The sequence below is a fragment of the Oceanisphaera litoralis genome (assembly GCF_016907015.1).
Lineage (GTDB): Bacteria > Pseudomonadota > Gammaproteobacteria > Enterobacterales > Aeromonadaceae > Oceanimonas > Oceanimonas litoralis.
In genome coordinates, this window is sequence record NZ_JAFBBE010000001.1 from 173,014 (window position 1) to 229,797 (window position 56,784).

General features: G+C 57.1%; 56 protein-coding genes, 2 tRNA genes and 1 other RNA gene (1 of these 59 only partly in view). 18 read left to right on the forward strand and 41 right to left on the reverse strand.

All coding sequences use genetic code 11. The features are described from left to right. The 4 genes from dapB to HNR62_RS00805 form a co-directional block, all read right to left on the reverse strand. On the reverse strand, positions 1-749 hold the 5' portion of the coding sequence (gene dapB / locus HNR62_RS00790) for a 4-hydroxy-tetrahydrodipicolinate reductase (RefSeq protein WP_204794187.1). Its footprint begins 64 nt before the window's first position; the window shows 749 of its 813 coding nt (coding positions 1-749); the start codon lies at positions 747-749; its stop codon lies off the left edge, out of view. 184 nt (positions 750-933) lie between these two features. After that, positions 934-1,578 carry a BamJ family beta-barrel-assembly machinery protein gene (locus tag HNR62_RS00795; protein WP_476703915.1) on the reverse strand — a complete coding sequence of 215 codons (645 nt, stop codon included), beginning with the start codon at positions 1,576-1,578 and terminating at the stop codon, positions 934-936. Positions 1,579-1,596: 18 nt separating this feature from the next. Next, the gene (locus HNR62_RS00800) at positions 1,597-2,517 is read right to left on the reverse strand and encodes an ROK family protein (protein ID WP_204794189.1); all 921 of its coding nucleotides are present in this window, start codon (positions 2,515-2,517) and stop codon (positions 1,597-1,599) included. A 151-nt stretch (positions 2,518-2,668) separates the two neighbouring features. Further along, on the reverse strand, positions 2,669-2,932 hold the full coding sequence (locus HNR62_RS00805; protein WP_204794190.1) for a helix-turn-helix domain-containing protein: 264 nt from the start codon (positions 2,930-2,932) through the stop codon (positions 2,669-2,671). A 454-nt stretch (positions 2,933-3,386) separates the two neighbouring features. On the opposite strand from HNR62_RS00805, the gene HNR62_RS00810 reads away from it, so the two are divergent. The 3 genes from HNR62_RS00810 to purU all read left to right on the forward strand — a co-directional run bounded on the left by HNR62_RS00810 (position 3,387) and on the right by purU (position 5,797). Then, positions 3,387-4,340 (forward strand): OmpA family protein, encoded by a 954-nt coding sequence (locus HNR62_RS00810; RefSeq protein ID WP_204794191.1) that lies wholly within the window; start codon positions 3,387-3,389, stop codon positions 4,338-4,340. Positions 4,341-4,463: 123 nt separating this feature from the next. Beyond that, positions 4,464-4,925, forward strand: a complete 462-nt coding sequence (locus HNR62_RS00815) for a YchJ family protein (RefSeq protein WP_204794192.1) — start codon at positions 4,464-4,466, stop codon at positions 4,923-4,925. A 35-nt stretch (positions 4,926-4,960) separates the two neighbouring features. Further along, on the forward strand, positions 4,961-5,797 hold the full coding sequence (purU, locus tag HNR62_RS00820) for a formyltetrahydrofolate deformylase (protein ID WP_204794193.1): 837 nt from the start codon (positions 4,961-4,963) through the stop codon (positions 5,795-5,797). Between the two features lie 598 nt (positions 5,798-6,395). Here purU and HNR62_RS00825 read toward each other — a convergent pair. Further along, on the reverse strand, positions 6,396-6,686 hold the full coding sequence (locus HNR62_RS00825; protein ID WP_204794194.1) for a DUF1244 domain-containing protein: 291 nt from the start codon (positions 6,684-6,686) through the stop codon (positions 6,396-6,398). Between the two features lie 69 nt (positions 6,687-6,755). Here HNR62_RS00825 and yfbR point away from each other — a divergent pair, with 69 nt between their 5' ends. Further along, positions 6,756-7,349 carry a 5'-deoxynucleotidase gene (gene yfbR / locus HNR62_RS00830; protein WP_204794195.1) on the forward strand — a complete coding sequence of 198 codons (594 nt, stop codon included), beginning with the start codon at positions 6,756-6,758 and terminating at the stop codon, positions 7,347-7,349. Between the two features lie 106 nt (positions 7,350-7,455). Here the strand turns inward: yfbR and HNR62_RS00835 are convergent, their stop codons facing one another. The 13 genes from HNR62_RS00835 to HNR62_RS00895 form a co-directional block, all read right to left on the reverse strand. Continuing rightward, a complete protein-coding gene (locus HNR62_RS00835) occupies positions 7,456-7,986 on the reverse strand; it encodes a DUF3833 domain-containing protein (RefSeq protein ID WP_204794196.1) in 531 nt (176 codons plus the stop codon). Position 7,987: 1 nt separating this feature from the next. Then, positions 7,988-8,479: a chalcone isomerase family protein gene (locus HNR62_RS00840; protein ID WP_239552504.1), complete on the reverse strand. Its 492-nt coding sequence runs from the start codon at positions 8,477-8,479 to the stop codon at positions 7,988-7,990. Beyond that, a complete protein-coding gene (locus HNR62_RS00845) occupies positions 8,476-8,961 on the reverse strand; it encodes a DUF2878 domain-containing protein (protein WP_204794197.1) in 486 nt (161 codons plus the stop codon). The genes HNR62_RS00840 and HNR62_RS00845 overlap by 4 nt, the downstream gene beginning before the upstream one ends. After that, positions 8,931-10,184 carry an SAM-dependent methyltransferase gene (locus HNR62_RS00850; protein ID WP_204794198.1) on the reverse strand — a complete coding sequence of 418 codons (1,254 nt, stop codon included), beginning with the start codon at positions 10,182-10,184 and terminating at the stop codon, positions 8,931-8,933. The genes HNR62_RS00845 and HNR62_RS00850 overlap by 31 nt, the downstream gene beginning before the upstream one ends. 11 nt (positions 10,185-10,195) lie before the next feature. Continuing rightward, positions 10,196-10,915 carry a DUF1365 domain-containing protein gene (locus tag HNR62_RS00855; RefSeq protein ID WP_204794199.1) on the reverse strand — a complete coding sequence of 240 codons (720 nt, stop codon included), beginning with the start codon at positions 10,913-10,915 and terminating at the stop codon, positions 10,196-10,198. Then, positions 10,912-12,159, reverse strand: coding sequence for an NAD(P)/FAD-dependent oxidoreductase (locus HNR62_RS00860; protein ID WP_204794200.1), 1,248 nt, complete (start codon positions 12,157-12,159; stop codon positions 10,912-10,914). Before HNR62_RS00860 ends, HNR62_RS00855 begins: the two co-directional genes overlap by 4 nt. Further along, entirely contained in the window at positions 12,156-12,884 is a 729-nt protein-coding gene (locus tag HNR62_RS00865; protein WP_204794201.1) for an SDR family NAD(P)-dependent oxidoreductase, read from the reverse strand. The genes HNR62_RS00860 and HNR62_RS00865 overlap by 4 nt, the downstream gene beginning before the upstream one ends. Continuing rightward, positions 12,881-13,303 carry a nuclear transport factor 2 family protein gene (locus tag HNR62_RS00870; protein WP_204794202.1) on the reverse strand — a complete coding sequence of 141 codons (423 nt, stop codon included), beginning with the start codon at positions 13,301-13,303 and terminating at the stop codon, positions 12,881-12,883. Before HNR62_RS00870 ends, HNR62_RS00865 begins: the two co-directional genes overlap by 4 nt. Beyond that, a complete protein-coding gene (phrB, locus tag HNR62_RS00875) occupies positions 13,300-14,709 on the reverse strand; it encodes a deoxyribodipyrimidine photo-lyase (RefSeq protein ID WP_204794203.1) in 1,410 nt (469 codons plus the stop codon). The genes HNR62_RS00870 and phrB overlap by 4 nt, the downstream gene beginning before the upstream one ends. Next, on the reverse strand, positions 14,681-15,526 hold the full coding sequence (locus HNR62_RS00880; RefSeq protein ID WP_204794204.1) for a MerR family transcriptional regulator: 846 nt from the start codon (positions 15,524-15,526) through the stop codon (positions 14,681-14,683). The genes phrB and HNR62_RS00880 overlap by 29 nt, the downstream gene beginning before the upstream one ends. Further along, complete coding sequence (locus tag HNR62_RS00885; RefSeq protein ID WP_204794205.1) at positions 15,516-16,487, reverse strand: YbgA family protein; 972 nt, start codon at positions 16,485-16,487, stop codon at positions 15,516-15,518. The genes HNR62_RS00880 and HNR62_RS00885 overlap by 11 nt, the downstream gene beginning before the upstream one ends. Before the next feature lie 219 nt (positions 16,488-16,706). Then, on the reverse strand, positions 16,707-16,985 hold the full coding sequence (locus HNR62_RS00890; RefSeq protein WP_204794206.1) for a YeaC family protein: 279 nt from the start codon (positions 16,983-16,985) through the stop codon (positions 16,707-16,709). A 131-nt stretch (positions 16,986-17,116) separates the two neighbouring features. Next, entirely contained in the window at positions 17,117-18,547 is a 1,431-nt protein-coding gene (locus tag HNR62_RS00895; protein WP_204794207.1) for a glyceraldehyde-3-phosphate dehydrogenase, read from the reverse strand. Between the two features lie 142 nt (positions 18,548-18,689). Between HNR62_RS00895 and HNR62_RS00900 the strand changes: the two genes are divergently transcribed. The 3 genes from HNR62_RS00900 (at position 18,690) to trhP (ending at position 22,279) form a co-directional block, all read left to right on the forward strand. After that, complete coding sequence (locus tag HNR62_RS00900) at positions 18,690-19,484, forward strand: DUF2989 domain-containing protein (protein ID WP_204794208.1); 795 nt, start codon at positions 18,690-18,692, stop codon at positions 19,482-19,484. Positions 19,485-19,695: 211 nt separating this feature from the next. Then, positions 19,696-20,691 carry a type I glyceraldehyde-3-phosphate dehydrogenase gene (gene gap, locus HNR62_RS00905; protein ID WP_204794209.1) on the forward strand — a complete coding sequence of 332 codons (996 nt, stop codon included), beginning with the start codon at positions 19,696-19,698 and terminating at the stop codon, positions 20,689-20,691. Positions 20,692-20,857: 166 nt separating this feature from the next. Beyond that, the gene (trhP, locus tag HNR62_RS00910; protein ID WP_204794210.1) at positions 20,858-22,279 is read left to right on the forward strand and encodes a prephenate-dependent tRNA uridine(34) hydroxylase TrhP; all 1,422 of its coding nucleotides are present in this window, start codon (positions 20,858-20,860) and stop codon (positions 22,277-22,279) included. Positions 22,280-22,370: 91 nt separating this feature from the next. Here trhP and pnp read toward each other — a convergent pair whose 3' ends face one another. From pnp to rlmE, 14 genes are all read right to left on the reverse strand, one after another. Beyond that, positions 22,371-24,566 (reverse strand): polyribonucleotide nucleotidyltransferase, encoded by a 2,196-nt coding sequence (gene pnp, locus HNR62_RS00915; protein WP_420827132.1) that lies wholly within the window; start codon positions 24,564-24,566, stop codon positions 22,371-22,373. A 173-nt stretch (positions 24,567-24,739) separates the two neighbouring features. Beyond that, positions 24,740-25,009, reverse strand: a complete 270-nt coding sequence (rpsO, locus tag HNR62_RS00920; protein WP_204794211.1) for a 30S ribosomal protein S15 — start codon at positions 25,007-25,009, stop codon at positions 24,740-24,742. 161 nt (positions 25,010-25,170) lie between these two features. Then, positions 25,171-26,106, reverse strand: a complete 936-nt coding sequence (gene truB / locus HNR62_RS00925) for a tRNA pseudouridine(55) synthase TruB (protein ID WP_204794212.1) — start codon at positions 26,104-26,106, stop codon at positions 25,171-25,173. A gap of 2 nt (positions 26,107-26,108) precedes the next feature. Further along, positions 26,109-26,537: a 30S ribosome-binding factor RbfA gene (gene rbfA / locus HNR62_RS00930; protein WP_204794213.1), complete on the reverse strand. Its 429-nt coding sequence runs from the start codon at positions 26,535-26,537 to the stop codon at positions 26,109-26,111. Between the two features lie 83 nt (positions 26,538-26,620). Continuing rightward, the gene (infB, locus tag HNR62_RS00935; protein WP_204794214.1) at positions 26,621-29,317 is read right to left on the reverse strand and encodes a translation initiation factor IF-2; all 2,697 of its coding nucleotides are present in this window, start codon (positions 29,315-29,317) and stop codon (positions 26,621-26,623) included. Positions 29,318-29,336: 19 nt separating this feature from the next. Then, complete coding sequence (gene nusA / locus HNR62_RS00940; protein ID WP_204794215.1) at positions 29,337-30,839, reverse strand: transcription termination factor NusA; 1,503 nt, start codon at positions 30,837-30,839, stop codon at positions 29,337-29,339. A gap of 14 nt (positions 30,840-30,853) precedes the next feature. Continuing rightward, positions 30,854-31,312 carry a ribosome maturation factor RimP gene (rimP, locus tag HNR62_RS00945; protein WP_204794216.1) on the reverse strand — a complete coding sequence of 153 codons (459 nt, stop codon included), beginning with the start codon at positions 31,310-31,312 and terminating at the stop codon, positions 30,854-30,856. Between the two features lie 190 nt (positions 31,313-31,502). After that, positions 31,503-31,579: transfer RNA gene (locus tag HNR62_RS00950), tRNA-Met, on the reverse strand. Positions 31,580-31,636: 57 nt separating this feature from the next. After that, a tRNA-Leu gene (locus HNR62_RS00955) sits at positions 31,637-31,723 on the reverse strand. An 8-nt stretch (positions 31,724-31,731) separates the two neighbouring features. Further along, on the reverse strand, positions 31,732-32,067 hold the full coding sequence (gene secG, locus HNR62_RS00960; RefSeq protein WP_204794217.1) for a preprotein translocase subunit SecG: 336 nt from the start codon (positions 32,065-32,067) through the stop codon (positions 31,732-31,734). 683 nt (positions 32,068-32,750) lie between these two features. Further along, positions 32,751-34,091 (reverse strand): phosphoglucosamine mutase, encoded by a 1,341-nt coding sequence (gene glmM / locus HNR62_RS00965; protein ID WP_204794218.1) that lies wholly within the window; start codon positions 34,089-34,091, stop codon positions 32,751-32,753. A 30-nt stretch (positions 34,092-34,121) separates the two neighbouring features. Beyond that, positions 34,122-34,955, reverse strand: a complete 834-nt coding sequence (gene folP, locus HNR62_RS00970) for a dihydropteroate synthase (protein WP_204794219.1) — start codon at positions 34,953-34,955, stop codon at positions 34,122-34,124. A gap of 68 nt (positions 34,956-35,023) precedes the next feature. Further along, a complete protein-coding gene (gene ftsH, locus HNR62_RS00975) occupies positions 35,024-36,976 on the reverse strand; it encodes an ATP-dependent zinc metalloprotease FtsH (protein WP_204794220.1) in 1,953 nt (650 codons plus the stop codon). 44 nt (positions 36,977-37,020) lie between these two features. Next, a complete protein-coding gene (gene rlmE, locus HNR62_RS00980) occupies positions 37,021-37,650 on the reverse strand; it encodes a 23S rRNA (uridine(2552)-2'-O)-methyltransferase RlmE (protein ID WP_204794221.1) in 630 nt (209 codons plus the stop codon). A gap of 84 nt (positions 37,651-37,734) precedes the next feature. Here rlmE and yhbY point away from each other — a divergent pair, with 84 nt between their 5' ends. Continuing rightward, positions 37,735-38,031, forward strand: coding sequence for a ribosome assembly RNA-binding protein YhbY (gene yhbY / locus HNR62_RS00985; protein WP_204794222.1), 297 nt, complete (start codon positions 37,735-37,737; stop codon positions 38,029-38,031). Between the two features lie 313 nt (positions 38,032-38,344). Here yhbY and greA read toward each other — a convergent pair whose 3' ends face one another. From greA to grpE, 4 genes are all read right to left on the reverse strand, one after another. Then, complete coding sequence (greA, locus tag HNR62_RS00990; protein ID WP_204794223.1) at positions 38,345-38,821, reverse strand: transcription elongation factor GreA; 477 nt, start codon at positions 38,819-38,821, stop codon at positions 38,345-38,347. A 123-nt stretch (positions 38,822-38,944) separates the two neighbouring features. Then, positions 38,945-40,078 (reverse strand): molecular chaperone DnaJ, encoded by a 1,134-nt coding sequence (gene dnaJ / locus HNR62_RS00995; protein WP_204794224.1) that lies wholly within the window; start codon positions 40,076-40,078, stop codon positions 38,945-38,947. A gap of 92 nt (positions 40,079-40,170) precedes the next feature. Then, the gene (dnaK, locus tag HNR62_RS01000) at positions 40,171-42,096 is read right to left on the reverse strand and encodes a molecular chaperone DnaK (protein ID WP_204794225.1); all 1,926 of its coding nucleotides are present in this window, start codon (positions 42,094-42,096) and stop codon (positions 40,171-40,173) included. A gap of 136 nt (positions 42,097-42,232) precedes the next feature. Continuing rightward, positions 42,233-42,841, reverse strand: coding sequence for a nucleotide exchange factor GrpE (gene grpE, locus HNR62_RS01005; protein ID WP_204794226.1), 609 nt, complete (start codon positions 42,839-42,841; stop codon positions 42,233-42,235). 185 nt (positions 42,842-43,026) lie between these two features. On the opposite strand from grpE, the gene nadK reads away from it, so the two are divergent. After that, positions 43,027-43,911: an NAD(+) kinase gene (gene nadK, locus HNR62_RS01010; RefSeq protein WP_204794227.1), complete on the forward strand. Its 885-nt coding sequence runs from the start codon at positions 43,027-43,029 to the stop codon at positions 43,909-43,911. Between the two features lie 161 nt (positions 43,912-44,072). Continuing rightward, on the forward strand, positions 44,073-45,737 hold the full coding sequence (gene recN, locus HNR62_RS01015) for a DNA repair protein RecN (protein ID WP_204794228.1): 1,665 nt from the start codon (positions 44,073-44,075) through the stop codon (positions 45,735-45,737). Between the two features lie 183 nt (positions 45,738-45,920). On the opposite strand, the gene udp is transcribed toward recN, so the two are convergent. Then, positions 45,921-46,679 carry a uridine phosphorylase gene (gene udp, locus HNR62_RS01020; RefSeq protein ID WP_204794229.1) on the reverse strand — a complete coding sequence of 253 codons (759 nt, stop codon included), beginning with the start codon at positions 46,677-46,679 and terminating at the stop codon, positions 45,921-45,923. Between the two features lie 199 nt (positions 46,680-46,878). On the opposite strand from udp, the gene HNR62_RS01025 reads away from it, so the two are divergent. Further along, complete coding sequence (locus HNR62_RS01025) at positions 46,879-47,217, forward strand: outer membrane protein assembly factor BamE (RefSeq protein ID WP_204794230.1); 339 nt, start codon at positions 46,879-46,881, stop codon at positions 47,215-47,217. Between the two features lie 38 nt (positions 47,218-47,255). Here HNR62_RS01025 and HNR62_RS01030 read toward each other — a convergent pair whose 3' ends face one another. Continuing rightward, on the reverse strand, positions 47,256-47,537 hold the full coding sequence (locus HNR62_RS01030; protein ID WP_420827133.1) for an RnfH family protein: 282 nt from the start codon (positions 47,535-47,537) through the stop codon (positions 47,256-47,258). A gap of 40 nt (positions 47,538-47,577) precedes the next feature. Next, a complete protein-coding gene (locus HNR62_RS01035) occupies positions 47,578-48,027 on the reverse strand; it encodes an SRPBCC family protein (protein ID WP_204794232.1) in 450 nt (149 codons plus the stop codon). A 136-nt stretch (positions 48,028-48,163) separates the two neighbouring features. On the opposite strand from HNR62_RS01035, the gene smpB reads away from it, so the two are divergent. The 7 genes from smpB to HNR62_RS01070 all read left to right on the forward strand — a co-directional run bounded on the left by smpB (position 48,164) and on the right by HNR62_RS01070 (position 54,370). Next, positions 48,164-48,649, forward strand: a complete 486-nt coding sequence (smpB, locus tag HNR62_RS01040) for an SsrA-binding protein SmpB (RefSeq protein ID WP_204794233.1) — start codon at positions 48,164-48,166, stop codon at positions 48,647-48,649. Between the two features lie 42 nt (positions 48,650-48,691). After that, positions 48,692-49,051, forward strand: a transfer-messenger RNA (tmRNA) gene (gene ssrA / locus HNR62_RS01045). A gap of 392 nt (positions 49,052-49,443) precedes the next feature. Next, positions 49,444-50,343, forward strand: a complete 900-nt coding sequence (locus tag HNR62_RS01050; protein WP_204794234.1) for a restriction endonuclease — start codon at positions 49,444-49,446, stop codon at positions 50,341-50,343. 337 nt (positions 50,344-50,680) lie between these two features. Then, positions 50,681-51,157 carry a DUF2335 domain-containing protein gene (locus HNR62_RS01055; protein ID WP_204794235.1) on the forward strand — a complete coding sequence of 159 codons (477 nt, stop codon included), beginning with the start codon at positions 50,681-50,683 and terminating at the stop codon, positions 51,155-51,157. 560 nt (positions 51,158-51,717) lie between these two features. Continuing rightward, the gene (locus HNR62_RS01060; protein ID WP_204794236.1) at positions 51,718-52,740 is read left to right on the forward strand and encodes a DUF2817 domain-containing protein; all 1,023 of its coding nucleotides are present in this window, start codon (positions 51,718-51,720) and stop codon (positions 52,738-52,740) included. Beyond that, complete coding sequence (locus HNR62_RS01065) at positions 52,719-53,549, forward strand: alpha/beta fold hydrolase (protein ID WP_204794237.1); 831 nt, start codon at positions 52,719-52,721, stop codon at positions 53,547-53,549. The genes HNR62_RS01060 and HNR62_RS01065 overlap by 22 nt, the downstream gene beginning before the upstream one ends. Positions 53,550-53,764: 215 nt before the next feature. Next, a complete protein-coding gene (locus HNR62_RS01070; protein ID WP_204794238.1) occupies positions 53,765-54,370 on the forward strand; it encodes a Yip1 family protein in 606 nt (201 codons plus the stop codon). A gap of 82 nt (positions 54,371-54,452) precedes the next feature. Here the strand turns inward: HNR62_RS01070 and purF are convergent, their stop codons facing one another. Together purF and HNR62_RS01080 are read right to left on the reverse strand one after the other, a co-directional pair. Then, entirely contained in the window at positions 54,453-55,973 is a 1,521-nt protein-coding gene (gene purF, locus HNR62_RS01075) for an amidophosphoribosyltransferase (protein WP_204794239.1), read from the reverse strand. Between the two features lie 20 nt (positions 55,974-55,993). Then, complete coding sequence (locus tag HNR62_RS01080; RefSeq protein ID WP_204794258.1) at positions 55,994-56,482, reverse strand: CvpA family protein; 489 nt, start codon at positions 56,480-56,482, stop codon at positions 55,994-55,996. Between the last annotated feature and the right edge of the window lie 302 nt (positions 56,483-56,784).

The window sequence follows — 56,784 nt, forward strand, 5'->3', positions numbered from 1 at the left end:
GCGGCCCGCACGGCACCATTGGCGAAGGTCAGGCGATTGGACGCCTTGTGGGTGATTTCGACCCGCTCGCCGATGTCCACAAACATGGCGGTATGTTCTCCGACGATATCCCCGGCACGCACGGTGGCAAAGCCGATGGTGTTGCGGTCCCGCTCACCGGTGATGCCTTCACGACCATACACGGCGCATTCTTTCAGGTCCCGGCCCAGGGTATCGGCAATCACCTCCCCCATGCTCAGCGCGGTACCGGACGGCGCATCCACCTTGTGTCGGTGATGGGCTTCGACAATTTCGATATCGGTGTAATCGCCCATCACTTTGGCGGCCTGCTCCAGCAACTTGAACACCAGATTGACGCCGACGCTGTAGTTGGAGGCCATCACCATGGCGGTATCGGCGGCGGCGGCGTGAATGTCGGCCTTTTGTGCCTCGTCGAAGCCGGTGGTACCGATCACCAGGCGCTTACCGTGCTGCCGGGCCAGGGCGATATTGGCCAGGGTCGCTTCCGGCCGGGTGAAATCGATGATCACATCCACCTGCTCGATCACCGCCGCCAAACTGTCGGTCACCATCACCCCCAGGCGACCGACATTGGCCAGCTCACCCACATCGACACCCAATACCGTCGAGCCGGCATGTTCGATGGCGGCGGTCAGGGTGACACCCTCAGTATGGGTCACGGACTCCACCAATACCTTGCCCATGCGTCCGTTACAACCAGCCACGGCGATGCGAACCGGATTTGTCATGCTGTTATTCCTTTCTTCGTAATACTAGGGTAAGCCGAAAGTTTGCCAGATAAGCGCTGGCTTTAAAACGAAAAAGCAGTAAGGAGTAAGGCGAGAGAGGATCATGACTAATCACGCCTTACTCCTTACTCTTCACCTTCTTTCAAAGGCATAAAAAAACCGGCGGCTGCCGGTTTTTTCAAAATCAGGCGATTTCGAGCAGTTCAACCTCGAACACCAGAGTAGAGCACGGCGGAATGGAGCCGGCACCCTGTTCGCCATAGGCCAGCTCGTGGGGCACATACAGCTTCCACTTGGAGCCAGCCGGCATCAGCTGCAGGGCTTCAACCCAGCCTTTGATCACGCCGTTCACCGGGAACTGGGCCGGTTCGCCACGCACGACAGAGCTGTCGAAAACGGAACCGTCGATGAAGGTGCCATGGTAATGCACGCGCACTGTGTCGGTGGCGGCGGGCTTGGCGCCTTCGCCCTGAGTCAGCACTTCATACTGCAGGCCGGATTCGGTCTGCTGTACTTCGGCACGCTCACCATTGGCGGCGAAGAACGCAGCTTCTTCTTCCTTGGCCTTGGAAGACTGGGCTGCCTGCTGCTCCTGCATGCGCTGGGTGATCACCTGGAAGGCACCGTTGATGTCTTCGCGGGACACGGCGAAATCGACCCCGGCGAGGGCATCGGCCAGGCCTTGCTGTACGGCGGACACTTCCAGACCTTCAAAGGACTGCTGGCTCAGCTGGTCACCGATTTGACGACCAACACCGTAGCTGGCCTGTTGCTCTACTGTCTCATATGACGACATGATATTCCCTTCGTTTGGGTACAAAAAAGGCATGCTAACAAAATAAGCCGGTCAGCTAAATGGCAAGGCCGCACACCTGGCCAATAATGCAGCACCCCGTACCCCGCCACTGCCGCCAAACACCGGTGGCCGCATCGGCACCGGCGTCACTCCTGTCATCAGGTATTCGGGCACCCGATGCGCCAGCTCCCGGTATAACCAGGCATATTCCCCAAGCCCGCCCCCCAGTACCACCACATCCGGATCCAGCTGGGTCATCAAGGCTCCCAGTCCCGCCGCCAGAATATCCAGATAGCACGACAGAGCGTCTGTGGCCTCTTGTTCGCCCCGTTGCCAGGCGTCGATAATCGCCGGTCCCGACAGGGCCGCGCCACCGGCATGACGATAAAGCCGCGCCAGGCCGGTACCGGAGACATAGGTTTCCAGGCAACCGCGCAGACCGCAACCACAGGGAAACAGCGGCAGCCCCCGATGACGTTCGAGCAGGGTGGCATTGATCCCCCCATGGCCGAATTCGGCACTGCCGCCACGGCGACTGTTCACCAGCTGCCCCTTGTGCAACAAGGCGCCGCCAACCCCGGTTCCCAGGGTCAGCGCCAGGGCCAGCTCGGCGCCGTCCGCCGCCCCCTGCCGATATTCCGACAGCAGAAAACAGTTGGCGTCATTGTCGGCGTATACCGGTCTTTTCAGCTGCTGCTGTAAGTCGCCTTTCAGGTCTCGGCCGTGAATGGCGGGAACATTGGGCGCCAGCATCAGGCCATTGTCGTCCAGTACGCCGGGAAAGCCGATGCCGATGCTACCGGTTGTCTGCCAGCGAATATCGGCCGCGTTCACCCACTCCGTCAGCAAGGCCATAAAGGCCCCATACGAGGCTTGTGGAGTCGGGTGTACCCTGCGTTCACACTCGTGACCCTGCTCATCAAAAACAGCGAAGGCTATCTTGCTGCCACCGACATCAACACCGTAAAACATGGGAAAACCTCTGGGCACAACAAGGGGAAATGATATCACTGGGTCAGTCATTGCCGATACCGCGAAGAAGTTACCAGCATCGCGGTATGGAGGAAGATGCATTCAGGGGCGCTATATGAACATGAAGACGCGGATAGCCGCTGTCTTGATGTTAGTCGGAGGCCTGCTCCGGGCTCACCTGACCGACACTGTCGATGGTGGTGTCAGACAACAACCAGAGGGTATAGCGGTGCAGCTCGGGATGCTGTGCCAGGGCCACCAGAAAAGCGCCGCCCACTTCCCGGTATCCCAGCTCGTAGTTTTTCAGGGTGGTGGGAGGGACCTGAAGCAGCTCGGCAAACTTTGGACGGCTAAGCCCCATTGCCTCGCGGATTTGCCGGATTTTTTTTCCGACCAGGCTGGTATCTGGGTTCATAATATTGCTACTCCTATCGAAGAATTCCGATAACCACTAGTATCGCTGTCTTATTAGTTTAACACCGGTAAAGAGACTCGTTATGCTCTGGTTCTGTTTTACCGAAAATAATTCTGATTTAGACTCACATAGCACCATGCGGCGCTATATAACGCCAATTTTTCCGCAAACTGCAGCACTATTTTGCAAATACCAGTGCAAACCGCGTCGAGGCAGGGTGCCGGCTGCGACAAGTTTGGCCTTTTCGGTTACTCGCCTGCTTGTGGGGCTCAATGAAACCCGCTAGTCTGCTATTCGTGCGGATGTACAGGTACAGGAGGAATGAGTTCCATCAGGTTCTCTCTGGACAATAAAAATACAAAAGGGACTTTCCGCACTTCACCGCCTTTCAGCCTGCGGTGATACATCCATTTCGGCCTGTATGCCGAAAGCTCGTAACATGAGGAAGACAATTATGAAAAAGACAGTGGCTCCTTCTCTGATTGCAATGGCGCTCGCAGCTGCCGGTATCTCTGCCAACGCCCAGGCCAATGACTGGTACCTGGGTGCCGGTGCCGGTTACGCCCAATATGAAGATATCGACAAAAACAACAGCAACCTCGACAAGGATGCCGAAGCCGTCAGCCTGTTCACCGGGTATAACTTCAACCAGTACTTCGGTGCCGAGCTGGGCTTCAATTACTTTGGCGATGATGCAGACACCAAGGCGCTGAACCTGTCCGCCATCGGCCGTCTTCCTCTGAGTGAGCGCGTCTCCCTGTTCGGCGAACTGGGTGCTTTGGGCTGGGATACCGACACCGGCGCCGGTGACGATGGTGTTTCTCCGCTGGCCGGCCTGGGTGTGGCCTACCGTGCCTCCGATCTGGTCGACGTACAGGCCCGCTACCGTCGTGTCGAAGACATGGGTGATCTGGGCAACAACGGCTTCGAAACCGACGTAAACAACTTCATGCTGGAGCTGGTGCTGCACCCGAACCGCGGTGTTGCTACCCCGCCTCCGGTGGCCCCGGTTGCGCCTCAACCGGCTCCCGAAGTGACCTATGAGACCCGCACCGTCACCGCCGATGGCTCCATCTACTTCGCCTTCGACAAGTCCGACCTGTCTGGCGACTCTCGTGCCACCCTGGACGAAGTGGCACGCTTCGCCCAGCAGAACCCGGATCACCAGGTTGAACTGGCCGGTTATGCCGACCGTCTGGGTAGCGCCGAGTACAACCGCAAGTTGTCCGAGCGTCGTGCTCTGGCCGCCAAAGACTACCTGGTTCAGCGCGGCGTTGCCGCCCAGAACATCCAGACGGCCTGGTACGGCAGTGAACTGGCCGAAGGCGTGACCGAAGCCGAGCGTCAGCGCGATCGTCGTGTTGATGCCAAGGCTCAGGCCACCATTCAGGTTGAAATCATCGAATAACATCGCTTCGATTACCGTTTCAATTACCGATGTTAAAAACGGCTCTTCGGAGCCGTTTTTCTATTTTTACCTTACTGCGGTCATGGCATACTGTTTTTCTTTTTATCCCGGAATCCCCTCCCCATGCGTTGCTATTGCCACAGTCAGCAGCCCTTCGCGCTCTGCTGCCAACCCTATCTGCAGGATGTTTCACCGGCGCCGACGCCCCTGGCCCTGATGCGTTCCCGCTACAGTGCCTTCGTGCTGGGTCTGGGCGACTATCTGCTGCAAAGCTGGCACCCGGATACCCGGGGAGCGCTAACCGTTGATGAACTGGCACACACAGGACGCGACACCGACTGGCTTGATCTGACCATTGTTTTTGCCCGTGGTGCGTCCGCCGATGAAGAAGGCGCGGTGGAATTCAAGGTCCGCTACCGAGAAAACAACCGGGTGGTGACGCTGCATGAACGCTCCCATTTTGTGCAAGTGCAGGGCCGCTGGATGTATCATTCCGGCCAACTCAATCCGCCCAAAATCGGTGCCAATCAGCTCTGCCCGTGCGACAGCGGAAAAAAATACAAACAGTGCTGCGCCAGACGCTGATCCCTTTTACCTAACCAGCCGACAGACCCCTTATCATGGAAAGAAAAATACTGCTGACTCACTGTCCCGATGCCAAGGGACTGATTTCGAAGATCACCAACATCTGTTACCAACACCAGCTTAATATCATACGCAATGACGAATTCGTGGACTACGATAACGGTCATTTCTTCATGCGTACCGAACTGGAAGGCTATTTCAACGATCATACCCTGCTCGCCGATCTGGACGGTGCCCTGCCCGCCGGTAGCCAGCGCCGACTGGTGCCCGCCGGCAACAAGCGCGTGGTGATACTGGTCACTAGGGAAGCCCACTGCCTGGGCGATATTCTGATGAAGCGCTTCGCCGGCGCCATGAACATCGACATTGCCGCCGTGGTAGGCAACTACGACACCCTGGCCGGACTGACCGAGAAGTTCGACATCCCCTATCACACGGTATCGCACGAAGGGATGAATCGGGCCGAACACGAGCTACAGCTGGCGGAGATCATAGACCGCTATCAGCCCGATTATGTGGTGCTGGCCAAGTACATGCGTATTCTCAGCCCTGAATTCGTGGCCCGCTATCGCCAGCGGCTGATCAATATCCACCACTCCTTCCTGCCGGCCTTCGTCGGCGCCAGCCCCTATCGTCAGGCCTTTGAACGCGGCGTGAAGATGATTGGCGCCACCGCTCATTTCGTGACCGACGATCTGGACGAGGGCCCCATCATCGAGCAGGACGTCACCCACGTGAACCACATCTTCACCGCCCAGGACATGGCCAAGGCCGGCCGTGACGTGGAAAAATCGGTACTGAGCCGGGCGCTCAACCTGGTGCTGGAAGAAAGGGTCTTCGTCTATGGCAACAAGACGGTGGTGTTCAAGTAATCCCCCTTCGGGGAGCTTTAAGCCTGTCTCTTAGTCACAAGTCTGTCAGTCCGTAAAATAGGCTCAGAGGCAACTGGGTAGCCTCTTCCGACACGCTAAACCGCATCCCTGCGACGCTCAGCACATGACGTCCTGTCATGTGATGGTCGGCTGAGGCTATCCCAGCCACCTCTTTTTAGGCGCCGAGTCGTCGGTGAGCACCACTGACAGACCACTCTGCTGCCGACGGGAGGGCAAAGGGTGTCTGCTCAACCGACCATCCGCGCCAAGGATGGCGCGGTTTGAGCCCCCAGGGAGGGGTTTACGGCGTGTCGGCTGAGCAGTGCGCTTTGCCTGATGGCCTCATTAAGATCAACAAAAACTTGTGACTAAAGAGACAGGCCGTAAGCGATCAGCTGTAAGTGGTGGGGGTTGCAGGTTCTGAGCTGTGCTTGTAGGTAGAGAGTTGTCTGCAGAATCGATTCCGGGCCCGTCATGCTGAACTTGATTCAGTACCGGAATGACTAAAGCATAAAATCTGCAGGTACAACGCCATACCTGCAGGAACAACCGGGTTACTTACAGCTTAAAGCTGACCGCTTACAGCTATTACTTGCTGTTATTTGTGGCTTTTCTCGAAGGCGGCCTTTTGTTCGGTCGTCGCCTCCTGCTGGTATTTCGCCTTCCACTCGTCGTAAGGCATACCGTACACCCGCTCCCGGGCCTGATCGTAATTCATCTCTACCCCCTGCTTTTCGGCCGCAGCCAGATACCACTTGCTCAGGCAATTGCGACAGAAGCCTGCCAGGTTCATCAGATCGATATTCTGTACATCCTTGCGTTTGTCCAGATGTTCCAGCAGGGTACGAAAGGCGGCGGCTTCCAGTTCGGTCCGGGTTTGCTTGTCCATGTTGTCTTCTCCATTGGGGTCGGTTGATGTCATTATAACGATATCGCCCCCGACAACACAGGCACGCCCATGAAACGCAGTCACTTCTTCGCCCACATGGCCCGTATGAAGCTTATCCAGCGCTGGCCGCTGATGCGCAGCATAGAGCAGGAAAACGTCGCCGAGCACAGTCTGCAGGTGGCCATGGTGGCTCACGCGCTGGCGGTGATCAGAAACACCTTTTTCAACGGCACCCTGGATCCGGCGCAGGTGGCCATGCGGGCCTTGTTTCACGATGCCAGCGAAGTACTGACCGGTGACCTGCCCACCCCGGTCAAATACTTCAACGAAGACATAGCCCGGGCCTACAAGGATATCGAGCGCAACGCCGAGCAAAGCCTGCTCAAGATGCTGCCCCCCGAACTGCAGGCCGCCTATGCGCCCCTGCTCTGCGGACACCAGCAGGATGACTACAGCCAGCTGGTGAAGTCGGCGGATATTCTCTGTGCCTACCTGAAGTGTGAAGAAGAACTCAGCGCCGGCAACCGGGAGTTTGCCCAGGCCAAGCAACGGCTCACCGACATGCTGGAAGCGCGTATGAACGATGAAATCCGCTATTTTCTCGAGGTATTCGTGCCCAGTTTTTCCCTGTCGCTGGACGAAATCTCCAGCCCGGAGTTTTAATAATGAAAGCGCCGAGCGCCCGGCTCCTGGCTCCTGGCTCCTGGCTCCTGGCTCCTGGCTCCTGGCTAAAAGATACCCCCCCTTTTGTTAGGCTTGGCGCTTGGCGCTAGATTTTACGCTCTATCCACAGGGTGACTTCGCCGATCTTGAAACCCCACTTGGTCATTTCGGCACGGTTGAGCACCCGGTTTTCGTCAAGCAGATACATCCAGTCGTTGAAGTCGATATTCCAGACCTCGCCGTCGATCGGCACCGCCAGGGTATAACGCCAGTTCAGCGCAAATCCCCGGGTCTGGCCGATGGCCGGCACCACCACATCGGCGGCGCTACCGCTATACTGGCCGTCTGGCCCTTTTTCCAGGTGCCAGACGCGCCGCTGCCGCTCGCCATCGTCATAGACGAAGTCTTCTTCCAGCACGCCCTGGTTGCCGTCCCAGCGGCCGAGCATCTCGACCGTAAAGCGGCGCAGCACCCGGCCGGATCTGTCCTGCACCATGCCGTGGGCCACCAGCTCGCCGTTGAAGAAGCGATCCAGCTCGAACCTGGGCTGGGTATCCGCATAATCATGAATGTCGCTACTGCACGACATCAGCAGCAGGCTTGCACACAGTGACAGACTCAGTAACAGAATGCGCATATCAGTTTCCTTTCAATTGTCGGGTCAAACCGGGATCCCGGCTGTTAGGCGACAGCCAGATAGCCAGAAAAGCGGGGCCAAAGGCGGGATCGGACACCTCCCCCAGTGACTGCCAGTTGAAGTAAAAGCGGCTGACCCCCGTTGGCTCCACCCGCACGACCAGCTCATCGCCGTTGCGCACCGAGGGCCATAACGCATCCAGCTGGTTGCGCCATTGGGGCTTCCAGTCGATACCGAGGCGCTGCCACTCGGTCACGGTGGCGTCGAGCAAGTCCTCCTTGCCGATATTGCGCCGATAGCGCAGGGCCAGCGCCTGGGGAAAATCACCGGCTCGGTACGCGCCGTCTGCGCTGTAAAAGCGGGCCTGATACAGCTCCCAGAACAGCCAGCGCATGCTGCCCTGACCGACCTGATTCAAATCGGACGTCGGGGTCGCCCACAAGGGTAACGGCATGGCCAACAGCCACAGTATCCACAGAACTTTTTTCATCATGCTTCCCTCCGCAAACGCTGATCGAGCCGTACCAACAACGGCAACAAGGCCGACCACAACAACGCCAATATCACCGCACTGGTCCAGAATCCCAGCGGCAGGCTCACCGCACCCAGTTTCCAGCCGGCCAGATAGGAGCTGGCACCGGCCAGCGCGCCGGTTATCATCAACAGCCAGCATGAGAATTGCCTCATCCAGTGCAGGCTGTGTCCCAGGGTCAGCACAAAACCAACCCACAGCAGCCCCAGCCACAGCGGCCACTGCTCGAAAACAAACACCCCCATCAGGGTCAGCAGCAGGTCAACCAGCATCCCCAGCAGCGCCAGCCACAGCACCCGAATATCGGCCCGGCGACTGGGGGTAAACACAAAGTGCAGCCCAAGCAGGAGTACCGTCAGCAGACTCCAGCTATTTTGTCCCGCCACCGCCAGCAGCCAGAACCCTTCAAAGGCTAGCAGTTGAGTCCACTGCCATTTAGACATCGGCGTGCTCCCGGCTTGGCTGCTTCAAAATGCACCAGACCTATGGTGCCCTCGCGAAACCCTCCCTCGCAGTAGGCGAAGTAAAAGGCCCACAGCCGATGAAAATCCTGGCTGTAGCCCAGGCTCTTCAACGCCGGCTCCAGCTGATGAAAACGCTCGGCCCATATTTTCAGGGTCTCGGCGTAATGCTGGCCGTAATCCTGCAGCCGGGTCAGGGTCATGTCGGTCTGCTCTTTCAGGTGCCGGCACATTTCACTGACCGAGGGCAGACAGCCACCGGGAAAGATATAACGCTGAATAAAATCCACGCCCTTGCGATAGGGTTCATAACGCTGATCGGTCATGGTAATGGCCTGGATCAGCAACTTGCCTTCGGGCTTGAGCAAACGATTGAGGGACTCGAAGTAGGTTGGCAGATATTCATGTCCCACCGCCTCAATCATCTCCACCGAGACCAGCTTGTCATACTGACCGCGCAGATCGCGATAATCCTGCTGCAGCAGTGTCACCAGCCCGCTCACCCCCTGCTGCTCTACCCGTTCGCGGGCATGCTTGAGCTGTTCGGCCGACAGGGTGGTCGAGGTCACCCGGCAACCGTAATGACGGGCGGCAAAACAGGCCAGTCCGCCCCAGCCGGTGCCGATTTCCAGCAGATGATCAGCGGGCTTCAGCTCGAGTCGTTCGCAAATCAGCCGTAGCTTGTGTTCCTGCGCCGTTTCCAGGCTGGCATCCCTGGAGGGAAACACCGCCGAGGAATACTGCATCAGGGGATCCAGAAACAGCCGGTACATGTCGTTGCCCAGATCGTAGTGGGCGGCGATATTGGCCCGGCTGCCGCTGAGGGAGTTACGATTGAAGCGATGCTTGAGCCTGTGCAAGGGAAAGGTCAACCAGCCCAGGCGCTGCTCCAGCCGGTCCAGCACCGGGATATTGCGGGCAAACAATTGCACCACGGCCGTCAGATCCGGGCTGTGCCAGCTGCCGTCCACCCAGGCCTCGGCCGCTCCTATGCTGCCGCCGAGCATCAAGCGCCGATAGGCACCGGGATCGAGCACCCTGATCCTGGCCTGCAATAGGGCCTCCCGGTCACCAAATTGAACGGTTTCCTGGCCTTCTTCTATGGTCAGTCCCGCGTCTTTCAGCCCGGCCAGCAGGGAAAAGGCCAGACGGCGTGTCCAGCGTTCCAGCAGTCTGGGCTCCGAGCTGTTGAACGTCGTTTCCATCTTGGCTTCCTTCAAGAATGTGAATGATAGGGAATGCGTTTTAAAAACAGCCGTATCGCCTGCCAGTAGATACCGCGCACTATGGTCAGGGTCATCATCGGCCACTGCAGCAAGGCCGCTTTCAGCGCAGTGCGATTAAAAGGGTGCCGTTGCAGACTCAGGGTGGCGTCAAACAACAGCGCCGGATCCCGGTTTTCGATGTGCACCAGTGCACGCAGTGCCGGTGGTGTTATCCGCCAGTGATACTGCATATCCAGGCTCATGAAGGGCGAGACATGAAACGCTTTTTCGGTCGGTGTCGTCTGCGCCAGATCCACCAGGTAACAGTGCCGCTGGTTCCAGGGCGTGTTGTGCACCTCCGCCAGCAGGTAACGGGCCCGGTCGCCGCGATAACAGAAAAACAGATTCACCGGGCTGAAATAGAGCCCGAAGCAGCGCACCTGCCCCAGCATCAATACTCGATCCAGCTCGCCGGTGTCGCCACCCAATCCCTCGACTGCTTTCAGTACCGCCGTTTTCAACGGCAGGGCCGGATCGCCCAGATAATCGCTGCGGCGAAAGCTCAGGGGCGCAAAGCGTTCGCAGGCGAATAACCGGCTCTGGGCGGCCAACTGTTCTACCTCGTCCAGATCCAATGCCAGCATGTAGAGGCCGTAGCTGAAGCCATGCGCACGGGGGGCATAACGACGGTGGCGCACCTGGCCTCGATAGATGGCGCTATGGAACCTCATAGGCTGACTCCGAAGCGGGCACAGACATCGAGTGCACTGCTGACACCGTCTTCATGAAAACCGTTGTACCAGTAGGCGCCACAGAAGTGAGTCTGCTGCCGGCCGCAAATCTCGCCACGTCGGTGCTGAGCGTCGATGGCCTCGCGGTTATACACCGGATGGGCATAGGTGAAACGACGCAATATTCTGTCCGGATCGATGGCGTGACTGCGATTGAGGGTGACACAGAAGGTCTCTTGCGCGTCCAGACCCTGCAGTATGTTCATGTTGTAGGTGACCGCCGGCAGGGCATCCTCGCCGCCGTCCAGCCAGTAGTTCCAGCTGGCCCAGGCCCTTGGCTCACGCGGCAGCAGCCGGATGTCGGTATGCAACACTACCTCGTTATCGCGATACGCCAGCCCGCCCAGCACCTGCCGCTCGGCTTCGGAAGCATCCCCCAGCAATCTCAGCGCCTGATCCGAATGGCAGGCGAAAATCACCTCGTCGAAATGCTCGACCCCATCGGCGGTTTCGATACTTACCCCGGCCGAATGACGACGCACGGACAGCACCGGCGTCTTGAGCCGTATGTCCCCGAGCGGTGCGGTCAGCGCCGGTATATAGCTGCGCGAGCCGCCCTGCACCACATACCACTGGGGGCGGTTCACCAGATTGAGCAGGCCGTGATGATTGAAAAAGCGCAGAAAGAAGGCCAGCGGAAGCTCCCGGCTGTCGGCCAGCGACGAGGACCAGATGGCCGCCACCATCGGCAATATGTAATGTCCGCTGAAGCAGTCGGTAAAGCCGTAGCAGTCCAGAAAGTCGCCCAGGGTTTCGCTATCACTCAGGGTGCCGTCCTTGATCATTTTCTTGCACAGCAAATTGAAGCGCACTATTTCGGCCAGAAAGCCGTAGAAACGCGGTCGCCACAGGTTGGTCCGCTGGGCAAACATGGAGCCCAGGGTATGACCCTTGTATTCAAGCCCGGTCTTGGCCTGATGCACACTGAAGCTCATCTCGGTGGCCCGGGCTCCTACGCCGATGCGCGCCAGCAGCCGCTGAAAATTCGGATAGGTTCTGTCATTGAACACGATGAAGCCGGTGTCGATCGCCCGTGATATGCCACCCAGCTGCACATCGACGGTGGCGGTATGACCACCGAGATAGTCGTTGGCTTCAAACAGGCTGATTTCGTGCTGCCCGCTCAGCAGCCAGGCGCTGGTCAGGCCGGAGATGCCACTGCCAATCACGGCAATGCTGCTCATTGGTCATTCCTTACCGTGCGCCGCGCCAGCCGGGTCCAGAGCCAATGGGGCAACCAGGAGAGCAGGCGCAATACCGTGATGAAGCCAAAGGGAAAACTGATCTCGGATTTGCCTTTGGCGAGTCCCTTGCGAATGGCCGCACTGGCCTGCTCCGGTGACACCCGGCCGGGCATGGGAAAATCGTTTTTGCGGGTCAGCGGGGTGTCAACGAAGCCGGGCCGGATCAGGCTGACCGCGATATGATGCGGCGCCAGATCGATAGCCAGGGTGCGGGTCAGATAATCCAGCCCGGCCTTGGAGGCACCATAGGCCTCGGCCCGGGTCAACGGCAGAAAGGTCACCGAAGAACTGACCACCGCTATCCGCCCGCCCCGTTTTATCCTCGGTATCATTGCCGCCAGGCAGTTGGCGGTGCCGATCAGGTTGGTATTGATCACCCGGGCGAAGAGTTCGGCATCAAACCGGCCGGCATCGTCGATGTATTCGCAATTGCCCGCGTTGAGGATCACCAGATCCAGCGGCGACAGCTCGCTCGCCGCCTGCTGTATCGACTCGGGTTGCAGCATGTCGAACACACAGAGCTCACCGTCGATGCCCGCCAGCGCCTGCTCCAGCTTTTCCCGGTGGCGGCCGCAGGCCACCAGTTGCCAGCCATCGCGGTGATAATCCCGGGCCAGTTGCAGCCCTATGCCCGAGTTGGCTCCGGTAATCAGTACCCGTTTCATTGGTCAAGCCTCCGTTTCAATGCCCGGATAACGCCACCCAGCAGCGGTAACTGCTCGTACAGCATGGCGCCCATGTCGAAATAATCGGTGTGCTCATACACCTGCTCGGCGAAACGCAGATGGCTGACGCCGGGCACCCGTACTTCCTTGCCGCCATTCAGACGAGGATGGGAAAAGCACATCTGCCAGCGTACAAAGGCTTCGTCGCCCTGCTCCATCACCTGTTCGATGTTGAAGCGACAGCGGGTTAGCCGGCTGAAAAGGCCTTCGAAATAAGACAACAAGGCCGCTATGCCCTGAATATGATGAGCCGGATCGCTGAAGCAGATGTCGGGGGCATAGATATCGCGCAGCACTTCGAGATGATCAGCCGACAATCGCTGGTATTCCCGGCAGAACACCGCCAGCGCCGGGCTCATACCGCCTCCCGGTCTTTCAGGGCATCGAACATGGCAATGGCATGCAACCGGGCTCTGGCATGATCGACCATCGGTTTGGGGTAGCTGTGTCCCGGCTGATGCGTATCCATCCAGTCGTGCGGCGCATGAATCACCCTGGCCGGCACCTCGGCCAGCTCCGGCAGCCAGCGGCGGATGAAGTCGCCCTCTGCGTCGAAGCGCTCGCCCTGAGTGGTGGGATTGAATACCCGGAAGTAGGGTGCGGCATCGGCGCCGGTGCCGGCGGCCCATTGCCAGCCGCCGTTGTTGGCCGCCAGCTCGCCATCGATCAGGCGCGCCATGAACCAGGCTTCGCCCCGGCGCCAGTCGATGTGCAGATCCTTGGTCAGAAAGCTGGCCACTATCATCCGCAGCCGGTTATGCATCCAGCCGGTCTGCTTCAGGCAGCGCATGGCCGCATCGACGATGGGGTAACCGGTCTGCCCCGCACACCAGGCCCGAAATCCGTCGTCGTCCCGGCTCCATTGCAGTGCTTCGGTATCGGGCTTGAAGGCCCGCCCCATCGACAGCCGCGGAAAGGCCACCAGCAGATGGCGATAAAAATCCCGCCAGATCAGCTCATTGAGCCAGACAAAGCCCGGCTCGCCACGGCTGAACGGCAGTTGTTCCAGCTCGGCCTCGATGGCCGCCAGACACTGGTTGGGGGACAGAATGCCAAGCGCCAGATAAGGCGACAGGCTGCTGGTGCCGTCCTCGGCCGGAAAATCCCGTCGCTCGCCATAGTCGCGCAGCGACCGCTGGCAGAATTGCGTCAGTCGTTGGGCGGCGGCGGCCTCTCCCGCCGGCCAGGCCTCACTCGATACCCGCTCGCCACTCAGACTCAGGGGCTCGCAAGACAGCGGCTCCCCCAGCGCCGCCGGCGCCGGCAACAACCGATAACCGCTGGCGCCTACCCGGGCCAGCCAGCTTTTGGCGAAGGGGGTAAACACCTTGTACATGTCGCCACTGCGGGTTGTCAGGCTACCGTGATCGACCACGCAGTCGCCGTTATACACGCGACAGGGCATCGTCAGTGTCTGCTGCACCGCCTTGTCGCGCCGACGCTCATCGATGCCGATTTCCCGATTGGCGTAAAGGGCATCGAAACCGCGCGCTTCCACCCACTCGGCCAGCAGGGCCGGCACCTCGACAAAACGATCTGCGGTCAGCACCGTCAATGCAATCCCCAGCTGTGCCAGCTGCTCGTTCAGTGCCTGCAGGTTGCGGGAAAGAAAATCACGCTGCATGGCCGATTTTCCATGGTCCTGCCATTGCCCCGGGCAGTCGACATACACAGCGGTCACCTCGGCGCCGTCGGCGGCAGCGTCATACAGGGCGGGGTTATCCGCTACCCGAAAATCAGTTCTGAACCAGACCAAATGACGCATTATGATTCCTCGCAATCTCGCTGGCCGTGACGGCAAAAGGCCGGTTCAACCAGCCTTGCTGCCGATAAAGCGTACCCAGTTCACCGATAAAAAAGCAGTCCCGCGGAAAGACAGAGTCCATGTCGTTGAACCAGCTCTGACTCAGGCCCGCCCCCAGTATCACCACCAGGACGTCAAATTTGAGTCTTCCCTCCGCCAGCGGCAAGGTCAAGGGATCGAGCACGCCCAGATCCAGGCTGCGGCATTCCAGCCCCTGCAATTCATACTGGGACAGTATCGCCTGCTGTTCTCTCACCTGACCGACTCGTGCTACCGCTATCACGGGCCCGGTTTTGATGGTCAGCAGCTGGTACATCAGCCGCTTCAACAATGACAGGGCACTCTGTTCGATAAGCTGGGCATCCGGCCGCTGCAGACGGGCCAGGGCCAGCAGCCAGGGCTCTATTACCCGGCGTAACACCAGCTCGGCCGGATAGAGACTGGTCAGCTCCAGCAGCTCGGCTTCCAGCCGGCCAAGGTTAAGCTGTTGCGCGGCTGTCATCAGTTGCTCCCGGGCCTGCTCCCAATGGGAGCCACTGGCTACAGGCGCGGGCTCGGCCAAGAGGCCTTTTACCTGACCGATGCTGACGCCCTGATCCAGCCAATGCAGTATCTGGCGGATCAGGGCGATATCGTCCTCGGAATACAGCCGATGGCCTTTATCGGTACGGGCCGGCTTCAACAGGCCATAACGACGTTGCCAGGCGCGCAGGGTGACCGGATTGATACCGGTCAGGCGGGACACGTCCCGAATCGGATATTTGGGCTCAGATGCCATAACGCAGTCGCAATGCCTCCGGATGAGGATTGAGATAGACCTGCTGGTGCAGATAGTCGTTGGGGTACTCTGCCAGGTAATGGCGCAGCAGGGTAATGGGCGCCAGCAAGGGCAATATGCCTTCCCGGTATTGATGAATGGTGCGAGTCAACTCCTGGCGCTGGCGGGAACTGAGTTCCTGCTTGAAATAGCCCTGCAAATGTTGCAGCACATTGGTATGGCTGGTGCGACTGGCGTTATTGCTCAGCGCCTGCATCATGCCTTCGATATAGGCATTCGCCTTGGGCTCGAGATCGACAGACAAGTCGGACAGCAGCTTGCCCAATCGCAGGTAGCTGTCTCTATGATGCGCCATCAGCAGATACTTGTAACGGCTGTGAAAGGCGATGAGCCGGGCGGCGGTTATTCCTTCGTGACGCAGACACTGCCAGTCATGCAGGGCAAAGACCCGGGTCACGAAGTTTTCCCGCAGCACCGCATCGTTGAGCCGGCCGTCTTCTTCCAGCGGCAATAAAGGCTGCGCCCGCATCAGCTCGGCGGCATAGATACCGGTGCCTTCCTTGGCATTGCCCTTTCCCTTGCCCTTGCCATTGGCATTGCCATGGTAAACCCGTACCCGTTCCATACCGCAGCTGGGCGATTTGGCACAGAGGATATAGCCACTGAGCCCATCAAACTGCGCCGCCATCTTCTGGCCGTAAGCGCGCAGGGCAGCAGTGACGTCTTCGCCCTTCGCCGTTTGCGCCAGTATCTCGCCGCCTTGATTGATCAGCCGAATGCTGGGTCGGGGCGTGGCCAGGCCGATGGCTATCTCCGGACACAGGGGAACAAATTCCACGAAATTGGCCAGCTCTTCGGTACAGAAATCGGAACGCTTGTGGCCACCGTCGAAGCGCACCGCTTGTCCGGTCAGACAACCGCTGATGCCGACGCGGATCACCTCTGGAGCAAACTTGTACATACCTTTCCTTTTTGTACAACCATGCCTTAAAAGATAGACGTAGTTGTACAATTAGATCAAGTTTGTACAAGTAAAAATTCGGGGAGGGAGAAAAGTGAGGAGTGAGGAGTGAGGAGTGAGGAGTGAGGAGTGAGGAGTGAGGAGTGAGGAGTGAGGAGTGAGGAGTGAGGAGTGAGGAGTGAGGTGTGATTTTACTCCCCTCTCCCTTCACAACACCGGTTAATTCAGCTTCTGGCGGGTGATCTCGGCTTCATCGCGGAACTGGCGGCGCAGCTCGGACTTGCTTTTCATCACCAGCTCGCCCCCCTTGCCGATGGTCATATGCTCGGGATTGTCATTGTGCATCGCCTGCCAAAGCAGCACCGCCTGCATACTGCTTTCCTTTTGCTCGGGGGTCAGCACCGAGCCGTCCGGCCACTTGCCGAGCTCGACCGCAGTCCTCAGCTTCCGATACACCTCTTCGGGCATATGTTTGATCGCTTGTTGCAAAGATGACATGACACTTTCTCCTCTGGCGCAGTACGGATATTATCGCCGTGAAAACAATAAGGGGCAGCCCATGGCCGCCCCTTCCCACTGTTACGGCACTGTTTGCCTATATCGTTGCCGGTATCAGTCTGTACCCGCCCTCAGGCGGGCAGATCCATCAGCTCGATGCCGGCCATTTTCTGCATTACGCGTACCACCTGGCAGCTGTAACCGAACTCGTTGTCATACCAGACGTAGAGCACGGCCCGATCGCCTTCGGCGATGGTGGCCAGAGAGTCGACGATACCGGCGAAGCGAGAGCCAACCATGTCGGTGGACACCAGCTCGCTACTGGTGCTGAAGTCGATCTGGTTGTGCAGCGGTGAGTCCAGTGACACCTTGAGCAGGTACTCGTTCAGCTCATCGGCGGTGGTGGCTTTATCCAGATTCAGGTTGATCACCGCCATGGAGACGTTCGGCGTCGGCACCCGGATGGCGTTACCGGTCAGCTTGCCCTTGAGCTCCGGCAGTGCCTTGGCCACGGCAGAGGCGGCGCCGGTGCTGGTCAGTACCATGTTCAGTGCGGCACTGCGACCACGGCGATCGCCCTTGTGGAAGTTATCAATCAGGTTCTGATCATTGGTGTAGGAATGCACGGTTTCCACGTGACCATTTTTCACACCGTAAGCATCGTTCACCGCCTTCAGCACCGGAGTTATGGCGTTGGTAGTACAGGACGCCGCCGACATGATGCGGTCTTCCGGCAGTATCATGTTGTCGTTGACACCGAAGACGATGTTCTTGATGTCGCCTTTACCCGGCGCGGTCAGCAGCACCTTGGCGACGCCCTTGGCCTTGAGGTGCAGACCCAGGCCAGCTTCATCGCGCCAGATACCGGTGTTATCAACGATCAACGCATCGTCGATACCGTACCGGGTATAATCGATGTCTTCCGGGCTATTGGCGTAAATTACCTGAATATAGGTGCCATTGGCGATAATGGCGTGGTTTTCGGCGTCGACTTCGATAGAGCCGTTGAAAGGACCATGCACGGAATCACGACGCAGCAGGCTGGCGCGCTTTTCCAGATCGTCAACCGAGCCACGTACCACTATGCCACGCAGACGCAGGCCATGATTGCCACCGGAGCGCTCGATCAGCAGCCGCGCCAGCAAGCGGCCGATGCGGCCAAAGCCGTACAGCACCACGTCGGTCGGCTTGTTGTCATGAGTGGTGTTCAGGGCCGAAGCCAGCTCACTGCGCAGAAAATCGTCCAGACCGGATTCGTCCTGGTAGTCTTTCCAGTAACTGACGGCCAGTTTACCCAAATCGATACTGGCCGGTGTCAGATCCAGCTTGCCCAGTGCTTTCAGCACCGGATAGCTCTGGCTGACCAGCAGGGCCTTCCCTTCATGGCGACTCACCACACGATGAGCCTTGATAATCTCAATGGTAGAGGCATTCAACAGGGGGCGCGCATGGACGTAAATTTCCACCCCCTGGTTGCGATACAGCTTGCCGATCAGGGGCTGCATGGACTCTGCCAGCTCCTGGCTTTGCTGCCAGGCGGAAAGGTAACTTTCGTGGGTCATCGACCGAATCCTTTTATGTCAGGTAACTGTCACTAGTATTGAAGCGGGCAAAAACCACGCCGCATCAGCTCTATTTAAGTGCGCCCATTTTAGTGGATAGGGGGTATGATTACCAGACTAAGGCAGGTAATGAGATATTCAAATGGATACCAAAACCGCTTTCTTGGTACTCACTGCACCGCTCTTTTTGGCAGCTTGTGAGCAAGATCGCATCCAAACCATCTGTGAAACAAGCCCGCAATTCTGTACCGAGCTGCATAAGGACAGCTGGTGCAACCTCGAACGATCGAGTCTCATCAGGGCGCGACACCAGCAGGCCGGTACACCGGATGATGCCAATCATTATGCACTGATGGTCAATATCAAACGCTACCACGATTGCCTGGATCCGCTGCTGAGCATTGAATACACCAAACGCAAAGAACGTAAAAACGACAAGCTGGAAGCCGTGATCAAGGCCAAGGCCGCTCTGACACAGTTGGAACAGCAGACCCTGGATTCCGATTACCCTTACCTGCTGCTCTGGCACTGGCAACACAGGGGAGACAGGCTGGCCAAGGCCCGTTTCATCAAACAGGCCGACATGCCCGAGATGCAGCAACCCGACCTGCAGAATGCCCTGGCCGAATTGCTCATTATTCGTGATGGCCCGGCTGCAATGCGGGCGCTGCACCGCGCTCTGAGTCTTTATGAGGCCGAGGCCACTGTCGATACCGATATTATCGCCAACCTGCTGACGCTCTATATTCGAGAGCGGCGCTATCGCGATGTCTGGATCTGGAGCCGGGTGCTGAGCCGCCTGGATCACTCGGCCACGCTGAATATGGAGCGTATAGACACCTATGCCCGCTTCAACAAGGCTCAGCAACAGCAAATGCAACAGGAGGTCGACACCATCATCCATCAGCTGGCAACCGGGTCTTATAGCCGGAGCTGATCCCCTCGTTGCTTTCGTTCTTCTGAGGGCCGTACCGGTTCCGCTTCAGTCCCCGATGGCCACAACCACCAAAAAAGAAATAAAATTTCAAAATATATTGGTAAATTGCAATTAAAAACGAGTTAACGATTGACGGATCGGTTATTTTTTGTAATTTTATAACCATAAAGTTTAATTCCACCATTTAATCCTCTATACATCGGGTGAATTTATGACGATAAAGGTAGCTATCAACGGTTTCGGACGTATTGGTCGACTGATGTTTCGCGCCGCCTGTGAGCGTAACGATATGCAGGTCGTTGCCATCAACGATCTGCAAGACGTGGACTATATGGCCTATATGCTGAAGTACGACTCTACCCACGGTCGCTTCAAGGGCGATGTAGCGGTGGAAGGCAACCATCTGCTCGTTAACGGCAACCTTATCCGGATCACCGCCGAACGCGATCCCGCGGCCCTCAACTGGGGCGAGCTCGACGTGGATGTCGTGGCCGAAGCCACCGGTATCTTCATGACCGATGCAACCGCACGCAAGCATATTCAGGCCGGCGCCAAAAAAGTGGTGATGACGGGGCCGTCAAAAGACAGCACCCCCATGTTCGTGATGGGCGTCAACCACCACCGCTATGGCGGTGAAGATATCGTCTCCAATGCCTCCTGTACCACCAACTGCCTGGCCCCGCTGGCCAAGGTGATCAACGATAGCTTCGGTATCGCCGAAGGGCTGATGACCACGGTACATTCCACCACTGCCACCCAGAACACCGTCGACGGCCCCTCACATAAAGACTGGCGTGGTGGCCGCGGGGCCGGCCAGAACATCATCCCTTCCGCCACCGGTGCCGCCAAGGCGGTCGGCAAGGTGATCCCCGAGCTGAACGGTAAACTCACCGGCATGGCCTTCCGGGTACCCACCCCCAACGTGTCGGTGGTGGATCTGACGGTACGGTTGGAAAAACCGGCCAGTTACGAGGCTATCTGCGCCACCCTCAAGGCGGCGGCCGCAGGTGAACTGAAGGGCATTATCGGTTACACCGAAGATGCCGTGGTCTCGACCGACTTCCTTGGCGAAACCTGTACCTGTGTGTTCGATGCTTCCGCCGGCATCGCCCTCAACGACAACTTCGTCAAGCTGGTGGCCTGGTACGACAACGAAGTGGGTTATTCCCACAAGGTGCTGGATCTGATCGCCCATATCTCCAGATAACAATCTGGCAGCACCATGTGGCTGGCCGCCGTCGCCGTGACCACAAACAACCGGGCCCGGGCCCGGTTGTTTGTCTCTGCTCGAAATCGGGAGCCCGAGAGCGTAAAATAGCGACCCCGGCCGCCATCAGGTGGCGGCCCTCTGACCTGACATCAGACGAGATCCCATGTTGACCACAGAACTGTTGACCACTGAATCGTTCAAACCCGAATTGCTCTCCCCCGCCGGCACCCTCAAGAATATGCGCTACGCCTTCGCCTATGGCGCCGATGCGGTCTACGCCGGCCAGCCCCGCTATTCGCTGCGGGTACGCAATAACGAGTTCAATCACGAAAACCTCAAGATTGGCATCGACGAAGCCCACGCCCTGGGCAAGAAGTTCTATGTGGTGGTCAATATTCAGCCCCACAACGCCAAGCTGAAAACCTTTCTGCGCGATATGAAACCGGTGGTGGAAATGGGTCCGGATGCGCTCATTATGTCCGATCCGGGACTGATCATGCTGGTGCGCGAGCACTTTCCCCACATGCCCATCCACCTGTCGGTGCAGGCCAACGCCGTCAACTGGGCCTCGGTCAAGTTCTGGCAGGACTACGGTATCGAACGGGTCATACTGTCGCGCGAGCTGTCGCTGGAAGAGATTGAAGACATTCGCGCCCACTGCCCCACCGTCGAGCTGGAAGTCTTCGTACACGGCGCCCTGTGCATGGCCTATTCCGGCCGCTGCCTGCTGTCCGGCTACATCAACAAGCGCGATCCCAATCAGGGTACCTGTACCAACGCCTGCCGCTGGGAATACAAGGTACACGACGCCAGGGAAGACGATGCCGGCCAGATAGTGCACAAGCAGGAGCCTATTCTGGTGCAGCCGGTAGAGCAGGTGCAACAGGTCGAACCCACCCTGGGTGCCGGTGCCCCATACGATCAGCCGGTGCTGCTGGAAGAAAGCAATCGCCCCGGCGAGTACATGCCCGCCTATGAAGACGAACATGGCACCTACATCATGAACTCCAAGGATCTGCGGGCGGTGCAGTATGTGGAGCGACTGACCCAAATGGGGGTGCACTCACTGAAAATTGAAGGTCGCACCAAGTCGTTCTATTACGTGGCACGCACCGCCCAGGTGTATCGCAAGGCCATCGACGATGCGGTGGCAGGCAAGCCCTTCGACGCCTCCCTGATGAACACCCTGGAAAACCTGGCCCACCGTGGCTACACGGAGGGTTTTCTCAAGCGCCATGCCCACAGCGACTATCAGAATTACAACACCGGTTATTCGGTCTCCACCCGCCAGCAGTTCGTGGGCGAAATCACCGCCCGCAATGGTGACTGGGTAGAGGTGGCGGTGAAGAACAAGTTTGTCGTCGGTAACCGGCTGGAACTGATGACACCAAAGGGGAATCTGACCTTCACCCTCGCACAGCTGAAAAACCGCAAGGGTGAGGCCATCGAAGTCGCCCCCGGCAGCGGTCATGTGGTCTGGCTGCCGCTACCCGAATCGGTAGACGCCGGCTTTGGCATACTGCTGCGGCACCTGGACACGCAACAAGACAGCCATCAGCCTGATGCCAGGCCGCTGACTGCCTAAAGTTTCGATAGCGCCTGACATACGAAAAAAGCCGGGACTCTCGTCCCGGCTTTTTCTATTTGTGCCTTGGCCTGTCAGGCCATGGCTGCCGTTACTCGGCCTTGTCGGCCGGTGCCGCTTCGACCTTGGCTTCTTCGACCTTGGCTTTTTCAACCTGGGCTTCTTCAACCTTGGCTGCTTCGGCAGCGGGAGCTTCGGCGACTGCCGGCTCCTTCGTTTCCTTGATGGACAGACGAATACGGCCCTGACGATCCACTTCCAGTACCTTGACCTTGACCATGTCGCCCACGGTCAGGTGATCGGACACGTTCTTGACCCGCTCTTCGGTGATCTGGGAAATATGTACCAGACCATCCTTGCCGGGCAGAATGTTCACGAAGGCACCGAAGTCGGCCAGACGCACGACCTGGCCTTCGTAGATGGTACCGGCTTCCACTTCTGCGGTCAGCTGCTCGATGCGGCGAATGGCCAGCTTGGCGGCCTCGCCGTCCACGGCAGCAATCTTGACGGTGCCGTCGTCGTCCAGCTCTATGGTGGTTCCGGTTTCTTCGGTCAGGGCACGGATGGTGGCGCCGCCTTTACCGATCACATCACGGATCTTCTCGGGGTTGATCTTGATGATGTGGATACGAGGCGCGAAATCGGAGATCTCGGCACGCGGTGCCTGCATCGCCTCATCCATCACCTTCAGGATATGCAGACGAGCGTTGCGCGCCTGTTTCAGCGCCACTTCCATGATTTCCTTGGTGATGCCTTCAATCTTGATGTCCATCTGCAGGGCGGTAATGCCCTGAGTGGTGCCGGCCACTTTAAAGTCCATGTCACCCAGGTGATCTTCGTCACCCAGGATGTCGGACAGGACCACAAAGCCGGCGTCTTCTTTTACCAGACCCATGGCGATACCGGCCACGGACGCCTTGATCGGCACACCCGCGTCCATCAGCGCCAATGAAGTACCACACACGGAAGCCATGGAAGAAGAACCATTGGACTCGGTGATCTCGGATACCACACGCACGGTATAAGGGAATACGTCCGCACTCGGCATCACGGCGGCAACGCCGCGCTTGGCCAGGCGACCGTGACCGATTTCACGACGCTTGGGGCTGCCGACCATGCCGGTTTCGCCCACACAGTAGGGAGGGAAGTTGTAGTGCAGCATGAAGCGGTTGGTGCGGGCGCCGGTCAGCTCGTCAATCAGCTGGGCGTCACGCTCGGTGCCCAGCGTCGCGGCCACCAGGGCCTGGGTTTCACCCCGGGTGAACAGGGCTGAGCCGTGAGTACGCGGCAGCAGACCGGTGGCCACATTCAGGGCGCGAATCATGTCGGGTTCACGGCCATCGATACGGGGCTCACCGCGTACCACGCGGCCACGTACAATCTGCTTCTCCAGCTTGCCCAGCTGTTCCTGCACTTCCTTGATACCCTGCTCCGGGTGAGTGGCCAGCACGGCCGACAATACCCTGGCCTTGATGGCGCCAATGGCGTCACGACGAGCGCTCTTGTCGGTGATGCGATAGGCTTCGCCCAGCTCGGTGGTCGCCAGTTCGGCCACCTGGGCTTTCAGGCTCTCGTTTTCGGCCTTCGGCTGCCAGTCCCAGGGCTGGGTGCCCACTTCGGCGGCAAATTCATTGATGGCCTGAACGGCGGTGTTCAATTGCTCATGACCGTAAACCACGGCGCCCAGCATGACTTCTTCGGGCAGAATATTCGCTTCCGACTCCACCATCAGTACTGCGTTCGCGGTACCGGCAACCACCAGATCCAGCTCGCTGTTTTCCAGCTCGCTGATGCTCGGGTTCAGCACGTACTCGCCATTCATGTAACCGACACGAGCGGCACCGATAGGACCGGCAAACGGAATGCCGGAAATGGCCAGAGCGGCCGAGGTACCCAGCATGGCGATGATGTCGGGCGCGATATCGGGGTTGACCGAAACCACGGTCGCAATCACCTGTACTTCGTTTTTGAATCCTTCGGGAAACAAGGGACGGATCGGACGGTCAATCAGTCGCGAGGTCAGAGTTTCACCTTCCGTCGGGCGGCCTTCACGCTTGAAAAAGCTGCCCGGAATGCGGCCGGCAGCGTAGGTCCGCTCCTGATAGTTCACGGTCAGCGGAAAAAAGTCTTTGCTTTCATCGGCTTCGCGCTTGCCAACGACCGTTACCAGAACGGCGGTATCATCAATGCTGGCCATGACGGCACCATTCGCCTGACGTGCTATGACGCCGGTTTCGAGGGTGACAGTATGCTGGCCATACTGGAAGGTTTTCACGATAGGATTCACGTTGTCGATTCCTTAATATGTTTGGTCTTTTAATTTACCGGCCCAGTATACTTGATTCCCGTTTAAAGGACAGAATCGCAAGGGAAAACGGGCAGGGAAAAGTGAGGAGTGAGGCGAAAATCAGGCAACAAAAAAGGGGCCTAAGCCCCTTTTTCTTGAACCGGATGAGTCGATTAACGACGCAGACCCAGTTTGGCGATCAGTGCACTGTAACGCACAACGTCTTTACGCTTCAGGTAGTCCAGCAGGCTACGACGCTGGGATACCATGCGCAGCAGACCACGACGGCTGTGGTGGTCGTGGATGTGCTGCTTGAAGTGACCTTGCAGGTGGTTGATCTGGGCGCTCAGCAGGGCAACCTGAACTTCAGGTGAACCGGTGTCGCCTTCGGCACGGGCAAAGTCGGCAACGATCTGGGCTTTGGTTTCAGCATTTAGTGACATCTTATTACTCCAAAGAGATGAATGTTTTTTCCAGCCGATCACTAATTCAGCCGGAAAGCGAGCTGCGCATTCTACCAGTTAAGCCGATGTTGGCAACCAGAAAATGCCGCCGGCAGCAACGGCCCTGATCAGGCCCGTTGCTGCCGGCAACGTCAGGCGTTTCAGCGCACCAGCCGCTTGGGGGCCACCTTGCCGTCGTCGTCGATTTCACCGACGCCGATAAACTGGTGCTGGTCGCCCATGGTCATGCGGACAAACCCTTCCAGCGGCGCGCCGGAAACCTGCACCGCCTGCCCCTGATTGATGTAACCGGCCACCAGCTCGGACATGTTCACTTCCGGCAGGGTGGAAACGGCGGTGTCCATCGGCAACAGCAGCGGATCCAGCTCCAGCCGAGGCGCTATTTCCTGCGTCCGGCAGTTTTCGAGAATACACTCCAGCTGCTCCAGGGTCAGCATGCGGTCGCTCGGGTAGCCCGCCACTGCCAGCCGACGCAGCACGGTCACGTGTGCGCCACAGCCCAGCACTTCGCCCAGATCATCGACGATGGTCCGGATATAGGTGCCCTTGCTGCAATGCACTTCCAGCTCGACTTCATCCCCTTCAAAGCGAATGAGCGTAAGCTCATAGACGGTGATGGGTCGGGATTCCCGCGGTACTTCGATGCCTTCACGGGCATACTGGTACAGGGGCTTGCCCTGATACTTGAGCGCCGAATACATGGACGGGATTTGCTGGCTCTGGCCGCGAAAGCGATCCAGTGCCTCGATCAGGTCACCCGGGGCCACCTTGACCGGCCGGGTCTCGACCACTTCGCCGTCCGCATCGCTGGTGTCGGTGCGCTCGCCCAGCTTGGCGACCACCCGATAGCGCTTGTCCGCTTCCAGCAAAAACTGGGAAAACTTGGTCGCCTCGCCCAGGCAAATCGGCAACATGCCGGTGGCCAACGGGTCCAGCGCACCGGTGTGCCCCGCCTTGGCGGCGGCATAAATACGCTTGACCTGTTGCAGGGCATCGTTGGAGGTAATGCCGGCAGGCTTGTCCAGCAACAGAATGCCGTCTACCTCACGGCCACGAAATCGACGCTGACGCCCCATCTTCAGTCCTTCTTCTCTTGATCTTGATCCTGGTCTTGATCGGCTTCGCTGCGACCGCTTTTCTGTATCCGGCGATTGTCTTCGGCAATGGTGCTGGAAACCAGGGTAGAAATTCGCACACCTTCCACCAGACTCTGATCGTAGGCAAACCGCAATTCGGGCGTCACCCGCAGACGCATGGCTTTACCCACCAGGCTGCGAATAAAGCCGCTGGCGTCTTTCAGTACCTTCATGCCCTGCTCGATCTTTTCCGGATCGTTTTCCAAAAAGGTAACGAACACCTTGGCGTAGTTCAGATCCCGAGACAACTCGACCCCGGATACCGTCACCAATTTGAGGCGATCGTCTTTGATTTCCCGCTGCAGGATCATCGCAATTTCTTTTTGCAATTCCTGGCCTACCCGGCGGGATCGGCTGAATTCTCTGGCCATAATTCTCTTTCCAAGACAAAGGGGGCCAAAGGCCCCCATTTATATATCAGTGCTGAAACCGGGGTTCCTGGTACAAGCCGCCCTTACAGGGTGCGCTGTACTTCCACGATTTGGAAGACTTCTATCTGGTCGCCCACTCGTACATCATTGTAGTTCTTCACGGCGATACCACATTCCATGCCGTTACGCACTTCCTGCACATCGTCCTTGAAGCGACGCAGAGATTCCAGCTCGCCTTCGTAAATGACCACGTTGTCACGCAATACCCGGATCGGGTTGCTGCGCTTGACGTTACCTTCGGTGACCATACAACCGGCCACGGCGCCAAACTTGGGTGAACGGAACACGTCACGCACCTGGGCCAGACCGATGATTTCCTGCTTGAACTCGGGAGCCAGCATGCCGGTCATGGCCTGCTTGACTTCGTCCAGCAGCTCATAGATGACGCTGTAGTAACGCAGGTCTATTTCTTCCGACTCGATCATCTTGCGGGCAGAGGCATCGGCACGCACGTTGAAGCCCACTATGATGGCGTTGGAGGCGGCAGCCAGGCTGGCGTCGGTTTCGGTGATACCACCCACACCGGAGCCGATGATCTTGACCTTGACTTCGTCGGTGGACAGCTTCTGCAACGACTCGGAAATCGCCTCGATGGAGCCCTGAACGTCTGCCTTCAGTACCAGGTTGACTTCGGCCACTTCGCCTTCGGTCATGTTGGCGAACATGTTCTCCAACTTGGCTTTCTGCTGACGCGCCAGTTTCACTTCGCGGAACTTGCCCTGACGATAGAGTGCCACTTCACGGGCCTTCTTCTCGTCACGTACCACTGTGGCTTCATCACCGGCTGCCGGCACGCCGGACAGACCCAGAATTTCAACCGGAATGGACGGACCGGCGGTCTTGATTTCGCGACCCAGCTCGTCCTTCATGGCACGAACACGGCCATATTCCAGACCACAGAGCACGATATCACCCTGGTTGAGGGTACCTTCCTGTACCAGTACGGTAGCAACCGGACCACGTCCCTTGTCGAGACGGGATTCGATGACCACACCGGACGCCATGCCGTCGTATATGGCTTTCAGCTCCAGTACTTCCGCCTGCAGCAAAATGGCTTCAAGCAGCTCGTCGATGCCCTGACCGGTTTTGGCCGAGATAAAGGCGAACATGTTTTCGCCGCCCCAGTCTTCCGACATGACGCCGTGCTGAGACAGTTCGCTCTTGACCCGGTCGATATCCGCTTCCGGCTTGTCCATCTTGTTGACTGCAACAATCAGGGGAACGCCGGCGGCCTTGGCGTGCTGAATGGCTTCAACGGTCTGCGGCATGACGCCGTCGTCCGCCGCCACCACCAGAATAACGATATCGGTCGCGCTGGCACCACGGGCACGCATGGAGGTAAAGGCCGCGTGACCCGGGGTATCCAGGAAGGTGATCATGCCGTTGTCGGTTTCGACGTGATAGGCACCGATGTGCTGGGTAATACCACCGGCTTCGCCGGCGGCCACCTTGGCCCGACGGATATAATCCAGGGTCGAGGTCTTGCCGTGGTCGACGTGACCCATGATGGTCACCACGGGGGCACGGGTCTGACGTTCGGCATCGGTATCCCGGTCCGACAGTACCTTCTGCTCCAGTTCGTTTTCACGACGCAGAATCACCTTGTGGCCCATCTCTTCCGCCACCAGCTGGGCGGTTTCCTGATCGATCACCTGGTTGATGGTCACCATGGCGCCCATCTTCATCATGGTCTTGACGACGGCGGCACCCTTGACGGCCATCTTGTTGGCCAGTTCGGCCACGCTGATGGTCTCACCGATCTCGACATCGCGGTTAACCGCCTGCGCCGGCTTCTGGAAGCCATGCTTCATCGAGTTGGGCGTCATCACCTTGGCGCGCTTGCCTTTTCTCAGGCGTTCATTGCGGCTTTCGCGATTTTCGCGATCTTCCTTGGTTTTGCCACCCTTGCGCTTCTTGCCACCGGTGCTACGACGCGCTTTCTGCTCTTCGGTCTTGTCGGCTTCGTCTTCGGCGGCCTTGGCATGCTCGTTGGTCATGACATGGTAATCCGCATCTTCCGGCTTCTTCGCTGCGGCTTCTTCTGCCCAGCGTTTTTCATTTTCTTCTGCCAGCTTGCGTACTTCTTCGGCCTTTTTCTGGGCGTCCAGCTCGGCCTTGCGCAAGGCTTCCTGCTCACGCTGTTGCTTCAATTTTTCTGCTTCGCTCTTCGCCATATCATCCGCCTTTTTCTGCTCTTTGCTTCGGGGCTTGCTTGCCCCCTGCTCTGTGGTGTTCTGAGCTTGCAGCTGAGCCTGGCGGGCTTTTTCTTCCGCGTCACGCTTGGCTTGTTCTTGCGCCTCACGCTTGGCCTTGTCTTCGGCTTCACGCTTGGCTTGCTCTTCGGCCTCACGCCGGGCCTGTGCCTCTGCTTCCAGACGCGCCTGCTCTTCTGCTTCCTGTTGACGCTGCTGCTCTTCCAGCGTGTCACGTCTTACGTAGGTGCGCTTCTTGCGCACCTCGACCTGTACGGCTTTGCTCTTGCCGCCGACCACCGGCACACTCAGGGTGCTGATGCTCTTGCGCTGCAGCGTCATCCGCTTGGGCTCTTTATCGTCGGCGCCATGCTGTTTCTTTAAAAACGTCAGCAAGGCGGCCTTTTCGGTTTCCGATACGGTGTCGGCACTGGATTTCTCCATGCCGGCTTCGCGAAACTGCTGGACAAGACGGTCAACCGATGTATCGATGTCGCTGGCAAGCTGCGTTACTGTAACTTCTGCCATTCATTTACCTCCGCTGATCTTATTCTTCGTTCTGGTCTCCGAACCAGCAGATATTCCGGGCCGCCATGATCAGCTCCCCTGCCAGGGTTTCATTCAGACCTTCAATTCCTTCAAGATCGTCAATGCCCTGCTCTGCCAATTCTTCCAGATCCGCAACACCACGGGCGGCAAGCGAATACGCCAGCTCCCGGGTCATGGAGGGCAGTGCGAGCAGATCTTCTGCCGGCTCCACCCCTTCGAATGATTCTTCCTGTGCCAGGGCCCGAGTGGTCAGGGCATCCTTGGCTCTATTACGCAACACCTCCACCATCTCTTCATCCAGGCCTTCGACGCTCAACAGCTCGCTGACCGGCACATAGGCAATTTCTTCCAGGGAAGAAAAGCCTTCTTCCATCAGCAAGGCGGCGAAATCTTCGTCGATGTCCAGGTCCTGGACAAACAGATTCATGATCTTGTCGCTTTCTACCTGATGCTTGCTCTGCAAATCTTCTACCGTCATCACGTTCAGTTCCCAGCCGGTCAACTGAGCCGCCAGACGTACGTTCTGACCGTTTCGGCCGATGGCCTGAGCCAGGTTGCCGGACTCCACCGCGATGTCCATGGAATGGGCATCTTCATCGACGATGATAGAGGCCACGTCCGCCGGTGCCATGGCGTTGATCACGAACTGGGCGGGGTTGTCGTCCCACAGCACGATATCGACCCGCTCACCGCTGAGCTCGCCGGAGACGGCCTGTACCCGGGCGCCACGCATGCCGACACAGGCCCCGATGGGGTCGATGCGGCGGTCGTTGGTCTTGACCGCAATCTTGGCACGGCTGCCCGGATCCCGGGCGGCAGCCATGATCTCGATGATTTCTTCACCGATTTCCGGCACTTCGATACGGAACAGTTCTTTCAGAAAGTCCGGATGACTGCGGCTGACGAACAACTGGGCGCCACGGGCTTCGGGGCGAACCGCATACAGCAAACCGCGAATACGGTCACCGGAACGGAACGATTCCCGTGGCAGCAGGTCTTCACGGAAGATCACCGCCTCGGCGTTGCTGCCCAGGTCCAGAATCACGTTATCCCGGGTCGCCTTCTTGACCACACCGGTAATGATTTCGCCTTCCTGATCCTGGAACTGCTCCACCACCTGCATCCGCTCGGCTTCACGTACTTTCTGTACGATAACCTGTTTGGCGGTCTGGGTGGTGATGCGGTCGAAGGTGACCGAATCAATCTCGTCTTCCACATAATCGCCAACCTGGATATCCGGCTCGTCGATCTGTGCCGCTTCCAGGGTAATTTCGCCATAGGGGTTGGTCAGGGCTTCCTGATTTTCCACTACCTGCCAGCGACGGAAGGTCTCGAAATTGCCGCTCTTGCGATCGATTTCGACCCGCACCGCGATCTCGCCTTCGTATTTTTTCTTGGTGGCCGTAGCCAGGGCGGTTTCCAGTGCCTCGAAAATCTTTTCGCGAGGCACGGCCTTTTCGTTAGAAACGGCATCAACAACCAGCAATATTTCTTTATTCATGTCCGACTGCCTCGTTAGTCAAAGTTCGGAACCAGATGCGCTTTTTGGATATTGGCGAAAGCGATGGGAAACTCGGTTCCGTTCACTTCCACCCTGATCATGGTGTCGTCTACCGACACCAGAAGCCCGGTCAGTTTACGATGATTGTTCACCGCCATGCGCAGGGACAATTCTACCTGCTGACCGATAAGGGCCTGATAATGAGCCGGCTTGAACAGGGGGCGAGCCATACCCGGAGAAGACACCTCCAGATCATATTCGGTAGAAATGGGATCTTCCACATCGAGCACGGCACTGACCTGCCGACTGACTTCGGCACAATCGGTTACTTCAATACCGTTTTCATGGTCGATGTACAAACGTAAGGTCGAATGCCGGCCGGCGCGTACAAATTCGAGCCCCAGCAATTCAAAGCCCAGAGCCTCTACGGGCTCTGACAGCATCTCGGTCAATCGTTGTTCCAATGTAGCCAAAGCTACCCCTCCGAAAACAAAAAAAGGGCTCGCAGCCCAGTGAATGTGCACCGATGATACCGGCGCTGAAGTGCAGATAACAAAAAGCCCCGATCTTCAAATCGGGGCTATTCACCTGGACCCTGACTGTCGCCTCGCAGCGACCATTTACCGCACTTACCATTAAATAATGTGCAATAAACGTGAGGATTGGTTGCGGGGGCCGGATTTGAACCGACGACCTTCGGGTTATGAGCCCGACGAGCTACCAGACTGCTCCACCCCGCGTCCGAACCGTGCGAGAGTATAGTTAATTCGAGCTTGAATCTCAACTTAACTATGACTTGGTGCCGAGAGCGGGACTTGAACCCGCACGCCCATACAGGCACTACCCCCTCAAGATAGCGTGTCTACCAATTCCACCACCTCGGCAAAAACCTTTATTCGGGAACGTCGCTACCGTTTACGGCAGGAACATCACCCGGGATAACACTTTCTTCTACCTGAGGTACAGAAAGATCTTCCCATTCACTTCCCTGCTTGGTCACGTTACTGGATAAATTACCCAGAACCAGACTCACCACAAAGAAGCCTGCTGCCAGTAGCGTTGTCGCCTTGGTCAGGAAATTACCGGACCCACTGGAGCCAAAAACCGTATTGGACGCACCTGCTCCGAAGGAAGCACCCATGTCGGCGCCCTTCCCTTGCTGAATCAGCACCAGACCAATCAAAGTCAGTGCGATAAGCAGATACACCACTAAAAGAATTTCGTACATCAGCCTTACCTTTGCTTGACGTCTGAGCCCCGCATCAGACTGCTGTCCGGAGCGGGGCTAATACTAGCCACACCCTTGGCGGGATACAAGCGCAATTTTAAAAAACAGCCTCAAGTGAATAAAAAGACGGCAAAATGATGATTGTACAACCGTTTTCTTCAGCTAAAAGCCATAAGCTGTCAGCAACCCGGCGGTATTTTCAGTGTTGGTGCAGCATCCGTAACTCATGACCCGCATGCTGGACTTTCAAACAACTCAGGCAGTTGATCGCTGACAGCCTGTCACTTAGTCACAAGTTTTTGTTGATCTTAATGATGTCATCAGGCAAGGCGCACTGCTCAGCCGACACGCCGTAAACCCCTCCCTGGGGGCTCAAACCGCGCCATCCTTGGCGCGGATGGTCGGTTGAGCAGACACCCTTTGCCCTCCCGTTGGCAGCGGAGTGGTCTGTCAGTGGTGCTCACCGACGACTCGGCGCCTAAAAAGAGGTGACTGGGATAGCCTCAGCCGACCATCACATGACAGGACGTCATGTGCTGAGCGTCGCAGGGATACGGTTTAGCGTGTCGGAAGAGGCTACCCAGTTGCCTCTGAGCCTATTTTACGGACTGACAGACTTGTGACTAAGAGACAGGCTAACAGCTTATAGCTACGGCGAAGCCGTTAAAGCTCCGGCGAAGCCGTTAAAGCTCCGGCGCAGCCGGTATGGCATCGGCAATATATTGGGCCAGACGCTGTACCTGCTCCGGCTCGGCGCCCTCGACCATCACCCGGATCAGCGGCTCGGTGCCGGACTTGCGCAACAAGACCCGACCCGCGCCGGCCAGCTCTTCTTCCGCGGCGGCAACACGCTGCTGTACTTCGCTGTCGGCCAGTGGGTCCGTACCCGCCTGAAAGCGCACATTGATCAGTACCTGGGGATAGAGCACCAGCTCTTTGCCCAATTCATGCAGGCTGCGCCCCTCATCCACCATGGCACGCAGGATCTGCAGCGCCGCGACGATACCGTCACCCGTGCTGTTGTGATCCAGGCTGATGATGTGGCCCGAGTTCTCTCCCCCCAGCTTCCAGCCATGCTCCTTGAGCAGCTCCATCACATAGCGGTCACCCACCTTGGCGCGAACAAAGGGGATTTCCAGACGTGACAGGGCCAGCTCGAGCGCCATGTTACTCATCAGGGTGCCCACCACGCCACCATTCAGGGTGCCTCGGCGATGGGCATCTCGTGCCATGACGTACAGCAGTTGATCACCGTCGAGCAAGGCGCCGGTATGATCCACCATCGCCAGGCGGTCGCCATCACCGTCGAAGGCAATGCCCAGATTGGCGCCATGCTCCTGCACGGCGGCCACCAGTGCCGCCGGTGCGGTCGAGCCGACCTTGTCGTTGATGTTGATGCCGTTCGGCTCGCCACCAGTGCGGATCACCCTGGCACCCAGCTCTTCAAATACCGCCGGCGCTATGTGATAGGTGGCACCGTGAGCGCAATCGAGCACTATGGTCAGGCCATCCAGATGCATCTCGGAGGGAAAGGTGCTCTTGCAGAACTCGATGTATCGTCCGGCCGCATCGTTGATGCGGCTGGCCTTGCCCAGCAACTCGGAGGCCACGCAGTCCATCGGCTGATCAAGCATGGCCTCGATGGCCTGCTCGACATCATCCGGCAACTTGGTACCGTCATGGGAAAAGAACTTGATGCCGTTGTCGTAATAAGGATTGTGGGAAGCACTGATCACGATACCGGCCTCGGCCCTGAAGGTACGGGTCAGGTAGGCAATGGCCGGGGTCGGCATGGGACCAAGCAGCGCCGCCTGAATACCGGCCGCAGACAGGCCCGCTTCCAATGCCGACTCCAGCATATAGCCGGATATGCGCGTATCCTTGCCAATCAGTACCTTCTTGGTGCCGGTGCGAGACAGCACCTTGCCGGCGGCCCAACCCAGCTTCATCACGAATTCCGGGGTGATGGGGTAGTCCCCTACTCGTCCACGAATGCCGTCGGTGCCAAAATATTTTCTACTCATTCAATTATCCCTGATGTTTATCCCTGTTGTTTATCCCTGATATGCCGCTGCTTGTTGCCATACCCGCATGGCATCAGCCATTTCTTTTACATCATGCACTCGCAGTATCTGCGCGCCCTGACTCAGCGCAAACAAATGCGCCGCCAGGCCGCCGGCCAGACGTTGCTCGACCGGGCGATCCAGCAACTGCCCCAGCATCGACTTGCGCGACATACCCACCAGCAACGGCAGGCCCAGCGCATGCAGGGCGCCGACCTTGCCCAGCAGCTCATAATTGTGTTCGAGTCGCTTGCCGAAGCCATAGCCGGGATCCAGGCAGATGCGCTCACGGGGGATGCCCACTTCATCACAGGCTAACAGCCGTTGCCGCAGAAAATCCGCCACCTCGAGCGTCACATCCCGATAATCCGGTGCCTGCTGCATGGTTCTGGGTTGGCCCTGCATGTGCATCAGACAGACGGCGGCACCACTGTCGGCCGCGGCCTGCAAGGCACCCGGCTCGCGCAGGGCACAAATATCGTTGATCAGATCCGCGCCGGCCTTGACCGACTCCTGCATCACCACCGCCTTGTTGGTATCGATGGATATCCAGCAATCCAGCTCCCGGCGCAACAGCTCCAGCACCGGTATGACCCGATCCAATTCCTGTTGCTCTGGCACCGCAGCAGATCCGGGCCGGGTCGACTCGCCACCCACGTCAATCAAAGTCGCACCGTCTTCGACCATCTGCAGAGCATGGCGCAAGGCGGCGTCTCTGCCCACAAAGCGGCCGCCGTCCGAAAAAGAGTCCGGCGTCAGGTTGAGGATCCCCATGATACGGGGGGAAGATAAATCCAGGCTTCTGGACGCACTTGATAACAGCATAATGACTGGTTCCCACAAAATAAAAAGCCCCGGACAGCGATGTCCGGGGCTTAATTTATCATAAATTATCAGTTGCTGGTGGCATCACCGGGCTTATTCAGATCCGGTGCCGCAGACTTGGGCTCATCGGCTTGCTCTGCATCCTTCTCACCGGTGCTGGCGGTCGGCCCCTTGGGCTTGTCGTCAAACTCTTCTTTCCAGTCTGCCGGTGCCCGCACATCGCGACGCGCCATCAAATCGTCGATTTGCTTGGCATCGATGGTTTCGTACTTCATCAACGCATCTTTCATGGCATGCAGGATATCGATGTTATCCATCAGTATCTGCTTGGCGCGCTCGAAGTTGCGATGAATGACGTCTTTCACCTCGGCATCGATGGCGTTGGCGGTTTCATCGGACATGTGCTTTACCTTGGCCGCGGTACGGCCGAGGAAGACTTCGCCTTCTTCATCCGCATACAGCAAGGGACCCAGTTTTTCCGACAGACCCCACTGGGTCACCATCTTGTGGGCAATTTCTGTCGCCCGTTCGATGTCGTTGGAAGCACCGGTCGTGACCTTGTCGAAACCATAGATGATTTCTTCTGCCAGACGGCCGCCATACAGACTGGAAATCATCGACTCCAGATGCTGCTTGCTGTAACTGAAGCGATCCTGCTCGGGCAGATACATGGTCACACCCAGGGCGCGACCACGAGGAATAATCGATACCTTGTACACGGGATCATGCTCGGGAACCATGCGACCGACGATGGCGTGACCCGCTTCGTGATAGGCGGTCATCGCCTTCTCGGACTCGGACATCACCATGGAACGGCGCTCGGCGCCCATCATGATCTTGTCTTTGGCTTTTTCAAATTCTTCCATCGATACCAGTCGACGGGCAGAACGAGCCGCAAACAGGGCCGCCTCGTTCACCAGGTTGGCCAGATCCGCACCACTGAAACCGGGAGTACCACGGGCAATGACGCTGGCGTTGACATCGTCACCCAGCGGTACACGACGCATGTGCACCTTGAGGATTTGTTCGCGACCACGCACATCGGGCAGACCCACCACCACCTGGCGGTCGAAACGACCGGGGCGCAGCAGTGCCGGATCCAGTACGTCGGGTCTGTTGGTGGCGGCGATGACGATAACGCCTTCGTTACCTTCAAAGCCATCCATCTCAACCAGCATCTGGTTCAGGGTCTGTTCGCGTTCGTCGTGACCGCCACCCAGGCCGGCACCACGCTGGCGACCGACGGCGTCGATTTCATCGATAAAGATGATACAGGGGGCAGACTTCTTCGCCTGCTCGAACATGTCACGAACCCGTGATGCCCCCACACCGACAAACATTTCCACGAAGTCGGAGCCGGAGATGGTAAAGAAAGGCACCTTGGCTTCACCGGCAATGGCCTTGGCCAGCAGGGTTTTACCGGTACCGGGCGGGCCCACCAGCAGAATACCGGTGGGAATACGCCCGCCCAGCTTCTGGAAACGGCTGGGATCACGCAGATAATCCACCAGCTCTTTCACGTCTTCCTTGGCTTCATCACAACCGGCCACATCGGCGAAGGTCGTTTTGATCTGATCTTCACTCATCAGCCGGGCCTTGCTCTTGCCGAAGCTCATGGCCCCCTTGCCACCGCCGCCGCCCTGCATCTGACGCATGAAGAACACCCAGACGCCGATCAACAACAGCATGGGGAACCAGGAAATAAAGATGGACGTCAGCAGGCTTGGTTCTTCCGGCTTTTCCCCCACGACCCGCACGTTGTTGTTCAGCAGATCATTCAACAGCTGAGGATCCTGCGCAGGCAGGATAGTCGTGAAACGATCACCACTGCGCTTTACGCCATTGATGGTATTGCCATCCATGCGCACTTCACGAATTTGCCCTTGGGCTACTTCCTGTACAAAAGTGGTATAGTCCGTCTGGCGTCCACTCGGCTCACTCGGGCTAAAGCTCTGGAATACCGACATTAACACCACGGCTATGACCAACCACAGGATCAAATTTTTCGCCATGTCACTCAAATTACTAACCTCACCGGCTGACAGTTTATGACTTTGACAGAGTACTACAGTTTAAAACCCGTAGCCACAATGTAGACTTCTCGCGAGCGGGGCCGCGACGAATCGGGTTTTCTTACCCTTACCGAACTGAAAGACCGGCGAACTTCCAGCAGAAATTCATCGAAGCCGGCCCCCTGAAACACTTTTACAACAAAACTCCCTTTGGGTGCCAGCACCTGACGGCACATATCCAGGGCAAGCTCCACCAGATACATGGATCTGGGCTGGTCGACCTCGGGGGTACCACTCATGTTGGGCGCCATGTCCGACAGCAGGACATCGACCTTGTCTTCCCCTACTCGTTCCAGCAGCGCATTCAGCACCGCCTCGTCACGAAAGTCTCCTTGCAGGAAGTCGACCCCGGCAATGGGGTCCATGGCCAGCAGGTCACAGGCAATGACCTTGCCCTTCAAACCGACCTGTTCAACCGAGTACTGGCTCCAGCCTCCGGGGGCCGCCCCCAGATCCACCACCGTCATACCGTGTTTGAGCAGACGATCGCGCCCCTGCAGTTCTTCCAGTTTAAATACGGCACGCGAGCGCAGGCCTTTTTTTTGCGCCTGTTGTACATACTTATCGTCAAAATGCTCTTTGAGCCAGCGCGTCGAGCTGGCCGAGCGTTTCTTCTTCGTCATTAAATTATCGCTCTGCTATTACCATTGAAGCTTAGATGGGGGTACAATAGCCCCCTTTCAACCTATTAACTGAAGCATTTTGCAATGACCCTGACTAATAAGCAAAGACAATACCTCAAAGGCATGGCCCACAGCCTGAAGCCGGTGGTATTGCTTGGCCAGCATGGCCTGACTGAAGGCGTACTGGCCGAGATCGATCTGGCCCTGAATTTCCACGAACTGATCAAGGTCAAGGTTGCCGCCGAAGACAGGGAAGTCAAAACGCTGATCATGGACGCCATCGTCCGTGAAACTGCCGCGGTAAAGGTACAAAGCATCGGCCATATCCTGACGCTGTATCGTGCCGGCGAAGAGAAAAAAATCAGCCTGCCCAGAGCCTGAGCCGTCTGTAAGGGTCGGGCACGCCGCCCCGCCCTTTTGCCTTTATTGCTTCCCTGCCCCGATATTTCCCTCTGTTTTTCCTGTTCGGTCGTCGGGACAGACCTGGCTCCTGCCCAATGCTCGGCGCCAGTCGTTCAGCCAATCCTGCCGTTTAGCCTATTTTGCCGTCCAGCCCGTCCTGTGGCCGGCCACTGGCGGCGGAAATAAACGCGCTGTCTGCCAATAGCATAACAGATAAGCAAAAGGCAGGAGCATGGCTCCTGCCTTTGTTTTGGGCCCTGATGGCCGGGCGTCGTTATCGTTACGCCGTGTATTACAGGTACTGGACCTTGATCACTTCGTACTCGACTTCGCCGGCCGGTGTTTTAACCACAGCCACATCGTCCACTTCCTTGCCGATCAGCGCACGGGCAATGGGCGAGTTGACCGAAATCATGTTGGCCTTGATGTCCGACTCGTCATCACCCACGATGCGATAGGTGATTTCCTTTTCGTCATCCACCTTGAACAGGTCTACGGTGGCACCGAAAATCACCTTGCCGGTATTCGGCAGCTTGGTGATATCGATGATTTGAGCATTGGACAGCTTGGCCTCAATCTCCTGGATACGACCCTCGCAGAAACCCTGCTGTTCACGCGCGGCGTGATACTCCGCATTTTCCTTCAGATCGCCGTGTTCTCGGGCATCGGCGATGGCTGCAATGATTTGCGGGCGCAGAACCGACTTCAGGTGATCCAGTTCTTCACGCAGTTTCTGCGCACCGCGGACGGTCATCGGTGTTTGCTTCATAGTAGAAACCCGGTTCCTTTCAGACAATAAAACAACAAGAGCCCTGCCGGAAACCGGCACAGGGCTCGTATCATAAACAATACCGTTTCAGCCATTTCAGGCTGCCAGACTAATACAGCCGGCTTAACGGGTCAAATCATCGAAGAAGCGTTTCACCCCTTCGAAAAAGCCTTCCGTCTTGGGTCTGTGTTTCTTGGCCGCCAGACCGCCACAGGAGTCTTCCAGCTGACGCAACAGCTCTTTCTGCTCTTCGGTCAGGCTGACCGGCGTCTCGATATACACCTTGCACACCAGGTCGCCCATCTGACCGCTACGGGCCGAACGCACGCCCTTGCCCTTCAGGCGGAACAGACGACCGGTCTGGGTTTCTGCCGGGATCTTGAGCTTGACCCGACCATCCAGCGTCGGCACTTCCACCTCTCCGCCCAGGGCGGCGGCGGTAAAGCCGATCGGCACCTCGCAAAAGAGATTATTGCCGTCGCGCACAAATATTTCATGGTCGCGCACATGCATCTGTACATACAGGTCACCCGCCGGCGCGCCGGATTCACCGGCTTCGCCTTCACCAGACAGGCGAATGCGATCACCGGTGTCGACACCCGCCGGGATCTTGACCGACAGCGTCTTGGTTTTCTGGTAACGGCCTTCACCGTGACACTTGTGGCAGGGATCCGTGATGATCTTGCCCTGACCCCGGCAGGTGGGACAAGGCTGCTGCACGGTGAAGAACCCCTGACGCATCTGTACCTGACCATGACCATGACAGGTCTGACAGGTCTTGGCCTGGGTGCCGGCTTTGGCACCGCTGCCGTCGCAGGCGTCACAACCGACCAGGGTTGGCACCTTGATCTCTTTGGTCACGCCCCGCACGGCTTCTTCCAGGGTCAGCTCCATGTTGTAGCGCAAGTCCGAACCACGGGCGGCACGCTGCTGACGACGCTGACCGCCACCGAAGATATCACCGAAGACATCGCCAAAAATATCACCGAAGTCGGCACCGCCGCCACCAAAGCCGTGACCGCCCTGCTGGCCGTTCACGCCATCGTGACCAAACTGATCATAGGCGGCCCGCTTCTGGGCGTCGGTCAGCACTTCGTAAGCCTCGGTGGCTTCCTTGAACTTGTCGCCGGCGTCGGCATCGGTCTTGTTACGGTCGGGATGATATTTCATCGCCATCCGCTTGTAGGCTTTCTTTATCTCGCGCTCGTCGGCTCCCTTGGAAACCCCGAGCACTTCATAATAATCTCGTTTCGACATAGGCTGATTGCTTACCTGAGTCCTGTTCACACAAAGGCGGGCGTTGGAGTCCCAACGCCCGCCACTGGCAGCGTTAATACGCTGGGGTTAGCTTACTTTTTGTCGTCTTTGACTTCTTCGAACTCGGCATCGACCACATCGTCATCGGCCTTGCCGGAAGTACCCTGCGGCTGGGCACCCGCCTCGGACGCATCGGCCTGAGCCTTGGCCTGAGCCACTTCCATCAGCTTCTGGGACGCTTCCATCAGCGCCTGCTGCTTGGCTTCGATCTCGGCCTTGTCTTCACCGCGAACAGCCGTTTCCAGTGCGCTCAGGGCAGACTCGATGGCGCTCTTGTCGTCGGCGGCCAGGGCATCACCGGCTTCTTCCAGCTGTTTGCGGGTGGCGTGCACCAGGCCATCGGCCTGGTTACGGGCCTGTACCAGCTCCTCGAACTTCTTGTCGTCGGCGGCATTGGCTTCGGCGGCACGCACCATGGCTTCGATCTCTTCCTCGCTCAGACCGGAAGAAGCCTGAATGGTGATCTTCTGCTCTTTGCCGGTGTCCTTGTCTTTCGCAGACACGTGCAGGATGCCGTCGGCATCGATATCGAAGGTCACTTCGATCTGCGGCAGGCCGCGCGGTGCCGGACGAATACCTTCCAGGTTGAACTGACCCAGCGACTTGTTGTCACCGGAGCGCTTGCGTTCACCCTGCAGCACGTGAATGGTCACGGCAGCTTGATTGTCGTCGGCGGTGGAGAACACCTGAGACTTCTTGGTCGGAATCGTGGTGTTCTTCTCGATCAGCGCCGTCATCACGCCGCCCATGGTTTCGATACCCAGTGACAGCGGGGTCACGTCCAGCAGCAGTACGTCTTTCTTGTCGCCGGACAGTACGGCACCCTGAATGGCGGCACCCACGGCCACGGCTTCATCCGGGTTCACGTCTTTGCGCGGCTCCTGACCGAAGAAGTCACTGACGGCCTTCTGCACCAGCGGCATACGGGTCTGACCGCCCACCAGGATCACATCGTCGATATCGGATACGGACAGACCGGCATCTTTCAGTGCGGTGCGTACCGGATCCAGTGACTTCTTGACCATGTCTTCTACCAGCGACTCCAGCTTGGCGCGGGTCAGCTTGATGTTCAGGTGCTTGGGACCGGTCGCATCGGCGGTGATATAAGGCAGGTTCACCTCGGTCTGCTGGGCGGAAGACAGCTCGCACTTGGCTTTTTCGGCCGCTTCTTTCAGACGCTGCAGCGCCAGCATGTCGTTACGCAGGTCGAAGTTCTGCTCGCGCTTGAACTCTTCCACCAGGTAGGTGATCAGGCGGTTATCGAAGTCTTCACCACCCAGGTGGGTATCACCGTTGGTCGCCAGTACCTCGAAGGTCTTTTCGCCATCCATGTCATCGATTTCGATGATGGAGATATCGAAGGTACCACCACCCAGATCGTATACCGCAACCTTGCGGTCACCCTGTGCCTTGTTCACCCCATAGGCAAACGCAGCAGCCGTCGGCTCGTTGATGATGCGCTTGACGTCCAGGCCGGCGATACGACCGGCATCTTTGGTGGCCTGGCGCTGGGCATCGTTGAAGTAGGCGGGAACGGTAATCACCGCTTCGGTCACCGCTTCACCCAGATAGTCTTCGGCGGTTTTCTTCATCTTTTTCAGCACTTCGGCAGAAATCTGCGGCGGCGCCATTTTCTTGTCTTTGGCTTGAACCCAGGCATCACCGTTATCGGAATTGATGATTTTGAACGGCATGATCTTGATGTCACGCTGTACTTCTTCATCTTCGAAGCGACGGCCGATCAGACGCTTGATGGCAAACAGGGTGTTGTGCGGATTGGTCACCGCCTGACGCTTGGCCGGCTGACCGACCAGGGTCTCACCGTCATCGGTATAGGCGATGATGGAGGGAGTAGTACGAGTACCTTCGGCGTTTTCTATTACCCGAGGGGTATCCCCGTCCAGAATAGCAACACAAGAGTTGGTGGTACCCAGATCAATACCGATGATTCTACCCATAACTTCCTCTCTCAATATCTTGAATTCAATCGTAAGCGTTTGGTGTTTTGCTTTAGAGCCTATATGTGGTTTCCACTCGCGGCTTTCAAGACACACATCACATTTTTTTTAGGCCAAAGCCCATATTCGGTTCGCATTAAGCCTGAGTATCGATGGCCGGCCCCTTGGCCACCATGACCATGGCGGGGCGCAGCACCCGACCGTTCAACTCATAGCCTTTCATCATGACGGCCAGCACCGAATTGGGCGCTACCTCGGCACTTTCCACCATGCTCATGGCCTGATGCTTGTTCGGATCGAAGGCTTCCCCCTGGGGATCGATGGGCAGCACGCCAAACTTTTCAACCGTGCTCAGCAAGGATTTCAGGGTCAGCTCCACGCCTTCCATCACCGACGCAAAGGCGTTGTCTTCCTTATCGGTATGCTCCAGCGCGCGTTCCAGGCTATCGATCACCGGCAGCAGTTCGCCGGCAAATTTTTCCAGCGCGAACTTCTGTGCTTTTTCTACATCCTGTGCCGCACGGCGGCGCAGGTTTTCCATTTCGGCCAGGGCACGCAAGGCGTTGTCTTTCTCGGCCTGGGCGCTGGCAGTGGCCTCGGCCAGCTGTTGCTCCAGCCCGGCGACATAAGCGGCATCCGGTTGGGTCGGCTCGGGGCCGGCGCCTGCTTCGGTCTCTACCGTCAGCGGTTCCTGCTCGGCGGCCTGTTCCGTGTCAACCTGATCCTGATGTTGTTTTTTGCTCATGTTGTCTCCCGTATATGTTTACCAGCTTGCAGCCTATATGGGGGCTCTGGATCAGAATTCAAGAGAATATTTTGACGATAGCGGTCACGTCGGTGGCACACCGCCACCGGGTTATTTAGAATGGGGCCATTAATCGGTCAGGGAATAAATGACCGCATTGCCTACTCAGTCAGGTCGATATATCAATGGAAACCGAATTCAATACCATAGCCCTGATCGGCAAGCCCGATCACGAAGGCGCCAACCAGACGCTGGTGGCACTGTATAATCATATTGTCAGCCTGGGTCTCAGGGTGGTGATTGAACGCAGGGTGGGCGAACAACTGCGCCTGGACCAGGCCGAATTGCTGGAAATGGTCGAACTGGGTGAACGGGCCGATCTGGCCATTGTGGTGGGTGGCGATGGCAACATGCTGGGGGCCGCCCGGGTGCTGGCCCGCTTTGATGTGGCCGTGGTCGGCGTGAACCGCGGTAACCTCGGCTTTTTGACCGACTTGTCACCGGACAGTTTTGAACAGCCACTCGAACGCCTGCTGGCCGGCGACTACCAGGCCGAGCAGCGCTTTCTGCTGGAAACCCAGGTGCACCGTCATGGCCAGCTCAAGGCCAGCAATACCGCCATGAACGAAGCGGTACTGCACCCGGGCAAGATTGCCCACATGATCGAATTCGAGGTCTATATCAACGGCCACTTCATGTACAGTCAGCGCGCCGATGGCATGATAGTCGCGACGCCCACCGGCTCCACCGCCTATTCGCTGTCTGCCGGCGGCCCCATAGTGACCCCAAATCTCAACGCCATTACCCTGGTGCCCATGTTTCCTCATACCCTGAGCTGCCGCCCCATCGTCATCGATGCCGACTCTCAGGTTAAACTGGTGTTGTCGCCCAACAACAAGACCGAGCAGATGCTGATCAGCTGTGATGGCCATGTCTCGCTGGCGGTGCAGCCCGGTGACGAGATCCACATCAACAAGAGTCCCTACAAGCTGAAGCTGCTCCATCCCCGTGGCCATAATTACTTTGAAGTGCTGCGCAGCAAACTCGGCTGGGGCAGCAAGCTGTTTTAACTCCGTTAGGGATGAGGGGTGAAGGGTGAGGGGTGAGGAGTAAAACCGGACTCACCTCACTACTCACTCTTTACGCCTCACCTGCTCCCGCCTCTTGAACTGTATAAAACAACAGTATACTGTATTCCCATACAGCATCTTTTTTGTTGCGGGGAATCACCATGTTGCTTCAGCTCACCATCAGCAATTTTGCCATTGTTTCCTTTCTGGAGCTGGACTTGCGTCCGGGCATGACCAGCATTACCGGCGAAACCGGCGCCGGTAAATCCATCGCCATCGATGCCCTCGCCCTGGCACTGGGCGACCGGGCCGATGCCGACTCGGTACGTCCCGGTGCCGACAAGGCCGACATCAGCGCCCGCTTTCGCATCGACAAGCTTCCCCGGGTCAAGGCCTGGCTGCGCGAGCAGGAGCTGGATGAGCAGGGCGAATGTATTCTACGCCGTACCCTGAGCCGCGAAGGACGCTCTCGCGGCTATATCAACGGCACCCCGGTTCCCCTGTCTCAACTCAAGGCCCTCGGTGCCTTGCTTATCAATATTCATGGCCAGCACGCCCACCAGGCATTGCAAAAATCCGACTACCAGCGCGGCCTGCTCGATGCCTATGCCGGCCATCATCAGCTGATGCAGCAAGTCGGCAAGCAATATCAGCAATGGCGCCAGCTCAGCAACGAACGCAAGCAGTTGCAAAGCGAGCAGGCCCAGTGGCAGGCCCAGCGCCAACTGCTGGAATACCAGGTGGCCGAGCTGGACGAGCTGGCCCTGGCCGAGGATGAATTCCCGACCCTGGAAGCCGAGCACAAGCGTCTGGCCAACGGGGCCGAGCTGCTCAACGACTGTCAGCTGGCCCTTAATGTGCTGGCCGACGGCGAAGAGACCAACGCCTTGCAGTTACTACGCCAGGGGCTGAAGGTATTGATTGAACTCAACCAGATGGATAACCGGCTCGGCCCGGTGCAGGAAATGATAGAAAGCAGCCTGATCCAGCTGGAAGAAGGTCACGGTGAACTGAGCCGGTATCTGGACAGGCTGGAGCTGGATCCGGAACGGCTGCATGAAGTGGAATCGCGACTCGGCAAGGTAATGGAACTGTCCCGCAAGCACCACGTACAGCCGGTTGCACTGCATGACTTTCATCGGGAGATCAAAACCCGGCTGGCCGCGATGGACCATAGCGACAGCCGCCTGCAGGAGCTGGATGACGAAGTCGAACAAGCCAAGGACCTGTTTCTGCAGGCGGCCGAACGGCTCAGCCAGAGCCGTCAGCGCTATGCCCAGTCCTTGAATCAGCAGATCACCTTGAGCCTGCATCAACTGAGCATGGAGCACGGTCGCTTTGAAATTACCGTGACCGCTGATAACGGGGCGGGTTATTCCCCGCTGGGTATCGACCGGGTCGAATTTCTGGTCAGCACCAACCCGGGCCAGCCCATGAGCCCATTGGCCAAGGTGGCCTCGGGGGGCGAACTGTCGCGTATCAGCCTGGCCATTCAGGTGATCACCGCCCAGAAGGTCGAAACGCCGACGCTTATCTTCGACGAGGTGGATGTGGGGGTCAGCGGCCCGACCGCGGCTGTGGTCGGCAAACTGCTGCGCCAGCTCGGCGACTCTACCCAGGTGCTGGTGATCACCCACCTGCCCCAGGTGGCCGGCAATGGCCATCAGCATTATTTTGTCAGCAAAGACAGCGCCGACAACGACACCCAGACCCGCATGCAGGAACTGGATGAGCACAGCCGGCTGCAGGAACTGGCCCGTCTGCTGGGCGGCAACAAAATCACCGCCAACACCCTGGCCAACGCCCGTGAGCTGCTGGTTAGTTGAACGCCGGAAGCGTGAGGTGTGAGGTGTGAGGTGTGAGGTGTGAGGTGTGAGGTGTGAGGTGTGAGGTGTGAGGCGTGAGGTGTGAGGTGTGAGGTGTGAAATTGCAGGCTCGAATATATTCGAGCCTGCAAAAAGTGTTTCTTTACTGTCAGCTTATCGCTTGCGACTTAACATTGTCTTTCGTCATACCAGGCGGCGAGCCGCCCCGATAACGATATCAATAGCCTGTTGCTCGGCCGCTTGCAGGGTGACCTCGTCGGGAATCTCCTGTTGGGTACGGTTGACGATCACCCCGGCAACGCACGCCGCCTTCAGCCCCTGGCTGGAACACATGGTAAAGAGGGTGGCCGATTCCATTTCGTAATTCAGCACCCCCATGCCCTGCCATTCTTTCATGCTGCCCTGAAATTTGCGCAACATACGGGCAGAATAGGTATCGTAACGCTCCTGGCCGGGGTAGAAGGTATCCGACGAGGCGGTGATCCCGACATGGGGTGCAATACCCAGATCCCGAGCCGAATCAACCAGTGCACAGGTACAATCAAAATCGGCGACCGCCGGAAACTCCATGGGGGCAAAATGGCTGCTGGCACCATCCAGACGGACCGAGGCCTGGGTCACTATCATGTCGCCGACATTGATATGACTCTGAATCGCGCCGGTGGTCCCGATACGCAGGAAGGTCCTTACCCCCAGCTGGGCCAGTTCTTCCACCGCAATGGAAGTGGAAGGCCCACCGATACCGGTAGAGCAAACCACCACCGGCTTGCCGTCCAGCTCTCCGAGCCATGACGTGAATTCCCGCTTGCTGGCCAGATGCCGGGCATTTTCCAGCTGGCTGGCAATACGCCCTACCCGCTCCGGATCCCCCGGAATAATGGCAAGCGTTGCGCCTTGCAGATCCTCATCGGTTATCCCTAAGTGAAAAACGTGCTTTGCCATTGTCTTACTCCCGAAGAAAGCGTTAAAAACGAAGATGATAGGACAGTGGCTACCGAATGACCATCGCCGGCAACACTGAACCTATGGCCTGTTGGCGGGTCAGACCTCTGTCATCGGAAACTTGAGAGGGTGCCGGCTTTTACAAGCCCATCGTCAGCGGCTATCATGCCCAACAAGTCACACAGGATATAATGCAGCCATGCAACTCAAAACCTTGATTTTACCCTTGTTATTCTCTCTTCCTCTGGCCGGTTGCGGCCTGGTTTACAAGGTCGACATTCCCCAGGGAAACTACATTGAAGCCAAGCAGGTTGCCCAACTGCGCCAGGGTATGAGCCAGGAACAGGTCCGTTTTCTGCTGGGTAATCCCATGAGCCTGGATGGCTTCAACCATGACCGCTGGGTATATCTTTATTACCTGAAACCGGGCCGTGGTGAAGTGGAACAAAAGCAGCTGATCCTGGACTTTACCAATGATGCACTGATCTCGATCGCCGGAGACTATCAGACTCCCGCTGCCTTCGAACAGGGCCTTTGACAGACCCGCAGGCCCTGCGGTGTGAACCGCATGGCCTGTTATTTTTTGGCTCTCTTCGGATCAGGCCGGCCACCGGTCACCTTGTCCGCCCTCCCTTCTTCCTTGGCTTGCTCGGCACGACGCCGCCTGATTTCCTTGGGATCGGCCAATAGAGGACGATAGATTTCAATTCTGTCGCCATCGTGCAAACCTTGATCCAGTTTAACCTGCCGCCCGAACACGCCGACCATATTGTTATCCAGATTAATCTCGGGATATTGCTGCAGCATACCGGATTGCTCGATGACCTGTCTGACGCTATCCCCCGCCGATACTTTCATGCTCAGCACCGTCTGCTGCTGTGGCAGCGCATACACTATTTCAACCCGAATAAGATTCACGACCGTATACCTCTCTAGCCCGCTCACTGAAGGAATGCACCATGGCATTGGCCAGTTCCTTGAATACACCGCCAAACGCCATTTCTACCAGGCGGGAGGTAAATTCGAAGTGCAGCTTCAACTCGACCTTGCAGGCATCGACATCCAGCGGCGTGAAGGACCAGCCCCCACTGAGGGACTTGAACGGGCCATCTACCAGCTCCATACTGATATGCCGATGAGGCTTGAGTTCATTGCGCGTGGTAAAGGTCTTGCGAATTCCCACCTTGGCCACCTCCAACGCCGCCGTGATGGACGTGTCCGACTCGGATACAATACGACTGGCCACGCATCCGGGCAAAAACTGCGGGTACGAGTCGACATCGTTCACCAATTCATACATCTGTTGTGCGCTGAACATCACCAACGCACTGCGGGTAATACTGGGCATAACCTCTCCTGGCAGCAGAACGGCCTGATTTTAACATTAATCCAGGCCGGGCTCACCGTCACTATCGTACGAAAAACAAGCAGTTGCCGTATCGGCAATTCCAAACCTACGGCAGGGCCCGTATAATGACGTCACTATGACAAAAAACAAAGCCAAGAAAAAAGTCGGTTCCAGCACCATCGCCCTCAACAAGAAGGCGAGACACGAATACTTCGTAGAAGAAAAATACGAAGTCGGGCTGGAACTGCAAGGATGGGAAGTAAAATCGATGCGTGCCGGCAAGGTAGACATCGGTGATGCTTACGTATTCATGAGAAACGGTGAAGCCTTTTTATTTGCCGCCACCATAGTGCCTCTCAACGTAGCCTCCACTCATGTGGTGTGTGACCCACATCGCTCTCGCAAGCTGCTGATGAAGCGGCGCGAGCTTGATCGCCTGTCCGGCCTGCTTGAGCGCGAAGGTTATACCCTGGTGCCCCTGGCGCTTTACTGGTCCAAGTCCTGGGTGAAGGCCGAAATCGGTCTGGTGAAAGGCAAAAAGCACCACGACAAACGCCAGGACGTGAAGGAACGCGACTGGAAGCGGGAAAAAGACCGTATGATGAAGCATAAAAATCGCTAACACTTGTGATTTGGCAGTAATTGCCATACCATAAGGTTACTTGGGGCTGATTCTGGATTCGACGAGATTCTCGAACTCCTAGGTGCATGCCGAGGTGCGATAGGCCTCGTTAAAAAATCGCAAAAAAATAGTCGCAAACGACGAAAACTACGCACTAGCAGCTTAATAACCTGATAGAGCCCTTCTACCCTAGCTTGTCTGTGACTTAGGGAATTGGAAGGTCATCCTTCACAGAATCGCGTGGATGCCGTGCCTAACGGTTGAAGCGTTAAAACCAATTTAGGCTAGTCATTTTGTGGCGTGTCTGTCCGCAGCAGGTGGCGAATTCAATGACTGACTAAGCATGTAGTACCGACGACGTAGGTTTTTCGGACGCGGGTTCAAATCCCGCCAGCTCCACCAATCGATTGGAAAGGCCCCTAACGGGGCCTTTTTCGTTTAATATCAGGCGGTTACGAACCTGCGTCCCTGCCAATCTTGAGCCAAAATCACGTTAAGTATCCCATCGGTATCCCACTGTGACAACCCGCCCTTCCACCGTATCTCACCCACTAGCTTCCTTCTTGCACTAATCACCGGCAGCCTGTCCGGCCACTACTCCCGCCATAGCAGAACTGATAGCCAAACATGGGATAGCAACTCCGAACAACACTTGCATGACTAAGACTCATGCCCAAATTGGACTCGTTGGGGTATATTCAACTTCAAGCTTTCTCAAATACCCTATACGACATTACCGTTGCTGTTTTTTGCGTTTTTCGGTTAGCACTTTCATCACTGATTAGGACATGATAATGGCAAGAAGACGCAGGCAGTCCCTCATCGAAGACATGATCGACATTGCAGCCAAGTTGCCCTGGTGGCTAAGCCTACTGCTTGCGATCATCAGCTACCTGATCCTCGAACACTTTGCCGCTGGGCCTTTCGAAGTAGAAGTCACTCCGGGTTCCACTGTGCCTGCCAATCTGACTGAGCTGATGCTTCGGCCATTCTTCATGGCTATGCAGTTCTTTATTCCGCTGGCGTTCACCTTTGGGGCTGGTCTTTCTGCCATCAAGGCTCTCAAAGGACGCAGCCTTGCCCAAAAGTATATTTCCATCTCACTTCAACAACCCAGAACCGGATCAACAGCCAAGCCAACCGATGATATGAGCTGGCAGCAGTTTGAACTGCTGGTGGGACAAGCGTTCCGGCAGCAGGGTTATCGAGTCATAGATGGTGGTGAGGCAGGTGCAGACGGTGGTGTAGATGTTCATCTGAAAAAAGATGGTCTGACTTACTTCGTGCAGTGCAAGCACTGGAAGGCGAAGAGCGTGGGTGTGTCCGTGGTGCGGGAACTGTATGGCGTTATCGCTGGCGCTGGAGCAGAAGGAGGCTTTGTCGTCACCTCCGGGAATTTTACGGAAGAGGCCGAAGCGTTTGCCAGAGATAAACGCATCAGCCTGCTCGATGGCAAGGCACTGGATGATATGCTGCTGCACGCGAAGATATCTCTGGCCGAAGGCGCACTGAGAGCTTCCCAGCACACCGCGACAGCCGTGACAGTCCCGCCAGCCACTACAACACCAACAGTAAGCTGCCCCAGCTGCTCATCTTCCATGGTGAGGCGTAAAGCCCGACGAGGTGCCAATGCAGGCCAGGAGTTCTGGGGCTGCTCACAGTTTCCCAAATGCCGGGGAACACGCTCAATATAGAAGCACCAACTTATGACGTCAGCAAACAGCTACGCCTCATAGCAAGAAGCAACATTTTTGCCGTGATTTTCATCACAGTAGGCCGCCACACCTACCCTCGGCCAACATCTGTGCAATCCTTTATACTATGTTATCATCACGATAACTTGACGAGCACAACAGGGAGGCATCATGCGTTACAAGCGTAGAGCATTAAAAGCTGTTGGTTCAATTTTGGATATTGCCCCGAAAGGCCAATACCGCCGTAGGTTTGTAGTCGTTACGTCCGACACATCACGGCTAGCAAACGACTGGTCTGCCATTGGTAGCGATCTCAAAAATGCCATAGAGAAATACAATGAACAAAGTAGAGACGAGCGAAGCGCAATCGAATCCGTCTGACCTATCCACTCCCAGCCTGGATGAAAAGCAGATTGAAGGGGAGCTACTTCAGCATCCAGAGATACTTGAGCGGTTACTGAACAAACCAGAATTCCAAGCTGTCGTTCGCAAGGAGGTCTTCTCGGGGCCTCTACCGCCGCCTAAGGTTTTAGCTGGTTATGACAAGATTGTTGATGGCGCTGCTGAGCGCATTCTTGCCATGGCGGAAAAAGAGCAAAACCACAGGCACAGCATAGATCGCTCGGCCATTGAGGGCGAGATCAGCAAGGACAAACGTGGGCAGAGGTACGGCTTCGCAATAGCGATATTCTTCGGTATTGCCGCCTTGATTCTTGGTTTAACGGGCCAGCCGTGGCTTGGAGGCATACTCGGCACTGTAGATCTAGTTGCACTTGTGACCGTGTTTGTTCTTGGCCATCGTAAAGAAGAGTAACTCTGTATGTCGCATGGGAATGGGGAAATTTCAATCCGCCCCAGTCTTCAGAGAAGGCAGATTTTTGGCAAATGTTCAATCGGTCTTGCTTGCTCCAGCGTCGGTTAGTATCATCCCCTTCAGATGTACGGAACCCCATACAAAACTCACTGGCTTGCTCATGTAAGTCCTTGATATATCGTATTGGTCAAGAGATGGCAGCGAACTCCGCCAGCTCCACCAATCGATTGGAAAGGCCCCGCAAGGGGCTTTTTTATTGGGTAATCAACAGGTTAAAAAGCATTAGCAAGGCCTGAAATACTGTAAAAATCCCTTACTGTCACCCTAACTGTCACCCCTGTGCAACGACAGCAGTGCTCAGCCTCGCTCTATACTCTACTGCGTATCCTTCGGTTTTCCATCGCCGGCATCTTGCCTCTGCTCTGTCACATACTGACCTGACCCTCTCCAATTCACTATGCTGGCAGTGTTTCGGCTACACAGCGTCTACAGGCTACCCACTCAAAACGTCATAGGTTATCGCCTACACTAGAGCTTATTATGCAGCTGGCGGAGACTTCATGGCGCTGCAGCTACCTTATATACTGCCCGAACTCAATGAACTGGCCCGCCTTGCTCAGGATGCCGGTGCTTATGCCCGGCTGGAGACGCTGGGCCTAGTCCATTACCGCAACCATGAACTCCCGCTGCAATTACTACAACTCGGCAGTCGGTCAAAACATGCCCCTGTGCTGGCATTATTTGGCGGTGTGCACGGTATTGAGCGAATCGGCACCGAGGTGGTGCTCGCTTATTTGCACTCCCTGGTTGCCAGCTTATGCTGGTCCAGCCTGACCCACCGCTTGCTGGAACGGGTCAGCCTGGTATTTATGCCGGTGGTTAATCCTGTCGGTATGTTGCGGGCTACCCGCTGCAACGGAAACGGAGTGGATTTAATGCGTAACAGTCCGGTCAACGCCACCGACAAGGTTCGCTGGCCTCTGGGGGGGCAGCGCCTGAGCCGGCATTTTCCCTGGTATCGGGGAGATCAGCTGGAACCGGAAGCCAGGGCGCTCTGTCTGGCCGTAGAGCGTCACCTGAGCGGTCGCCCCCTGGCGCTTGCACTGGACTGCCATTCCGGCTACGGCTATCGGGATCGACTCTGGTTTCCCTTCGCCGGCAGCAAAAGCGCACCTCCCCATCTGGCCGAGATCATGGCCCTGCGCGCCCTTTTTTTAAACACCTACCCCCATCACAGTTATTACGATATCGAGCCGCAGTGGCTGCATTACCTGACCCATGGCGATCTCTGGGATCACCTTATCCTGCAACATCAACCGCAGCCCGGACGCTTGCTGTCCTTTACCCTGGAAATGGGCTCCTGGCTGTGGATACGTAAAAATCCGGTACAACTGCTTCGGCTCTCCGGTCTGTTCAATCCGCAGAAACCCCATCGTCACCAGCGGATACTACGCCGTCACCTGATCCTGTTCGACTTTCTGGCTCGGTCAGTGGAAAGCCATGCACTCTGGCTGCCCGACCGCAGCCAGAGCGAACGGCTACTGCAGGAAGCTCAGTCCCTTTGGTTCAAGCAACCGGCATAGGCGACACCATGACCCACACGCCACCAGAGCCGGGCCGAGCCAACCGCTGGATATGCCTGCGCGGCCTGATGCGAGAACAACGCCACTGGGGGGACTTTCCCGATCTGTTCCGACGGCGGTTTCCACAAGACACCCTGATACCGGCGGATTTACCCGGTTTCGGTACCGAGTATGGCAGCCGCAGTCCTGCAACCATCGAAGGCATCACCGAGCGACTGCGGCAACGATACCAGTCGAGATTACAGCAACAACCTGTCTATCTGTTGGCGCTGTCACTGGGTGGCATGGTAGCCATTGACTGGGCCAGTCGTTATCCGCAGCAAATCGCCGGTGTCGTGCTGATGAACAGCAGCCTGAGCGGCTTCAGTCCTTTTTATCGGCGGCTGTCTCCTGCCGTCTGGCTGCCCCTGTTGAAGTTGCTGTCGTGGCCACGCCATCCATGGCATCAGGAGGCCACTATTCTCACACTGACCAGCCATCTTCATCCTGATGCTCCCGAACTGCTGGAACACTGGGTACATTATGCCCGCCAATACCCGGCACGCCGGCTCGATATATTACGCCAGCTACTGGCTGCGCTGCGCTATCGCGCACCGAGACGGCGTCCTCCCGTTCCCATGTTGCTGCTCGGCGGACAACAAGACCGGCTGGTCAGTCCCTCTTGCAGTGAAGCCATCGCCACTCGCTGGCAGCTACCCTTGTACCGCCACACGCTTGCCGGTCACGATCTGACCCTGGATGCGGGTGACTGGGTCTGCGAGCAAATCGCAGCCTGGCTGAATGGAGCCTTATCTTCAACCGCTGGCTGAATGGTGCTCTCGGCTGCAAACCTGTGGTTATTACGTAGACAAACTTGACGACTGTGAGTCTCTGGCCAATAACTAGTTAGAGGAAAACACGGGCATGGCCCGTTTTACTCTTGTTCGGCCATTGTTCAGCTACTGCTCAGCCACTGTTCGGCTACCTGGAAGGAGCCGTTTGGCAGGAGTTGTTTGGCGCTAGAGCTATTTAAGGGGATCACGCTATGATTTTAAACCATATATGGGGTCTTTATGCGCACCCCAAAGAAGAGTGGCATACCATAGACCACCACCACGAAAGCCTGAGCTACAGCCTGGTACACCTGATGTTTATCGCCCTGATACCCTCGGTATGTGCCTATATCTCCGCCACCATGATTGGCTGGAACTTCGGATCCAGTACCAGCAGCACCATCATGCTGACCACCGAGAGTGCCCTTGTGATGTCGATCGGTATGTACTTCACCCTGATCGGCGGTGTCTTTGCTCTCTCTTATCTGACATTCTGGATGGCCAAAACCTTCGGTGCCAATCCGAGCTTTACCCAAAGCATGGAACTTGCCGCCTATACCGCCACCCCTCTGTTCATGACCGGATTGGCCCTGTTTTATCCCGAGCCTATCTTTCTGATGATGGTGGGGCTGGCGGGGCTGAGCTATTCGGTCTACCTGCTGTATTCCGGCGTACCCATCATCATGCATATTCCCGAAGAACGCGGTTTTATCTACGCCAGCTCGGTGGTGACCTGTGGCCTGGTGCTGCTGGTGTGCATCATGGTCGGCTCCGTTATCGTCTGGAGCCTCGGCTTAGGGCCCATTTACACCCACTGAATCATGTTATTGCCGCATTGAAAAAGGGGTCCGCAGACCCCTTTTTTGTGCTTTCTTTTTTGTGCTTTATTGCCGGTCGTTATTACGACTGACCTTCGTTATAGATTTCCAGATGACTGCTGTCGAGGCTGTCATTCTGCTTGCTATTGTCGTTACGCAACGCATTCAGTTCATCCAGATAGGCCTGGTTCACGTCCTGAGTCACGTACTCACCGGTAAACACCGAGGTCTCGAAACGGCGCAGTTCCGGGTTGAAGTGACGTACCGCATCTTCCAGATCTTCCAGTTCCTGGTAGATAAGGCCGTCGGCACCAATCAGCTGACAGATTTCTTCCACTTCCCGGCCGTAAGCAATCAGCTCGTTCACGGATGGCATATCGATGCCATAAACGTTGGGGAAGCGAATTTCGGGGGCGGCGGAAGCAAAATATACCTTCTTGGCACCCGCATCCCGCGCCATCTGAATAATCTGCTCGGAGGTGGTGCCGCGTACGATGGAATCATCTACCAGCAGCACATTCTTGCCGGCAAATTCCGACGGAATGGCATTGAGCTTGCGGCGCACCGATTGCCGACGTTGCTGCTGGCCGGGCATGATGAAGGTACGACCTATGTAGCGGTTCTTCACAAAACCCTGACGATAAGGCAGTTGCAGGTTGTGGGCAATTTCCAGCGCTATGTCACAGGAGGTTTCGGGAATCGGGATCACCACGTCGATGTCCAGGTCTTCCCACTCCCGGGCAATTTTGGCACCCAGTTTCTGACCCATGCGAACCCGGGCCCCATAGACAGATACCTTGTCGATAAAAGAGTCGGGGCGCGCAAAATACACATATTCAAAGATACAGGAGTGGTACTGCGGCTCGGCGGCACATTGCTGGCTGAACAGCTCGCCCTGTTTGGTGATATATACAGCTTCACCCGGAGCCACGTCACGGATCAGGCTGAAGCCCACCGCATCCAGTGCCACGCTTTCGGACGCCACCATATATTCGGTGCTGCCGTCTTCGGCTTCACGCTTGCCCAGTACCAGCGGACGAATACCATTAGGATCCCGAAATGCCAGCATGCCATTGCCGATAATGACCGCCACGGCAGCGTAAGCACCCCGCACCTGTTCATGTACCTTGCTCACGGCAGCAAACACATGGCCCGGCTCGAGGTGCAGGGTTTGCGTCTGTTGGTCCAGCTCATGCGCCAGCACGTTCAGCAGCACCTCGGAGTCGGAAGTGGTATTGATATGGCGGCGTGCCACCCGGAATTGTTCTTCTTTCAGCTCCCGGGCATTGGTCAGGTTGCCGTTGTGGGCCAGGGCAATACCGAACGGTGAGTTCACGTAAAAAGGCTGCGCCTGGGCCACGCTGCTGCTGCCGGCGGTGGGATAACGCACATGGCCGATCCCCACGTTTCCGCTCAAACGCTCCATATGACGCTCTTCAAACACGTCCCGTACCAGACCATTGGCCTTGCGCTGGCGTAAGGTATCCCCCGAAATGGTAACGATACCGGCCGCATCCTGGCCTCTGTGTTGCAGTACCGTCAGGCCGTCATACAGCGCCTGATTTACCGGGGTCGTACCTTGAATACCGACAATCCCACACATGTCCTAATTTCCTCAATTCATTATGGCTTGGGGGGTAAAAAGCTGGATGAATTTTGCACCAGGCTGAAAAACCACTGGATCACGATACCAAACTCCGGGATCAACCGGGATTCGCGCCACCACACACTCTGCGAGAAGGCGGTCATGGTATCGATAAATAACAGCAGGGCCGCCACGATAAGCACGCCCCGCACAGCCCCGAAACAGACGCCCAGTACCCGGTCGGTACCAGAAAGCCCGGTTTTGGTCACCAGTTCACCGATAACGTAATTAATCAGTGCGCCCAGAATCAGGGTTAATACAAACAGGATGGCAATGGATGCACCATTGCGGAATAAGGGATCGGAGATCTCGAGATGAACAGCCAGATCGGCGTAAAAACGACTGGCAACGAAAAAAGCGGCCAACCAGGTAGCCAGCGACATTGCCTCTTTCACAAATCCCCTGACCAGGCTGATGAGTGCAGAAAGGCCGATAATGCCGAGAATTACGTAGTCTATCCAAACCATCATGTAGTGCCGGGAACCTCTTGAATGCCGCGCATTCTACCAAAGGAGGGCGGCAAAAGGCGAAGAAAAAGCGGATAAATTTCATTCAATATGAAACTAACTGCTGTCGGAGTATCCCGTAAACAAGCAAGCCGGGGCATGGCCCCGGCTTGTTTAATACCAATTCCGTTAAAGACGTGATCAGTTGCTGATAACAATACTGCGTTTAACGTCCAGTCATACCGGGCTTGACCGGTATCTTCCTGCAGGAGATCCTGACGTTCGTCAGGATGACGGCCTGAGCACATGCTTAATCCGATTGG

What these genes read in the sequence shown, in the direction of transcription:
- HNR62_RS00795 (WP_476703915.1), bottom strand. Translation starts at nt 1,578, where the DNA reads ATGCCTTTTTTGTACCCAAACGAAGGGAATATCATGTCGTCATATGAG.
- HNR62_RS00800 (WP_204794189.1), bottom strand. Translation starts at nt 2,517, where the DNA reads ATGTTTTACGGTGTTGATGTCGGTGGCAGCAAGATAGCCTTCGCTGTT.
- HNR62_RS00805 (WP_204794190.1), bottom strand. Translation starts at nt 2,932, where the DNA reads ATGAACCCAGATACCAGCCTGGTCGGAAAAAAAATCCGGCAAATCCGC.
- HNR62_RS00810 (WP_204794191.1), top strand. Translation starts at nt 3,387, where the DNA reads ATGAAAAAGACAGTGGCTCCTTCTCTGATTGCAATGGCGCTCGCAGCT.
- HNR62_RS00815 (WP_204794192.1), top strand. Translation starts at nt 4,464, where the DNA reads ATGCGTTGCTATTGCCACAGTCAGCAGCCCTTCGCGCTCTGCTGCCAA.
- purU (WP_204794193.1), top strand. Translation starts at nt 4,961, where the DNA reads ATGGAAAGAAAAATACTGCTGACTCACTGTCCCGATGCCAAGGGACTG.
- HNR62_RS00825 (WP_204794194.1), bottom strand. Translation starts at nt 6,686, where the DNA reads ATGGACAAGCAAACCCGGACCGAACTGGAAGCCGCCGCCTTTCGTACC.
- yfbR (WP_204794195.1), top strand. Translation starts at nt 6,756, where the DNA reads ATGAAACGCAGTCACTTCTTCGCCCACATGGCCCGTATGAAGCTTATC.
- HNR62_RS00835 (WP_204794196.1), bottom strand. Translation starts at nt 7,986, where the DNA reads ATGCGCATTCTGTTACTGAGTCTGTCACTGTGTGCAAGCCTGCTGCTG.
- HNR62_RS00840 (WP_239552504.1), bottom strand. Translation starts at nt 8,479, where the DNA reads ATGATGAAAAAAGTTCTGTGGATACTGTGGCTGTTGGCCATGCCGTTA.
- HNR62_RS00845 (WP_204794197.1), bottom strand. Translation starts at nt 8,961, where the DNA reads ATGTCTAAATGGCAGTGGACTCAACTGCTAGCCTTTGAAGGGTTCTGG.
- HNR62_RS00850 (WP_204794198.1), bottom strand. Translation starts at nt 10,184, where the DNA reads ATGGAAACGACGTTCAACAGCTCGGAGCCCAGACTGCTGGAACGCTGG.
- HNR62_RS00855 (WP_204794199.1), bottom strand. Translation starts at nt 10,915, where the DNA reads ATGAGGTTCCATAGCGCCATCTATCGAGGCCAGGTGCGCCACCGTCGT.
- HNR62_RS00860 (WP_204794200.1), bottom strand. Translation starts at nt 12,159, where the DNA reads ATGAGCAGCATTGCCGTGATTGGCAGTGGCATCTCCGGCCTGACCAGC.
- HNR62_RS00865 (WP_204794201.1), bottom strand. Translation starts at nt 12,884, where the DNA reads ATGAAACGGGTACTGATTACCGGAGCCAACTCGGGCATAGGGCTGCAA.
- HNR62_RS00870 (WP_204794202.1), bottom strand. Translation starts at nt 13,303, where the DNA reads ATGAGCCCGGCGCTGGCGGTGTTCTGCCGGGAATACCAGCGATTGTCG.
- phrB (WP_204794203.1), bottom strand. Translation starts at nt 14,709, where the DNA reads ATGCGTCATTTGGTCTGGTTCAGAACTGATTTTCGGGTAGCGGATAAC.
- HNR62_RS00880 (WP_204794204.1), bottom strand. Translation starts at nt 15,526, where the DNA reads ATGGCATCTGAGCCCAAATATCCGATTCGGGACGTGTCCCGCCTGACC.
- HNR62_RS00885 (WP_204794205.1), bottom strand. Translation starts at nt 16,487, where the DNA reads ATGTACAAGTTTGCTCCAGAGGTGATCCGCGTCGGCATCAGCGGTTGT.
- HNR62_RS00890 (WP_204794206.1), bottom strand. Translation starts at nt 16,985, where the DNA reads ATGTCATCTTTGCAACAAGCGATCAAACATATGCCCGAAGAGGTGTAT.
- HNR62_RS00895 (WP_204794207.1), bottom strand. Translation starts at nt 18,547, where the DNA reads ATGACCCACGAAAGTTACCTTTCCGCCTGGCAGCAAAGCCAGGAGCTG.
- HNR62_RS00900 (WP_204794208.1), top strand. Translation starts at nt 18,690, where the DNA reads ATGGATACCAAAACCGCTTTCTTGGTACTCACTGCACCGCTCTTTTTG.
- gap (WP_204794209.1), top strand. Translation starts at nt 19,696, where the DNA reads ATGACGATAAAGGTAGCTATCAACGGTTTCGGACGTATTGGTCGACTG.
- trhP (WP_204794210.1), top strand. Translation starts at nt 20,858, where the DNA reads ATGTTGACCACAGAACTGTTGACCACTGAATCGTTCAAACCCGAATTG.
- rpsO (WP_204794211.1), bottom strand. Translation starts at nt 25,009, where the DNA reads ATGTCACTAAATGCTGAAACCAAAGCCCAGATCGTTGCCGACTTTGCC.
- truB (WP_204794212.1), bottom strand. Translation starts at nt 26,106, where the DNA reads ATGGGGCGTCAGCGTCGATTTCGTGGCCGTGAGGTAGACGGCATTCTG.
- rbfA (WP_204794213.1), bottom strand. Translation starts at nt 26,537, where the DNA reads ATGGCCAGAGAATTCAGCCGATCCCGCCGGGTAGGCCAGGAATTGCAA.
- infB (WP_204794214.1), bottom strand. Translation starts at nt 29,317, where the DNA reads ATGGCAGAAGTTACAGTAACGCAGCTTGCCAGCGACATCGATACATCG.
- nusA (WP_204794215.1), bottom strand. Translation starts at nt 30,839, where the DNA reads ATGAATAAAGAAATATTGCTGGTTGTTGATGCCGTTTCTAACGAAAAG.
- secG (WP_204794217.1), bottom strand. Translation starts at nt 32,067, where the DNA reads ATGTACGAAATTCTTTTAGTGGTGTATCTGCTTATCGCACTGACTTTG.
- glmM (WP_204794218.1), bottom strand. Translation starts at nt 34,091, where the DNA reads ATGAGTAGAAAATATTTTGGCACCGACGGCATTCGTGGACGAGTAGGG.
- folP (WP_204794219.1), bottom strand. Translation starts at nt 34,955, where the DNA reads ATGCTGTTATCAAGTGCGTCCAGAAGCCTGGATTTATCTTCCCCCCGT.
- rlmE (WP_204794221.1), bottom strand. Translation starts at nt 37,650, where the DNA reads ATGACGAAGAAGAAACGCTCGGCCAGCTCGACGCGCTGGCTCAAAGAG.
- yhbY (WP_204794222.1), top strand. Translation starts at nt 37,735, where the DNA reads ATGACCCTGACTAATAAGCAAAGACAATACCTCAAAGGCATGGCCCAC.
- greA (WP_204794223.1), bottom strand. Translation starts at nt 38,821, where the DNA reads ATGAAGCAAACACCGATGACCGTCCGCGGTGCGCAGAAACTGCGTGAA.
- dnaJ (WP_204794224.1), bottom strand. Translation starts at nt 40,078, where the DNA reads ATGTCGAAACGAGATTATTATGAAGTGCTCGGGGTTTCCAAGGGAGCC.
- dnaK (WP_204794225.1), bottom strand. Translation starts at nt 42,096, where the DNA reads ATGGGTAGAATCATCGGTATTGATCTGGGTACCACCAACTCTTGTGTT.
- grpE (WP_204794226.1), bottom strand. Translation starts at nt 42,841, where the DNA reads ATGAGCAAAAAACAACATCAGGATCAGGTTGACACGGAACAGGCCGCC.
- nadK (WP_204794227.1), top strand. Translation starts at nt 43,027, where the DNA reads ATGGAAACCGAATTCAATACCATAGCCCTGATCGGCAAGCCCGATCAC.
- recN (WP_204794228.1), top strand. Translation starts at nt 44,073, where the DNA reads ATGTTGCTTCAGCTCACCATCAGCAATTTTGCCATTGTTTCCTTTCTG.
- udp (WP_204794229.1), bottom strand. Translation starts at nt 46,679, where the DNA reads ATGGCAAAGCACGTTTTTCACTTAGGGATAACCGATGAGGATCTGCAA.
- HNR62_RS01025 (WP_204794230.1), top strand. Translation starts at nt 46,879, where the DNA reads ATGCAACTCAAAACCTTGATTTTACCCTTGTTATTCTCTCTTCCTCTG.
- HNR62_RS01030 (WP_420827133.1), bottom strand. Translation starts at nt 47,537, where the DNA reads ATGAAAGTATCGGCGGGGGATAGCGTCAGACAGGTCATCGAGCAATCC.
- HNR62_RS01035 (WP_204794232.1), bottom strand. Translation starts at nt 48,027, where the DNA reads ATGCCCAGTATTACCCGCAGTGCGTTGGTGATGTTCAGCGCACAACAG.
- smpB (WP_204794233.1), top strand. Translation starts at nt 48,164, where the DNA reads ATGACAAAAAACAAAGCCAAGAAAAAAGTCGGTTCCAGCACCATCGCC.
- HNR62_RS01050 (WP_204794234.1), top strand. Translation starts at nt 49,444, where the DNA reads ATGGCAAGAAGACGCAGGCAGTCCCTCATCGAAGACATGATCGACATT.
- HNR62_RS01055 (WP_204794235.1), top strand. Translation starts at nt 50,681, where the DNA reads ATGAACAAAGTAGAGACGAGCGAAGCGCAATCGAATCCGTCTGACCTA.
- HNR62_RS01060 (WP_204794236.1), top strand. Translation starts at nt 51,718, where the DNA reads ATGGCGCTGCAGCTACCTTATATACTGCCCGAACTCAATGAACTGGCC.
- HNR62_RS01070 (WP_204794238.1), top strand. Translation starts at nt 53,765, where the DNA reads ATGATTTTAAACCATATATGGGGTCTTTATGCGCACCCCAAAGAAGAG.
- purF (WP_204794239.1), bottom strand. Translation starts at nt 55,973, where the DNA reads ATGTGTGGGATTGTCGGTATTCAAGGTACGACCCCGGTAAATCAGGCG.
- HNR62_RS01080 (WP_204794258.1), bottom strand. Translation starts at nt 56,482, where the DNA reads ATGGTTTGGATAGACTACGTAATTCTCGGCATTATCGGCCTTTCTGCA.